The sequence below is a fragment of the Rhodococcus sp. NyZ502 genome, assembly GCF_041464245.1.
Lineage (GTDB): Bacteria > Actinomycetota > Actinomycetes > Mycobacteriales > Mycobacteriaceae > Rhodococcus_F > Rhodococcus_F qingshengii.
On sequence record NZ_CP167155.1, the window covers coordinates 655,172 to 712,842 of the forward strand.

The 57,671-nt window shown below is 62.5% G+C and carries 51 protein-coding genes, 1 pseudogene and 1 riboswitch (2 of these 53 running past the window's edge); of the genes and pseudogenes, 24 read left to right on the forward strand and 28 right to left on the reverse strand.

Features of this window, described 5'->3' with window-relative positions:
• A protein-coding gene (locus ACBG85_RS03080) for an NAD-glutamate dehydrogenase domain-containing protein (RefSeq protein ID WP_083055931.1) crosses the window boundary here: on the forward strand, positions 1 to 1,072 show its final stretch. 2,135 nt of this gene lie to the left of the window's left edge; 1,072 of the gene's 3,207 nt are visible here — the last part of the coding sequence; the start codon falls outside the window, past its left edge; its stop codon occupies positions 1,070 to 1,072.
• Here ACBG85_RS03080 and ACBG85_RS03085 read toward each other — a convergent pair.
• Entirely contained in the window at positions 1,049 to 2,566 is a 1,518-nt protein-coding gene (locus tag ACBG85_RS03085) for a PucR family transcriptional regulator (protein WP_064111427.1), read from the reverse strand. The genes ACBG85_RS03080 and ACBG85_RS03085 overlap by 24 nt on opposite strands.
• A 128-nt stretch (positions 2,567 to 2,694) precedes the next feature.
• Here ACBG85_RS03085 and gabT point away from each other — a divergent pair, with 128 nt between their 5' ends.
• Both gabT and ACBG85_RS03095 read left to right on the forward strand, forming a co-directional pair.
• Positions 2,695 to 4,059 carry a 4-aminobutyrate--2-oxoglutarate transaminase gene (gene gabT, locus ACBG85_RS03090; protein ID WP_007727077.1) on the forward strand — a complete coding sequence of 455 codons (1,365 nt, stop codon included), beginning with the start codon at positions 2,695 to 2,697 and terminating at the stop codon, positions 4,057 to 4,059.
• Between the two features lies 1 nt (position 4,060).
• Positions 4,061 to 5,506, forward strand: a complete 1,446-nt coding sequence (locus ACBG85_RS03095) for an NAD-dependent succinate-semialdehyde dehydrogenase (RefSeq protein WP_042922728.1) — start codon at positions 4,061 to 4,063, stop codon at positions 5,504 to 5,506.
• A gap of 52 nt (positions 5,507 to 5,558) precedes the next feature.
• Here ACBG85_RS03095 and dszD read toward each other — a convergent pair whose 3' ends face one another.
• The 3 genes from dszD to ACBG85_RS03110 form a co-directional block, all read right to left on the reverse strand.
• Positions 5,559 to 6,137: an NADH:FMN oxidoreductase DszD gene (gene dszD, locus ACBG85_RS03100; protein ID WP_003941189.1), complete on the reverse strand. Its 579-nt coding sequence runs from the start codon at positions 6,135 to 6,137 to the stop codon at positions 5,559 to 5,561.
• A 208-nt stretch (positions 6,138 to 6,345) separates the two neighbouring features.
• Positions 6,346 to 6,819 carry a YbaK/EbsC family protein gene (locus tag ACBG85_RS03105; RefSeq protein WP_042922726.1) on the reverse strand — a complete coding sequence of 158 codons (474 nt, stop codon included), beginning with the start codon at positions 6,817 to 6,819 and terminating at the stop codon, positions 6,346 to 6,348.
• Positions 6,820 to 6,834: 15 nt separating this feature from the next.
• Complete coding sequence (locus ACBG85_RS03110; protein WP_003941129.1) at positions 6,835 to 7,938, reverse strand: membrane protein; 1,104 nt, start codon at positions 7,936 to 7,938, stop codon at positions 6,835 to 6,837.
• Positions 7,939 to 8,064: 126 nt separating this feature from the next.
• On the opposite strand from ACBG85_RS03110, the gene ACBG85_RS03115 reads away from it, so the two are divergent.
• The 3 genes from ACBG85_RS03115 to ACBG85_RS03125 all read left to right on the forward strand — a co-directional run bounded on the left by ACBG85_RS03115 (position 8,065) and on the right by ACBG85_RS03125 (position 12,624).
• The gene (locus ACBG85_RS03115) at positions 8,065 to 8,649 is read left to right on the forward strand and encodes a TetR/AcrR family transcriptional regulator (RefSeq protein ID WP_029254386.1); all 585 of its coding nucleotides are present in this window, start codon (positions 8,065 to 8,067) and stop codon (positions 8,647 to 8,649) included.
• A gap of 45 nt (positions 8,650 to 8,694) precedes the next feature.
• A riboswitch (M-box (ykoK) riboswitch) is annotated at positions 8,695 to 8,868 on the forward strand.
• Positions 8,869 to 9,216: 348 nt separating this feature from the next.
• Complete coding sequence (gene mgtA / locus ACBG85_RS03120; RefSeq protein ID WP_083055933.1) at positions 9,217 to 11,910, forward strand: magnesium-translocating P-type ATPase; 2,694 nt, start codon at positions 9,217 to 9,219, stop codon at positions 11,908 to 11,910.
• A gap of 9 nt (positions 11,911 to 11,919) precedes the next feature.
• Positions 11,920 to 12,624, forward strand: a complete 705-nt coding sequence (locus tag ACBG85_RS03125; RefSeq protein ID WP_003941187.1) for an MgtC/SapB family protein — start codon at positions 11,920 to 11,922, stop codon at positions 12,622 to 12,624.
• An 85-nt stretch (positions 12,625 to 12,709) separates the two neighbouring features.
• Here ACBG85_RS03125 and ACBG85_RS03130 read toward each other — a convergent pair whose 3' ends face one another.
• Positions 12,710 to 13,318, reverse strand: coding sequence for an NADP-dependent oxidoreductase (locus ACBG85_RS03130; RefSeq protein WP_233405705.1), 609 nt, complete (start codon positions 13,316 to 13,318; stop codon positions 12,710 to 12,712).
• 105 nt (positions 13,319 to 13,423) lie between these two features.
• Positions 13,424 to 13,720 (reverse strand): annotated as a pseudogene (locus ACBG85_RS03135) (NADP-dependent oxidoreductase); the annotation flags it as partial.
• A gap of 157 nt (positions 13,721 to 13,877) precedes the next feature.
• Here ACBG85_RS03135 and ACBG85_RS03140 point away from each other — a divergent pair.
• Positions 13,878 to 15,458 (forward strand): MFS transporter, encoded by a 1,581-nt coding sequence (locus tag ACBG85_RS03140; RefSeq protein ID WP_082845686.1) that lies wholly within the window; start codon positions 13,878 to 13,880, stop codon positions 15,456 to 15,458.
• 74 nt (positions 15,459 to 15,532) lie between these two features.
• Here the strand turns inward: ACBG85_RS03140 and ACBG85_RS03145 are convergent, their stop codons facing one another.
• The gene (locus ACBG85_RS03145; protein WP_021333757.1) at positions 15,533 to 16,321 is read right to left on the reverse strand and encodes an SDR family NAD(P)-dependent oxidoreductase; all 789 of its coding nucleotides are present in this window, start codon (positions 16,319 to 16,321) and stop codon (positions 15,533 to 15,535) included.
• 92 nt (positions 16,322 to 16,413) lie between these two features.
• A complete protein-coding gene (locus ACBG85_RS03150) occupies positions 16,414 to 17,448 on the reverse strand; it encodes an ABC transporter substrate-binding protein (RefSeq protein WP_063315093.1) in 1,035 nt (344 codons plus the stop codon).
• 204 nt (positions 17,449 to 17,652) lie between these two features.
• On the opposite strand from ACBG85_RS03150, the gene ACBG85_RS03155 reads away from it, so the two are divergent.
• The 6 genes from ACBG85_RS03155 to ACBG85_RS03180 all read left to right on the forward strand — a co-directional run bounded on the left by ACBG85_RS03155 (position 17,653) and on the right by ACBG85_RS03180 (position 24,804).
• Entirely contained in the window at positions 17,653 to 18,978 is a 1,326-nt protein-coding gene (locus tag ACBG85_RS03155; protein ID WP_172403421.1) for an FAD-binding protein, read from the forward strand.
• Positions 18,979 to 19,261: 283 nt separating this feature from the next.
• Positions 19,262 to 20,296, forward strand: coding sequence for an ABC transporter substrate-binding protein (locus tag ACBG85_RS03160; protein ID WP_021333760.1), 1,035 nt, complete (start codon positions 19,262 to 19,264; stop codon positions 20,294 to 20,296).
• Positions 20,297 to 20,373: 77 nt separating this feature from the next.
• A complete protein-coding gene (locus ACBG85_RS03165; RefSeq protein ID WP_021333761.1) occupies positions 20,374 to 21,135 on the forward strand; it encodes an SDR family NAD(P)-dependent oxidoreductase in 762 nt (253 codons plus the stop codon).
• Positions 21,136 to 21,137: 2 nt separating this feature from the next.
• The gene (locus tag ACBG85_RS03170; RefSeq protein ID WP_021333762.1) at positions 21,138 to 22,301 is read left to right on the forward strand and encodes an ABC transporter ATP-binding protein; all 1,164 of its coding nucleotides are present in this window, start codon (positions 21,138 to 21,140) and stop codon (positions 22,299 to 22,301) included.
• Entirely contained in the window at positions 22,301 to 24,019 is a 1,719-nt protein-coding gene (locus ACBG85_RS03175; RefSeq protein ID WP_063315092.1) for an iron ABC transporter permease, read from the forward strand. The genes ACBG85_RS03170 and ACBG85_RS03175 overlap by 1 nt, the downstream gene beginning before the upstream one ends.
• A gap of 20 nt (positions 24,020 to 24,039) precedes the next feature.
• The gene (locus ACBG85_RS03180; protein ID WP_031331685.1) at positions 24,040 to 24,804 is read left to right on the forward strand and encodes an SDR family NAD(P)-dependent oxidoreductase; all 765 of its coding nucleotides are present in this window, start codon (positions 24,040 to 24,042) and stop codon (positions 24,802 to 24,804) included.
• Between the two features lie 27 nt (positions 24,805 to 24,831).
• Here the strand turns inward: ACBG85_RS03180 and ACBG85_RS03185 are convergent, their stop codons facing one another.
• The 14 genes from ACBG85_RS03185 to ACBG85_RS03250 form a co-directional block, all read right to left on the reverse strand.
• Complete coding sequence (locus tag ACBG85_RS03185; RefSeq protein WP_372026186.1) at positions 24,832 to 25,848, reverse strand: MBL fold metallo-hydrolase; 1,017 nt, start codon at positions 25,846 to 25,848, stop codon at positions 24,832 to 24,834.
• Complete coding sequence (locus ACBG85_RS03190) at positions 25,845 to 26,180, reverse strand: EthD family reductase (RefSeq protein WP_021333766.1); 336 nt, start codon at positions 26,178 to 26,180, stop codon at positions 25,845 to 25,847. The genes ACBG85_RS03185 and ACBG85_RS03190 overlap by 4 nt, the downstream gene beginning before the upstream one ends.
• Positions 26,181 to 26,252: 72 nt before the next feature.
• Entirely contained in the window at positions 26,253 to 26,876 is a 624-nt protein-coding gene (locus tag ACBG85_RS03195) for a TetR family transcriptional regulator (RefSeq protein ID WP_063315091.1), read from the reverse strand.
• 27 nt (positions 26,877 to 26,903) lie between these two features.
• Positions 26,904 to 28,412 carry a class I adenylate-forming enzyme family protein gene (locus tag ACBG85_RS03200; protein ID WP_063315169.1) on the reverse strand — a complete coding sequence of 503 codons (1,509 nt, stop codon included), beginning with the start codon at positions 28,410 to 28,412 and terminating at the stop codon, positions 26,904 to 26,906.
• Positions 28,413 to 28,479: 67 nt separating this feature from the next.
• The gene (locus tag ACBG85_RS03205) at positions 28,480 to 29,541 is read right to left on the reverse strand and encodes an NAD(P)-dependent alcohol dehydrogenase (protein ID WP_045066632.1); all 1,062 of its coding nucleotides are present in this window, start codon (positions 29,539 to 29,541) and stop codon (positions 28,480 to 28,482) included.
• Complete coding sequence (locus tag ACBG85_RS03210) at positions 29,541 to 30,329, reverse strand: SDR family NAD(P)-dependent oxidoreductase (protein WP_082845685.1); 789 nt, start codon at positions 30,327 to 30,329, stop codon at positions 29,541 to 29,543. Before ACBG85_RS03210 ends, ACBG85_RS03205 begins: the two co-directional genes overlap by 1 nt.
• Before the next feature lie 31 nt (positions 30,330 to 30,360).
• Complete coding sequence (locus tag ACBG85_RS03215) at positions 30,361 to 31,119, reverse strand: SDR family NAD(P)-dependent oxidoreductase (protein ID WP_045064304.1); 759 nt, start codon at positions 31,117 to 31,119, stop codon at positions 30,361 to 30,363.
• Positions 31,116 to 32,318 (reverse strand): acyl-CoA dehydrogenase family protein, encoded by a 1,203-nt coding sequence (locus ACBG85_RS03220; RefSeq protein WP_063315090.1) that lies wholly within the window; start codon positions 32,316 to 32,318, stop codon positions 31,116 to 31,118. Before ACBG85_RS03220 ends, ACBG85_RS03215 begins: the two co-directional genes overlap by 4 nt.
• Before the next feature lie 55 nt (positions 32,319 to 32,373).
• The gene (locus ACBG85_RS03225) at positions 32,374 to 33,333 is read right to left on the reverse strand and encodes a phosphotransferase family protein (RefSeq protein ID WP_063315089.1); all 960 of its coding nucleotides are present in this window, start codon (positions 33,331 to 33,333) and stop codon (positions 32,374 to 32,376) included.
• Positions 33,330 to 34,523, reverse strand: coding sequence for an acyl-CoA dehydrogenase family protein (locus ACBG85_RS03230; protein ID WP_063315168.1), 1,194 nt, complete (start codon positions 34,521 to 34,523; stop codon positions 33,330 to 33,332). Before ACBG85_RS03230 ends, ACBG85_RS03225 begins: the two co-directional genes overlap by 4 nt.
• 43 nt (positions 34,524 to 34,566) lie before the next feature.
• Positions 34,567 to 35,718 carry a thiolase family protein gene (locus ACBG85_RS03235; RefSeq protein ID WP_372026192.1) on the reverse strand — a complete coding sequence of 384 codons (1,152 nt, stop codon included), beginning with the start codon at positions 35,716 to 35,718 and terminating at the stop codon, positions 34,567 to 34,569.
• Positions 35,715 to 36,092: a Zn-ribbon domain-containing OB-fold protein gene (locus tag ACBG85_RS03240; protein ID WP_063315088.1), complete on the reverse strand. Its 378-nt coding sequence runs from the start codon at positions 36,090 to 36,092 to the stop codon at positions 35,715 to 35,717. Before ACBG85_RS03240 ends, ACBG85_RS03235 begins: the two co-directional genes overlap by 4 nt.
• A 32-nt stretch (positions 36,093 to 36,124) precedes the next feature.
• Positions 36,125 to 36,913, reverse strand: coding sequence for an enoyl-CoA hydratase/isomerase family protein (locus ACBG85_RS03245; protein WP_031331690.1), 789 nt, complete (start codon positions 36,911 to 36,913; stop codon positions 36,125 to 36,127).
• Positions 36,914 to 37,015: 102 nt separating this feature from the next.
• Positions 37,016 to 38,155, reverse strand: coding sequence for an acyl-CoA dehydrogenase family protein (locus ACBG85_RS03250; RefSeq protein ID WP_063315087.1), 1,140 nt, complete (start codon positions 38,153 to 38,155; stop codon positions 37,016 to 37,018).
• 95 nt (positions 38,156 to 38,250) lie between these two features.
• On the opposite strand from ACBG85_RS03250, the gene ACBG85_RS03255 reads away from it, so the two are divergent.
• The 4 genes from ACBG85_RS03255 (at position 38,251) to ACBG85_RS03270 (ending at position 42,639) form a co-directional block, all read left to right on the forward strand.
• Positions 38,251 to 38,631: a nuclear transport factor 2 family protein gene (locus ACBG85_RS03255; protein ID WP_063315086.1), complete on the forward strand. Its 381-nt coding sequence runs from the start codon at positions 38,251 to 38,253 to the stop codon at positions 38,629 to 38,631.
• Entirely contained in the window at positions 38,631 to 39,005 is a 375-nt protein-coding gene (locus ACBG85_RS03260) for a hypothetical protein (RefSeq protein ID WP_021333780.1), read from the forward strand. The genes ACBG85_RS03255 and ACBG85_RS03260 overlap by 1 nt, the downstream gene beginning before the upstream one ends.
• 189 nt (positions 39,006 to 39,194) lie before the next feature.
• A complete protein-coding gene (locus ACBG85_RS03265) occupies positions 39,195 to 40,406 on the forward strand; it encodes an acetyl-CoA C-acetyltransferase (protein WP_063315085.1) in 1,212 nt (403 codons plus the stop codon).
• A 55-nt stretch (positions 40,407 to 40,461) separates the two neighbouring features.
• Positions 40,462 to 42,639 carry a 3-hydroxyacyl-CoA dehydrogenase NAD-binding domain-containing protein gene (locus ACBG85_RS03270; RefSeq protein WP_083055943.1) on the forward strand — a complete coding sequence of 726 codons (2,178 nt, stop codon included), beginning with the start codon at positions 40,462 to 40,464 and terminating at the stop codon, positions 42,637 to 42,639.
• A 55-nt stretch (positions 42,640 to 42,694) separates the two neighbouring features.
• Here ACBG85_RS03270 and ACBG85_RS03275 read toward each other — a convergent pair whose 3' ends face one another.
• Positions 42,695 to 43,735, reverse strand: coding sequence for an ABC transporter substrate-binding protein (locus tag ACBG85_RS03275; RefSeq protein WP_372026197.1), 1,041 nt, complete (start codon positions 43,733 to 43,735; stop codon positions 42,695 to 42,697).
• A gap of 271 nt (positions 43,736 to 44,006) precedes the next feature.
• On the opposite strand from ACBG85_RS03275, the gene ACBG85_RS03280 reads away from it, so the two are divergent.
• Positions 44,007 to 45,941 carry an FAD-dependent oxidoreductase gene (locus ACBG85_RS03280; protein WP_063315083.1) on the forward strand — a complete coding sequence of 645 codons (1,935 nt, stop codon included), beginning with the start codon at positions 44,007 to 44,009 and terminating at the stop codon, positions 45,939 to 45,941.
• A gap of 94 nt (positions 45,942 to 46,035) precedes the next feature.
• Here the strand turns inward: ACBG85_RS03280 and ACBG85_RS03285 are convergent, their stop codons facing one another.
• The 5 genes from ACBG85_RS03285 to ACBG85_RS03305 form a co-directional block, all read right to left on the reverse strand.
• A complete protein-coding gene (locus tag ACBG85_RS03285; protein WP_063315082.1) occupies positions 46,036 to 47,400 on the reverse strand; it encodes a lipase family protein in 1,365 nt (454 codons plus the stop codon).
• Between the two features lie 64 nt (positions 47,401 to 47,464).
• Complete coding sequence (locus tag ACBG85_RS03290) at positions 47,465 to 47,914, reverse strand: GNAT family N-acetyltransferase (RefSeq protein WP_372026201.1); 450 nt, start codon at positions 47,912 to 47,914, stop codon at positions 47,465 to 47,467.
• A gap of 18 nt (positions 47,915 to 47,932) precedes the next feature.
• On the reverse strand, positions 47,933 to 48,409 hold the full coding sequence (locus tag ACBG85_RS03295; RefSeq protein WP_042922718.1) for a GNAT family N-acetyltransferase: 477 nt from the start codon (positions 48,407 to 48,409) through the stop codon (positions 47,933 to 47,935).
• A gap of 176 nt (positions 48,410 to 48,585) precedes the next feature.
• Positions 48,586 to 49,707, reverse strand: coding sequence for a DUF475 domain-containing protein (locus ACBG85_RS03300; RefSeq protein WP_003941145.1), 1,122 nt, complete (start codon positions 49,705 to 49,707; stop codon positions 48,586 to 48,588).
• 137 nt (positions 49,708 to 49,844) lie between these two features.
• Complete coding sequence (locus ACBG85_RS03305; RefSeq protein WP_003941199.1) at positions 49,845 to 50,420, reverse strand: TerD family protein; 576 nt, start codon at positions 50,418 to 50,420, stop codon at positions 49,845 to 49,847.
• Between the two features lie 243 nt (positions 50,421 to 50,663).
• Between ACBG85_RS03305 and ACBG85_RS03310 the strand changes: the two genes are divergently transcribed.
• The 6 genes from ACBG85_RS03310 to ACBG85_RS03335 form a co-directional block, all read left to right on the forward strand.
• Positions 50,664 to 51,809 (forward strand): hypothetical protein, encoded by a 1,146-nt coding sequence (locus ACBG85_RS03310; protein WP_007727045.1) that lies wholly within the window; start codon positions 50,664 to 50,666, stop codon positions 51,807 to 51,809.
• 92 nt (positions 51,810 to 51,901) lie between these two features.
• On the forward strand, positions 51,902 to 53,059 hold the full coding sequence (locus ACBG85_RS03315; protein ID WP_372026207.1) for an HpcH/HpaI aldolase/citrate lyase family protein: 1,158 nt from the start codon (positions 51,902 to 51,904) through the stop codon (positions 53,057 to 53,059).
• On the forward strand, positions 53,056 to 54,345 hold the full coding sequence (locus ACBG85_RS03320) for a phosphoribosyltransferase family protein (protein ID WP_075832025.1): 1,290 nt from the start codon (positions 53,056 to 53,058) through the stop codon (positions 54,343 to 54,345). Before ACBG85_RS03315 ends, ACBG85_RS03320 begins: the two co-directional genes overlap by 4 nt.
• Entirely contained in the window at positions 54,342 to 55,451 is a 1,110-nt protein-coding gene (locus ACBG85_RS03325; RefSeq protein WP_003941082.1) for a cysteine protease StiP family protein, read from the forward strand. The genes ACBG85_RS03320 and ACBG85_RS03325 overlap by 4 nt, the downstream gene beginning before the upstream one ends.
• Positions 55,448 to 56,305, forward strand: coding sequence for a hypothetical protein (locus tag ACBG85_RS03330; protein ID WP_007727039.1), 858 nt, complete (start codon positions 55,448 to 55,450; stop codon positions 56,303 to 56,305). The genes ACBG85_RS03325 and ACBG85_RS03330 overlap by 4 nt, the downstream gene beginning before the upstream one ends.
• A 27-nt stretch (positions 56,306 to 56,332) precedes the next feature.
• Positions 56,333 to 57,671: the 5' portion of a TerD family protein gene (locus ACBG85_RS03335; protein WP_372026211.1), read on the forward strand. Its footprint extends 74 nt past the window's final position; the window shows 1,339 of its 1,413 coding nt (coding positions 1-1,339); its start codon is at positions 56,333 to 56,335; its stop codon lies beyond the right edge, outside the window.

The following is a 57,671-nucleotide window of genomic DNA, read 5'->3' on the forward strand; positions in this document are numbered from 1 at the left end:
CCTCGTCTCGGCGGGCGCCATGAAGCGACTGGAAGAATCTCTGCCCGACTCCAAGGCGCTGGCGGTCAGGGCGCGTGCCGGGCAGGGTCTCCTGCGGCCGGAACTTGCTGTGCTGGTGGCGCAGTCGAAGAACGTACTGACGGCGGAATTGGGGGCGTCGACCGTCCCGGACAATCAGATCTTCGCCGATCGTCTCCCGCAGTACTTCCCGCTCTCCGTCGTCGAGGCAGCACCGGACGCGGTCCGCGCACATCGGTTGGGCCGCGACATCATCATCACCTCGGTGGTCGACGAACTGGTCAACCGCGTCGGCCCCGGCGTGCTGTTCCGGCTCGAGGAACACCTCGGAGTCCACAGTCCGGAAGCGGCTCTGGCCTACGCAGTAGTCAGCGAAGTGCTCGGCACCGAGGAACTTCGGCGCGAGATCTTGAACTCGGAGCTGCGCGCCACCGAGCAGTTGCAGGCTCTCGATCGCTTGCAGCAGTTGTTGGAATCCGAGATGAGCTGGGTGTTGCGTCGTCCGGGAGCAGCCGGCCGGTTCACCGTGAACCCGCGCGCCGACATCGATCGGTGGGCAGCCCCGGTGCGGGAACTCACCGACGGTTTGCCGGCCAGCGAGCGCATCGAGGCGTCTTTCGGAGCACTCGCCCTGGCAGACATTGCACTGCAGGAGAATACGACGGCCGCGGCCGCAGCCGCGATCTATCGGGAACTCTCCGACGCTCTCGATCTGGGCGATGTTCTCGGCGGCGTCGACGTCGCCGTCGGTGCCTCGCATTGGGAGGTCATGGGCAGCGCTGCCGTCCATGCCAGGTTGACGGCGCGTTTCGCGGACCTCGTGTCCGGTGCGCTCGGTGAAGGTATTCCGGAGGTCGTCGAGTTGTGGACCGCCGCCAATCCGCAAGCGGTGCGCCGGTTCACGGCTTTGATGTCGAGCGTGAGCCGCAGCGGAGCGCTGGACACCGCCCGTCTCTGCACGGTCGACGCCGAACTCGAACTACTCGTCCGCGGTGCGTCGAGCTTCGCTTCGGTGCACGCGGAGGAGGGTTCAGCGGCCCTCCCAGGCGAGTAGCGATAGCAGCAGTTCGGCTCTGACCCTGGCCTGTCCGAGGTCGCATTGCAGCAGTTCCTCGATGCGTGCGATGCGACCTCGGAGGGTGTGCCGATGAACACCGAGTTCGGCTGCGGCCGATTCCCATTGGCCGTTTGCCTCGAGATAGGCGCGCAAAGACGCGGCCAGTGCGGTTCCGTGTGCCTGGTCGTGTTCCGTCAGCACCGGGATGGTGTCCGCAGCCATGGCGATCAATGCCTCACGGGCAGACTCGGATGCCAGAATCGTCGAACCACTAAGAGCGTCGAACTCGAGAATACGCGCCGTAGCCGTCGTGAGGTTGGCCGCGGCGCGGGCCTGGACGAGTGCGCGGGGTGCGTCGAGAAGACGGTGAGGGGTGCTGATTCCGGCACGCACCGTCTTCGCCTCGGTGGGGGAGAGCTGCGCCAGTAGTGTTTTGGCAGTGTCGATTGTGTCGGTTCCGCGAAGGAGGACGGTCAGCGAACCGTCCTCGGATTGCGCGAACAATGGCCGGCCTGCTCGCGCGAGAGCGTTGTCGAGTTCGCGAAGAACGGGGCCGAGTCCGGATCCGCGAACGTGGACGACACGGACGTTGCCGTGCGTGTCGCTCGCTTCGTCCAAGTACGACGGCACACCGTCCTCGGGGATTCGGCCGTCGAGTAAGAGCCCGAAAGCCATGGCGTTGAGTCGAGTTCGCTCGGCCCGTAGTCGAACCGGTTTCTCGAGTTCGAGAGTGAGCAGCGAGACCGCATGCCCGAGCAACACTCTGTCGATATTGCTCAGGGGCCCGGCGCCCGCCATGGCGAGGTAGCCGTGCCAACTGTCGGTGACGCCGACGGGGGACAGTGTCAGCGTCCGTTCGGGTGTGCTCTGCGAGATCGACGCCGGAGCGTTGGGATCGCGGGTGGTGGCCGCGACCGCGCGAACCTCGGTGATCAACGACTTCTGGTTTGCCGGATGCACCGCGGTGATCCGATCACCGACAAACGCCACCGAAGTTTTTGTGGCCGTGGCTAGTTCACGCACGATCGCCGACACGCCACCGCGCAGTGCAACGCGGGTGATGCGCGTCTGTACTTCTGCCGCGCGGAGTACCGATTCGTATTCCTGCTGGCTCAGACGGGTCATCACCGCGCGCGTGACTGCCGCGAACGGGGTCGTGAACGGCACTTCCAGCAGGGGGAGTCCGCGGCTGCGGGCGGCGGCAATCAGGTCTGTGGGCACACTCTCGTGGGAAAGGCCGGTCCCGAAACCCAGAGCCGATACTTCTGCGGCGGCCAGACGGTCGATGTACTCGCTGTAGTCGGTGGCGTCCGCGCCCACCAGTGCCAGCCCGGTGGTGAGCACCAATTCGCCGCCGGAAAGCCACGGGGTGGGGTCCGTCAGCTCTGTGGCCTGCGCAAACGTGACGGGGTGGGTGGCAGCTGCTCGGTCGGTGAGCAGAGCCAGCGAGAGGTGTTTCTGGCGCAAGAGCCACGAGATCGGAACCGTCACCTGATCAAGGCTAGCTGTCGTTGCCGATATGGAGTAGCCCTGGAGCTCCGGGTATCCATTTCGGCAGTGCTTGCGGTGCTTCGCGCGTCGCATACTCGAATGCAATACACAACCGAGAGGGTGGTCACATGAGTGCAATCGAATACCGGCTTCCGCAGGAGCGTCGCATCGTCACGGAGTTCCCGGGCCCGCGCTCGGCTGCGCTCGCCGAACGCCGTAAGAAGGTCGTCGGCGCCGGCGTCGCATCCACCCTCCCGGTCTACGTCGCCGACGCAGACGGCGGAGTCATCGTCGACGTCGACGGCAACTCGCTGATCGACCTCGGTGCCGGTATCGCGGTGACCAGCGTCGGCGCCTCCAACCCGGCCGTCGTGTCCGCAGTTCAGGATCAGGTCGCGCACTTCACCCACACCTGTTTCATGGTCGCTCCGTACGAGGGCTACGTCGAGGTCGCCGAGCGTCTCGCCGAGCTCACCCCCGGTGACCACGAGAAGCGTTCCGTGCTGTTCAACTCCGGCGCAGAAGCCGTCGAGAACGCCGTCAAGATCGCCCGTCACGCAACCGGTCGCGACGCAGTCGTCGTCTTCGACCACGCGTACCACGGCCGCACCAACCTCACGATGGCACTGACGTCGAAGTCCATGCCGTACAAGAGCGGCTTCGGTCCGTTCGCCCCCGAGGTCTACCGCGTCCCGATGTCCTACCCGTACCGCGAGGGCCTCAATGTCGACGGCTCCAAGATCACCGGTGAGCAGGCCGCTCAGCGCGCCATCACGATGATCGAGAAGCAGGTCGGCGCTGCCAACACGGCCGCCATCCTCATCGAGCCCATTCAGGGTGAGGGTGGATTCATCGTTCCCGCAGAAGGATTCCTCCCGACGCTCGTCGCGTGGGCCAAGGAGAACGGCGTCGTCTTCATCGCCGACGAGGTTCAGGCAGGCTTCGCTCGTACCGGCGCCTGGTTCGCCAGCGATCACGAGGGCATCGTGCCCGACCTGGTCACGCTCGCCAAGGGCATCGCAGGCGGCATGCCGCTCGCCGCTGTCACGGGCCGCGCCGAGCTCATCGACGCTGTCCACCCCGGCGGCCTCGGTGGCACCTACGGCGGTAACCCCGTCGCCTGCGCCGCTGCATTGGCGTCCATCGACCAGATGCGTGAGCTCGACCTCTGTGGCCGCGCACGCACCATCGAGTCGACCGTCGTCGGCCGAATGAACGCACTGGCAAAGGAACTCGACGTCATCGGCGACGTTCGCGGTCGCGGCGCGATGCTCGCCATCGAGCTGGTCAAGCCCGGCGGGCAGGAGCCGGACGCCGACATCACCAAGAAGATCGCCGCCGAATGCCTCGCTGCCGGCGTCGTGATCCTCACCTGCGGTACCTACGGCAACGTCATCCGTCTGCTCCCGCCGCTGGTCATCTCCGAAGAGCTGCTCGACGACGCGTTGACCGTCCTCGAGACCGCTATCCGCACTGCAGCACAGGGGAACTGACATGTCCAACGTCTCGGATCTTCTCGACTCGGTACCCAAGGGTCTCTGGCTCGGCGGCAAGCTCGTCCCGGCCGAGAAGACCTTTGCGGTCTACAACCCGGCAACGGGTGAGGAACTCGCCCAGGTAGCCGACGCCACCGCTGCCGACGGTATCCGTGCGCTCGACCTCGCCGCTGCGGCGCAGGAAGACTGGGCGGCCACTCCGGCACGTGTACGCGGCGAGATTCTGCGCACCGCCTTCGAATTGCTGCACGCTCGCGCCGAGGACTTCGCGCTGATGATGACCCTGGAAATGGGTAAGTCGTTGGCAGAGAGCCGCGGTGAGGTCAACTACGGCGGCGAATTCCTGCGCTGGTTCAGCGAGGAAGCAGTACGCATCGGCGGACGTTTCACGCAGGCTCCGGCCGGCAACGGTCGCATCCTGGTCACCAAGGAAGCCGTCGGACCGGTCCTCGCGATCACCCCGTGGAACTTCCCGCTCGCCATGGGCACACGCAAGATCGGACCGGCGCTGGCTGCCGGTTGCACCATCATCGTCAAGCCCGCCGAGGACACGCCGCTGACCATGCAGCTCCTCGGTCAGGTGTTCGCCGATGCCGGTCTGCCCGACGGTGTGCTCTCGATCCTCCCGACGTCCGACGCGGCCTCCATCAGTGGACCGCTGATGGAAGATGCGCGTCTGCGCAAGGTCACCTTCACCGGCTCCACTGGCGTGGGAAAGTTGTTGGTGCGCAATGCCGCTGACAAGCTGCTCCGCACGTCGATGGAACTCGGTGGCAATGCACCGTTCATCGTCTTCGACGACGCGGACATCGACGCAGCTGTCGACGGCGCAATGCTCGCGAAGATGCGTAACGGCGGCGAGGCCTGCACCGCGGCCAACCGCATCTACGTCGCCAACTCGGTGCGCGAGGAGTTCACCGACAAGTTCACCGCCAAGGTTGCGGCCTTGAAGGTGGGCGCCGGTGACGCCGAGGGCACCAACATCGGACCGCTGATCAACACCAAGCAGCTCGCAACCGTCACCGGACTCGTCGACGACGCCGTGTCCAAGGGTGCTCGCGTTCGCACCGGTGGATCGGCACCCGAAGGCCCCGGGTTCTTCTTCACCCCGACGGTCCTCGACCAGGTGCCCGCCGACGCGCGCCTGCTGAAGGAAGAGATCTTCGGACCCGTTGCGGCAGTGGTCGGTTTCGACACCGAAGACGAAGCGATCGCGGCTGCGAACAACACCGAGTACGGTCTCGTGGCGTACTTCTACACCCGCGACATCGACCGTGCGATGCGCGTCTCGGCCAAGCTGGACACCGGCATGGTGGGCGTCAATCGCGGCGCGATCTCCGATGCTGCCGCGCCGTTCGGTGGGGTGAAGGAATCGGGCTTCGGCCGTGAAGGCGGAACCGAGGGTATCGACGAGTATCTCGATACCAAGTACGTAGCGCTCTAACTTGCTGTGCGCCTTTATTAACCGCGGGCGGTTAATAAAGGCGCACAGTTGTCTATTGACCCAACGGAGTCGGGCGGTAGTACTTGCCCTCGTGGTAGAGCAGGGGCGCGGCAGCGGATTCGTCGTCTTCTTCGGCGTGAACCCGCGTGACGAGTCCGATGACCAGCGTGTGGTCGCCGACAGGGATCAACTGGTCGACCTTGACGCGCATCCAGCTGGGGGTGCCGTGCAGCACCGGTTCCCCGGTGTCGAGCACTGCCCACAGTGACTCGTCTGCAAAACGCTGATCGGCACTACGCGCAAAGCGCTGGGCCAAATGCTGCTGATGTTCGCCGAGAAGGTGGATCACCAAGGACTCGGCTGCCTTGAGGGCATTGATGCTCGACGACGTCTCCGCGATGTTGAACGAGACGAGCGGCGGCTCGAGGGAGACGGACGAGAACGAAGTGGCGGTGAAACCCACCGGGCCGGTACCCGAATCGAGGGTCACGACGGTGACACCGGCGGGGTGGCGGCGAAGCGCAGCGCGGTAGTCACCGGCGCAGATGCCGGTGGACAACTCGGGCGTCGCTGCTACTTCGGGGACGTCGGGGGTGGTGTGGCTGGAAACGGCATTCGGCTTGTCAGACAACGGGAACTCTCCGGCTGGAACTCGAGGTGTGCGGTGTGGTCGAGGTGACTGCGCTCGGCATACACAGACAGGCGTCGGTGCGGCACAGATCTACGTGCCGTCGACGCCAGTGGTTGCCGGCAGGGGTCCTGGTTGCAGTGCACATGGTGCGTCCAACTATAGGTGGACGCACGTCTGAGTGGTTTCGGACCGGGTTGGCTGAAGTGCTTCAGTCCATGTCGACGGCGAGGCCGGCGGTGATTCGGAGGAGTTCGGAGTACGTCGTGCGAAAGACGGTGTTGGGGTGCCCGGCGGCTGCCCACAACTCGGGGTACTGCTCGAGGGCGGTATCGATGTACGTCGGCAGGTTGGTGGGATGCCCGAGCGGAGCGACCCCACCGATCGGCTGGCCCGTCGCGGACTTCGCCATCTCCAGCGTCGCCCGCGTGAGCTTGCCTTCGAGGCGTTCGCCGGTGGCCTTCAGATTCACCTGATGCGCGCCAGAGACCAGCAGCAGGACCGGATCGTCGTCGAGAAGGAACACCAGTGACTTGGTGATCGCGCCTACCTCCACCCCGACGGCCGCCGCTGCCTCGGCCGCGGTGTGCGTGGCGTCGGGCTGCGTGACGATGACGCCGTGGTGACCCCGCGAGATCAGTGTTTCGGCGACGTGCGAGGCGTTGGGGTGGAGGAGGCTCGTCATGAGTTCAGACTAGGACTAGTCGGCGTTCGCCACAGCTGGAGTCGGCGTCGTGTCGGTGGACTTTCGGTTACGACGGATCGTGAAGCCGAACAGCATGACCGCACCGATCAGCGCGTACAGGAACAGCGTCAGAGCAGGCTGGCCGACGCCGACGTTGTTGAAGTAGACGATGCTCCGCACGCCTTCGGTGCCGGCGCCAGGTGTGATCCATCGGCCGATGGCGGCATAGAACGAGGGAATCACGTTGGAGCCGAATGCGCCTCCCGCACTGGGATTGCCGAGAATCACGAAGACGGCGATAGCCAGCGGGACTGCCAGAACGCCGATGGCGGCGCGCAATCCGAGTGTGAACATGGCGGTGCCGAACACCACGGCTGTTCCCAGGATCCACAGCGGGAACCAGTGGCCCGCGAAAGTTCCGAGCACGTGTGAGGTGATGAGGGCGCCGAGGGCTCCCGAGATGATCGAGTAGATGGCGATCACGCCCGTGTGTGCGCTTGCCTGGCGGAGGGTCTTCGGCGCACCGATGAACAGTCCGATGGCTGCCGCAAGGAGATAGCCGCCGACGACCCAGCCGACCGAGAGGTAGAAGCCGGAGAGGCCGCGGTTGTCGTGGGCTCCGACGGGGATCTCGTCGCGGACGACGAACTGTCGGTCCTGTGTCGCCTCGACCTTCGTGAACACCGCTTCGAGTGACGTAGCGATGGAGCTGCCGCCCGCGCTCGCGGTGATCAGGGTGTCCGGTCCGGCCGGGTTGATGACAAACGCGCCCTGGATCTCGCGGTCGTTGATCATGCGGCGAGCGGTCGCCGTGCTGTCGACCACCTGAGCGTCGAGCGGGCTGCCGTCGATGGCGTTGAGTTTGTCGGCGATCTGCTGATCCATGCCGTCGGGTGTGCCCTGATCGGCGATGACCGCGATTTCGATGTCTCGCGGAGTCGGCTGATGGAAGGCGGCGACGTAGCTGAGGATGAAGCCCATCTGCAGCAGGAGCACGCCGACGAACAGCGCGGCCATCACCTTGGGTGCGCCGTATTTCACCAGCAGATTGTCGTGGTGGTGTTCGTCGTGGGTGGAGCTGTTGTCTGGTGCGGCGTGTGCCGGATGCGTAGTGGTCACGAAAGAGTCCTGATCTTGTCGAAAGTAAAGAGCTTGTCAATACCCGAGGTATTGAATACTCTAGGTATCGTGACTGAATCTCGTCAACCGGACTGGACGCCGGTAACCCGCCCCGGACGTGACGTGGTGCGGCAAAGACTGCTCGACGCTGCGGCGGAAGAGTTTGCGGAGCGCGGATTCAGTGCCGCACGTCTCACTGAAGTTGCTCGCCGAGCGGGCTTCACCAAGGGGGCTGTCTACTCCAACTTCGAGTCGAAACAAGATCTGTTCGCCGAACTGTTCGCGCAACGGTCTCTCGAACTGGCCGGCCGGGTGCTTGCCGAGATCGCCGGGATGAACCCGGCCGACGCGGCGGGCAAAGGTGGCGAGGCCATTGCCACGTGGATGGTCGACGACCCGGGGTGGTCACTGCTCGTCCTCGAATTCGGAGTGCTCGCCGGACGTGATCCGCAGATCGCACAGGCGTACTTACGTGAGCGTCGCCACTTGCGCAGTCAACTCGTGGAGTTGATCGGCGAACGTGCCCGAGAATGGGGAGTGGATGATTCCTTCGATGTGCGGACCACTGCAATCTCGTTGATGGCCTTGATATCCGGGCTCGTACTCGAACACTCCGTGGATCCGGAAGAAGTTGATCAGAGCGTGATGGGTGCCGCCGTGACGGCACTCTTCGCCGGCGCCGTCGCACGGGCAGGATTGCCCGCCGTCTGAGTTGCTCGGTTGACAGGCAACAGATTTGAGAACTACCCTCTGGGTGCAGTACCTCGTTAGGTGAGGCTTCTGCACGAACACAGGCCACTGATCTCACGACGTCGAGAGACGCCCAAGGTTAGGACAGATCTCACCGGCTTAAGGGGTGATCCAAAGTGGCTTCCCGGTCTTGATCGGGACACGTCGTGCAGTGCCAAAACTCGGACGTGGAGGTGTTTTCGCAGCTTGATGCCGGTTTCTTCCGGCGAAGGCGAGAGTACGTCGATATTCGGTTCTCCTGGCGTGTGCTGTGCGCATGTACTTTGTGTGGCGTCATCGGACGCCCCGAACTTTCAGGAGGTGACCATCGTGGACGACCCGCCGAGTCGATATTCGACCCATCCTGCTGTTCTTGCCGACGATGCTCACCCCGGTCTTTTGCTCTTCAGTCACTGACTCTTTGCATCCTCGGCTTCATCTGCGCGGCTTTGCCGCGTCCGCTGACGACTTCCATTGTCGCTCAGCGCATTCTGCTGCCCTCATGCACTGGCATGGTCCGGCGTGTTCGGGCAGCCGAGGAGATTCGTCATGTCATTTTCCGTTCTCGCATTGCGGCCACGGCCCACGAGAAACAGTGCACAACAAACACCTTCAACGGTCCTGGCAAAAGAAAGCGCACAGGAATTGGTCGACTACTCGGCCTCGGACACGCGCACCGTTCTCGCAGATCTGACTACGACGGCCAACGGCCTTCGTGACGATCAGATCGACGATCTTCGTCGGCGATACGGGCGCAACGATGTCCGCCACGACCGCCCGGCACCGGCGATCGTGCAGTTCGCGCAAGCTTTCAAGAATCCGTTCATCTTGATCCTGGTGTTCCTCGCCCTGATCATGGTCGGGACCGACGTGGTGTGGGCAGACCCGGACGACGGTCCCTCCTACGAGGGCATCATCACCCTCGGGCTGATGATCTTTGTCAGTGTGTCCCTGAGGTTCTGGCAGGAATACCGTTCGACTCGGGCTGCCGAGGCACTCAAGGCCATGGTCACGACAACTGTCGCGGCCACCCGCAAGATCAACAACACAGTGGTCACGGCTGAGATTCCGATCGAGCAGCTACTGCCAGGTGATGTAGTCCAGCTTGCCGCCGGCGACATGATCCCGGCCGATGTCCGCATCATCCGGGCCAAGGATCTACAGGTCAATCAGTCCATGCTCAGCGGTGAATCGATGCCGGCCGAGAAGTCGGCGGACCCGTCGTCGGGGATCGACGTCGATCGCCTGCTCGAAGCCGAGAACATCGGGTTCATGGGTACTTCCGTCGTGTCGGGCAGTGGCACCGCCGTTGCGGTACACACCGGCAAGCGGACCTACTTCGGTGCCATGACAGCACAATTGGCGTCCAAGCGACCCGAAACCAGCTTCGACGTCGGGGTGCGCAGTGTCAGCTACCTGCTGATCAAGTTCATGCTGATCATGGTTCCCGCGGTGTTCATCATCAACGGACTGACCAAGGACTGGAGCCAAGCACTACTCTTCGGCGTCGCCACCGCCGTGGGGTTGACTCCGGAAATGTTGCCGCTCATCGTGACGGCGAACCTGGCCAAGGGTGCGCTCCACATGTCGCGCAAGAAGGTGATCGTCAAGCAGATCAACGCGATTCAGAACTTCGGTGCCATGGACGTTCTGTGCACGGACAAGACCGGAACTCTCACCGAGGACCGCATCGTTCTCGGTGAGCATCTCGATACTGCCGGACGTAAGTCCGAGGACGTATTGCGGCTAGCGGCGGTCAATTCCGTGAATCAGACCGGATTGCGCAGTCTTCTCGACGACGCGGTGATCGAGGCCGCCGGTCCCGAAGTGGTCGAGGAGATCTCGCGTCGGCACGGGTTGGTGGACGAGATTCCCTTCGACTTCAAGCGCCGTCGACTCTCCGTGGTGGTCGACCACGGAGACGCCGATCTGATCGTAACCAAAGGTGCAGTGGAAGAGCTCCTTTCGGTCTGTGAATCGGTGGAACTGGACGGGGTGACCCACCAATTGACACCGGGATGGCTGGCCCGAGTCGACCGTCTGGTCGCGGAGCTGAACGGTCAAGGCAAGCGAGTGCTTGCGGTGGCAACCAAGACAGTCGTCGAAGAGCAGCGCCGCGAGTACTCGACGGCCGACGAAGAGGGCATGACCCTGGTCGGTCTGCTGGCCTTCCTCGACCCGCCGAAGGAATCTGCGGCCGGGGCGATCGAAGCCCTCGCGAGCCACGGAGTCGCGGTCAAGGTAGTGACGGGTGACAACGAACTGGTCGCCGAAACCGTCTGCGGCAAAGTCGGTATCGACGTGGGGACCGTGGTCTCCGGCGCCGAGATCGAAGCGTTGAGCGACGACGCCCTCGACGAGTTGGTGCAGCGGACAACCGTATTCGCGAAGACGGATCCGATGCAGAAGGCACGCATTGTCGAATCGCTGCGCCGGGTCGGCCACACGGTTGGTTTCCTCGGTGACGGTGTCAACGACGCACCCGCACTGCGGGCTGCGGACGTCGGCATCTCCGTTGACACAGCGGCGGACATCGCCCGCGAATCCGCGGACATCATCTTGCTGGAGAAGGACCTCGGTGTACTCGAACAAGGAGTCATCGAAGGGCGTCGTACCTTCGGAAACATCCAGAAGTACATCAAGATGACTGCGTCGTCGAACTTCGGGAACGTCTTCTCGGTGCTCGTCGCCAGTGCCCTGCTGCCGTTCATCCCCATGATTCCCGTAGTTCTGTTGTTGCAGAACCTGATCTACGATCTCTCGATGCTCACGATCCCGTGGGACCGTGTCGACGACGACTTCCTCGCGAAGCCCCGCAAGTGGGAGACCAAGAGCCTTCGCCGGTTCATGGTGTTCATCGGCCCGATCAGTTCGATCTTCGATATCTCGACGTTCGCGCTGATGTGGTTCGTGTTCGCCGCCAACTCTCCCGAGCATGCAGCGCTGTTCCAATCGGGTTGGTTCATCGAGTCATTGATCTCGCAGACGCTGATCGTTCACATGATCCGCACCCGCAAGATCCCGTTCATCCAGTCGCGTGCATCGCTGCCGGTACTGCTCAGCACGGGCGCTGCCTGCGTCTTCGCGCTGGTGTTCCCGTTCACGTCCTGGGGTCATTCCCTCGGGTTGGTTTCACTGCCGTGGAACTACTTCCCGTGGCTGGTCCTCACCCTCGGGGCATACTGCGTCGTCACGCAGGTGGCCAAGGGAATGTTCATTCGTCGATTCGCGACCTGGCTCTAGGAGTTCACCGTGGAAATCCACGTCATCCTTGTGCGGATAGCGCTCGGGCTCGTCCTCGGCGCTGCCGTCGGGATCGAAAGGCAATGGCGCGCAAGGATGGCGGGTCTGCGAACCAACGCGTTGGTGAGCTTGGGTGCGACGCTCTTCGTCATCATGGGCGCGTACGGGTTTCAGGGGCCGGACGCTGATCCGACGCGCGTCGCAGCGCAGATCGTCTCGGGGATCGGCTTCCTCGGTGCCGGGGTGATCATGAAGCAGGGAGCCTCCGTCACCGGCCTGAACACCGCCGCAACCTTGTGGGCCACGGCCGCCGTCGGCGCGCTGGCGGGCGGCGGAATGTACTGGGTGGCGGTGTTCGGTGCCGGTGCAATCATGTTGGCGAATACGTTGTTGAGGCCGTTGGGCCGGATGATGGATCACCAGCCTGCCCGCACCGGACGCGAGGAACCGCCGGCTGACTACACCTTCGAGGTGACCTGCCACGGTGACGCCGAAGCTCACATCAGAGGGCTTACCGTGCAGTCCATTTCGAGGCCGGAGTTCCAGCTCCGGTCAGTGCAGTCCTTCGACATCCCGGACAGCGACCGCGTACGAGTGGTCGCGGAATTGGCCGCAGCGGAGCGTGACGACGGACTCCTGGAATCCGCCGTCAGCCGGCTGAGCTTGGAACCGTTGGTGACTCACGTCCGGTGGGAGGTGGAACCGTCGAAGTAGTTTCGGAGGCCAGACTCTCAAATCCAGAATTGCGGAGGACTCGTACCGGCACCGGCGTACTATGCCAATGTGGGAGCAGAGCTCCCTACAGTCGGCACAGAGTCTTTCCGGTGTTGTTGCCATTGAGCATTCCGACGAGCGCGGTGGGTGCTAGGTCGAGCCCATCGAATACTGTCTCCTGGTACGTCATCATGCCTTTGGCGAGGTAACCGCCGACCTCCGAACGTACGTCCGCATACAACTCGTCATATGCCCCTGCGCGAAACCCTCTCACTCGCAGGCTCTTTGCGGTGATCTGGAAGAGATTCGTTGGCCCGGGCGCGGGGGAAGATGTGTCGTAGGTCGAGACGGCCCCACACATCGCGATGCGGCCGCCTGGCCGGAGGTGATCGAGGGCTGCGCCCAGATGATCGCCACCGACGTTGTCGAAGTAGGCGTCGATACCGCCCGGGACGGCTTTGGTCAGTTGCGTCTTCAAATCGCCGGCACGGTAATCGATTGCATGGGAGACGCCTAATACACGCCGGAGGTATTCGACCTTCTCCGGGCCGCCTGCGGATGCGACAACCGTGTTGCCTCGCAGCACTGCCAATTGCACCGCAATGCTTCCGACGGCGCCGGCTGCTGCTGAAACCCAAAGTACATCATCGTTTTTGAGCTCGAGGACCTCGAAAAGCCCTACGTAGGCGGTCAAGCCGGCACTGCCTAGTGGCCCAAGGTACCACTGAGGGGGAAAGTTGCCCGGAGTAATCTTCGTTAGCCCGCCTGTACCACCGAGCGTTTCACCGTCTGCGGTAACCACCGCGTAACTGCGATATCCGAACATGTGAGAGACCATCTCGCCAGCACTGAATCCCGGACTTCGAGATTCGACGACAGTGCCGATAGCCAGGCCGACCAGTGGATCTCCGGGAGCCAGGGGTCGTAGATACCCCGAAGGCGTTGTGGCGCTGAGCCGCAGTCGGATCGACGGATCTATCGAAAGCCAAGTGTTTCGGATCAGAACCTCACCCCGCGACAAGGTAGGCACGTCGGCATCGACGATCGTGAAATGTTCCGGCGCTAGAGGGCCGGACGGACGTGTGGTCAGGCACACAACTCGATTGTGAATGGCGATGATCCTTTCCGGATAGCTGGGATCTTGTACGGACCGGCAAGGGAACGCAGTGCAAGGCAAATATTGCGAAAACTTTCCCAGTTGATTCTAAACTGAATTAAGTTCAGTCTAGCATTTGTTGATCGAGAGGAACGCTATGGATAGCGATCGGCCAGTGAGCATCTTTGCGCCACTGCGCATCAGGCGACTCCGCATGATGCTTGGCTTCCAACTGTGCGCAAGCGTCGGAGTATGGATTCTGGTACTTGCAGTGCAGTGGACATTCACCGAAACCGGGGAGTCTGCGACGACGGTGTCGATGGTTCAGTTCGCCGCCAGCTTGCCGTTCTTCCTGTTGGCGTTGCCGATCGGCGCGATGGCCGAGTTCGTCAGCCATCGCCTACTGCTCGTCGGAACCGCAATGGTGTTGACTGGGTCGACGATCCTGCTGGCGGTACTGCAGCAGTTGGGCTTGGCGAAAACTCCGATTTTGATGCTCGCGGTCTTCGTCGCCGGCGCAGGTCTGGCGTCCGTCGCTATCGTCTGGCAGGCGTTGCTGCCCAACATAGTCAGCCGCGAGATGATGGCGGTGGTTCCTGCGATCGACGGCGCCGTCTTCAATGGCGCTCGCGCAGTCGGGCCGGTTATCGGTGGTGCCGTTCTCGCCGGCTGGGGATCGACTTCGGCTTTCGCCTTGACTGCCGCTCTGTTCGCCGTCTGCGTCTTCGTCTCGGCACGGACGGTACCCGCATCGACCGGGCGGGTCGAAGTGCACAATTCGATAGGCCAGGCGGTGGCAGGAAGCGTGCGCTTCATTCGCCATTCCCGCTGGACCAGGCGATTGCTGCTGCGACTGACCATGTTCGGGATCCCGGCGAGTTGTCTGTGGGGGCTTCTGCCGCTGGTCGCGCATGATCGGTTGCAGGTGAGTACGTTCGGCTTCGGAATCCTCTCCGGCGCAATCGGAATCGGCGCCGTGCTCGGTACGATCCTGCTGATGCCGCTGCGCGCGCGGATGAGTTGGAATCACTTCGTGGCGCTAGGCTCGGGTGCATATGCGCTTGTCCTGATCGGTTTGGTCGTGATCCCGTGGTTCAGCGCGATGTTTGCCGTTCTTGTAGTGGTTGGCGCCGGGTGGGTCGGGGTTCAGAGCACCTGGATGATCGCCGCTCATGCCGTGGTTCCCCGATGGATCAAGGCGCGTGTTATCGCCTTCGTCATGTTGATGTTTCAGGGGAGCCAGGCGATCGGCGCCCTGTTGTGGGGCGTCCTTGCCGACTCGCTCGGCCTCGTTCCCGCCGTGCTACTGGCCGCACTGTTGATGTTCGTCTCGGTGTTCGAGACAGTTCGCCGCGGGATCATGCCGAGTGAGGCGATTGCCCCCGAACTGACCGGGGCACCGGATCCCTTGGCCCCTAATGCCGAATACTCCGGTCTGCGCGTGATCGTCGAGACCACCTATCACGTGCTCCCGGGCCGCACGGAAGAATTTCTCGACAACGTGCACGAACTCAAACTCTCCCGGCGGCGTCTTGGTGCACTGCGCTGGAGCGTGTCGCGATCGGCAAACGAGCCCGACATCTACGTTGAACACTGCACGTTCCGTGATTGGTCTGAGTACCTCGCTCAGGAGACCGAGCGACTGACCGTTCCGGAGAATCGGGTGCGGACGAAATTGGCCGAATATCTTGTCTTAGCGCCGCAAACCCGATTACTTGTCGAGCCGAAGCTATTTTGACAAAGCACGATGCCCGGTTTTGCACGTCTTCGGAAGACGTGCAAAACCGGGCATTTCTACGGAACTGACCCCGATCAGACGGTGAATCTACCACCGTTGCTCAGTAGTACGGCCCCGACGACGTTGGCGGCACCCGGCGACGCCAGGTACAGGATGTTATCTGCCAATTCCTCGGCGGTTGCGTAACCGCGGAATCCGTCCTGTGTCATCGCAGCGCGAAGGTTGGTCGGAGTGCGACTGGCCATTCCTGTGTCGACTGGTCCCGGAGCGATCGTGTTAACCCGGATGCCAAAGGGCGCAACCTCTTTAGCTACAGCCTGGCTTACCGCATGAACTCCGGCCTTCGAAGCTGAGTAGTGTGGGTAGCCAACAAGCGTGTCGAACGCCGAGGACGAGCCGACCGTCACGATGGCGCCGCTGCGGGCTGGTTTCATCGCCCGGACTGCTTCGCGGAGTATGAAGAACGTACCGTCGAGGTTGATCGACATGACCCGTCGCCAATCTTCGTCCTCGAGGTGAGTGAGAACGTCAACCGGTTCATTACGCTCAGCTGCCTCGTAGATGCGCTGTTTACTCTTCGGGTCGTCGACGCCGGCGGCATGGACGACGATGTCAACCCGCCCCTGCTCGGCGATCACTCTCGTGAAAGCCTGGGTCACCTGCGCCGAATTGCCGACATCCAAACCGATGGCCTGGCCACCGACCACAGACGCTGCTACCTCGGTTACCGCAGCTTCGTTGACGTCGCACAGATACACCGCCACGGCGCCCCGGTCAGCGAGCAGACGCGCTGTGGCAGCGCCGATTCCGGAACCTGCTCCGGTTACCACTGCGACCTGGCCCTCGAACTGCCGATCAGACATCGAATACACCTTTCAGTCCCGTCGATCCGCTCGCTTGGCGGCCGCGGGTATTACGAGTAGAACACGTGCACGTGGAACGGTTGTCAAGCAGTTCAGTTGAACAGGGCTTCGAGGTCGTCGCGGTAACGCGCGGCGCCGTCACCCGTGGTCACCTCGGTGTTCTGATCAGGAACCTCTTGAGCATTCGCGATCGAACCTTCGATGTCGGGCAACACCGAGCTGTAACCGACCGACGTGGCCTCCTGGCCGGGTCGGGTGACCATGAAGTCGGCCAATACCTGCGCGGCATTGGGATGCGGTGACGAGCCGAGAGTCAGACCGTACCAGCGCGCTCCCCAGATATGTTCTCCGGCAGACCATTCAACCGGTGCCCCGGAGTCCTTGGATGCCAACATCGGATCGGCCATCAAGCCGGCGGCGATCTCACCGGAAGCGAGTGCCTGAGCGAGCGGCTGATTGCTCGGATAGATGCGTGGGTTCTGGTCGGCAAGCTTCTCCAGATACTCCCTGCCGCCGTAGTACTTCTCGATGTGGGAGTAGAAGTCCAGGTATGTCGGTGACGTTGACGGACTGACGATTCCGACCTTGCCCTTGAGCACAGGAGCGAGAAGATCTGCCGGGGAAGAGACACCGCCGGGCAGCTGGTCGGTGTTCCAGCCGAATCCCAGGATCACTGCCCCTTCGAGGAAGTACTTGTCCGAGACGATGCTTGTATCCCGGCGATAGTCCGGGTTGTCGAAACTCGGCCCGATCGGCTTGGTCGCCTTGCCTGTATCCTTGACAGTATTCATCCACGACACGTCGGTGATCACCGCGAGGTCTCCGATTCCCTTGCCGGACTTGCTTTCGGCATCGATCTTGGAAAGCAGATCCGAATCGACTCCGCGGACGACCTCGAGATCGATTGCGGGGTAGGCCTTTTCGAAGGCAGTTTCCAGGGCTGCGAGTCGGGGCGCCGCCTGGGTCGAGTAAATCGTGACCTTTCCCTCGTTGTTGGCCGCAGCAACGACGTCGTCCCACGAACCTGAAACCGGCTCTGACGGGGCAGCGGGAGCGTTGCTACACGCCGTCAACGCGAGCGCCACCGCGGCGAGTGCCACGGTGGTTCTGAAAACCTGAGGGATCATGCGAGCTGCTCCGTTTCTGGTACCTGCCGAAACAAAATCAAACCTAATTCAGTTCATATTAGAGTGACTCAGCCCACAATGCAACCGTCATGTCGGGAGTGACATCGATTGACTCTCTCCTCGCTGCGCTTCTACTGTAATCAAATTGAGGTCAGTTCAATTTGAATGGGAGGCGCTCACCGGCGCCGGACAATTGGAGTCAATTTGAGTAGCAATGAATACGATCTGCTGGTAATCGGGGCTGGAATGGCCGGATTGACTGCTGGGGCAAAAGCTTCCGCAGCAGGCAGGCGAGTGTGCTTGATCGAGATCAGCGCCGACGTCGGAGGTTCGGCGCGATTCGCTGGATACGCCTGGAGCGCACCGAATCACGACGTCATGGCCGAACAGAACCCGAGGGGCGACGAAGCTCTCAAGCGCCACCTCGTCGACAGCTTTGATGTCGGTGTCGAGTGGATCCGCTCGATTGGCATTGACGTCGACGCGGCGCAGCCCATTCTGAGCTTCGGTCGCGGGCACAGATTCGACACCAATCACTACGTCGACACCTGCAAGCGAATCGTTCTTGACGCCGGCGGATCGGTCGTGCTCGATACCGCGACCGAAGGGCTCCTGTTCGAGGACGGTGCCGTCCGCGGCGCCGTGGTACGTACGGGTGCCGAGCCCGCGCGCGAGATTCGGGCCGGCCAGATCCTCCTGGCAACCGGCGGATTCCAAGGCAACAAGGAATTGCTCGCTCAGCACGTCCACCCGGACGCAGGCCGGATGGCCTTGCGTTCGAACCCACACAGTTGCGGCGAAGGTTACCGCCTCGCGATCGAGGTCGGCGCGTCGACCGGCGTCGAGGATGCCGGCTTCTACGGGCATCTGATTCCGAGCGGTGTTGAACTTGCCGATCCCGCAGACTTCGTCGACATGTCGCTGTACTACAGCGAGCATGCGCTTCTCTTCAGTCTCGACAACGAACGGTTCGTCGACGAAACGCTCGGCGATCACCTCACCACGATGGCTCTTCTCGAACAGCCGCAGGGCCGAGGCCTGCTGATTGCCGACGCGCGCGTGCACCGCGACTGGATGGTCGCGTCGTATGTCGAAGGTGCTGTGGCCGTTGACAAATTCGAACTTGCCAGCAGGCGTGGTGGCAGGGTCGGCCTCGCCGAGGACCTCGAGGAACTCGAATTTTTGCCGGAGGAATGGGGATACGACGGAGCGGCGATCGCTGCGGCGATCAGGAAGTTCAACGAGGCGGCCTCCCAGGGTGCAGAACTGGTTCCAGGCCGTAGACTCGATCGCGCTCCCTTACTCGAGGGGCCCTACTACGTGATCGAAACGGTTCCCGCGGTCACCTTCCCGTTTCACGGGATTCGGATCGACACGCAAGCCCGAGTTCTGGACGCCGCCGGACTGCCCATCCCCGGACTGTTTGCAGCAGGCTCCGACACCGGCGGATTGTGGAACCGGGCGTACGCCGGTGGCCTCGCCTCGGCTCTGGTGTTCGGTCTGTCCGCAGCCTCCGCTGCCGTCGGCTGACTTGTTCCGTTGGCGGTGTCGAGCCATCGCCCTGTTTCTTCGAAGCAATTTCCACGTCCGTGAACTTCGTGATTGACATCACAAGCTATGGGCACTACCTTCGAACTGACATCAGTTCAGTTTAAGCGGGTGGCTCTCGATTCGGCAGCCTCCGCCCGAGACCAGGCGCGATGACACACCGCGCAGGGTCAGCTTCAGAAATGCCGACGCGAGAACATCTCTCACTGGAGTGCCCACGACATGTCGATACATCGACGTCCGACGGCATGCCCGAAAGGAAGCCATGAAGTCATTCGTCCGCACCCTGGTGGCGTTGAGCGCCGCCGCAGCCATGGTCGGCATCTCGGGATGTGGCAGTAGTGAACCCGCGTCTGCTGCCGTCGACGGCAGCTGGGAAGATGTGGTCGCTGCAGCGAACGAAGAGGGCAAGGTGATGCTCTATTCGAGCCAGAAGCCGGCCAACCTCGATGCGCTCAAGGTCGCATTCCACGCTGAGTACCCGCAAATCGAATTGGAATACGTTCGCGGTACCGATCCGGATATCAATCCCCGGGTCGAGACCGAACACAAGATCGGTAAGGGTACCGCCGACGTCCACATGCTCACCGACTCGGCATGGATCCAGAACGCCGCCAAGTCCGGTACCTATTCCGCCGAATTGGTCGGGCCCGCACTCGAAGCCCCTGAATTCGATCCAGCGGCGAGCGTGCTCGACAACCGGTTCTTCCTCACCAGCGCGGCCGTCTTTGCGCTCGGCTGGAATACCGATGCGGTACCGAACGGACTGAAGACGCCGCAGGACATCCTCAATCCGGCCTACCGCGGCAAGATCGGCATCGTCAACCCTGTGGGGATCGCTTCGTACGTCGACATGTACCGGCACTTCGCGAACACATACGGGGAGGACTACTGGAACAAGCTTGCGGAGCTGCAACCCCGCATCTACCCGAGCGCGCTCGGTGTGGCCCAGGCCCTGACGTCCGGCGAGATCGTCGTCAGCCCCTCGGTGCAGCCGCTGGTGACCGAAGTGAACTCAGGCGCGCCTGTCGACTGGGTGCTGCCGCAGCAGCCGTGGGGAACCCCTTGGTACTCCCACGTTTTGAACACGGCGCCGCATCCGAACGCCGCCCAGGTGTTGGCCAACTTCCTGGTAACTGTCGCAGGTCAGACCGCCCTCAACGACGGATACGCTGCTGCACTCCCGAATATTCCTGGGGCTGTCGCCCGGGCTCAGGACATCGCGCTGCCCAATCCCGAAGACTTGACACCGGAAAAGGTCGAGCAGTACTCCCAGCAGTGGCAAAAGCTCTTCCAGTAACACCGAAACATGGCTCCGCAGAACATAAGCGCCAATCAACAAGTGGAAGGCTGACCTTGAACCACCTCACGGATTCGATGCGGGGAACGAATGTTCTTGTCACGGGAGCATCCGGCGGTATTGGCGGGGCCTGCGCCGAACTGTTCGCCGCGCACGGCGCAACCGTTTACCTTACCGATGTCAACGACGACGCCGGAAGCGCGTTCACTGCGACGTTGGGCGCAAACGCGTATTACCGCCATCTCGACGTGACGAGCGAGACTGACTGGGCCGACGCAACAGCGGCGATGGCGGCGGCCGGCCACGACATGACGGTGCTGGTCAACAGTGCCGGAGCTGCGATGAAGGCGACTCTGGCAGATACGTCACTCGACCAGTTTCGTCGGATGATCGACCTGAATCTTGTTGGCACATTCCTGGGGCTGAAGGCCGCAGCCGCGTCAATGGCAGATGGTGGGTGCGTCATCAATCTCGCATCATTGCGTGGCGTGCTCGCGACCGCCGAGTTGGGTGCTTACGGCGCAGCGAAATTCGGGGTCCGAGCCCTGACCAAGGTGGCCGCACTCGAGCTTGCCGACCGCGGTATCCGAGTCAATTCCGTCTGCCCCGGCAGCATCGAAACCGAAATCACGTCGGTATCGGACTTCTCCAACGACGACGTCGAAGCGTATGTGCGCAGCATTCCGATGCAACGCCGTGGCGCGCCGAGCGAGGTCGCGAGGGTCATTCGTTTCCTGGCCACTGACGACAGCAGCTACGTAACCGGAACCGACATCCTCGTCGACGGTGGCCAGGCCGCCGGTGTTCGTACCCCCAAAATCTCGAACGAGAAAGTATAGAAATGGCATCACAATTCGCAGTTTCAGGTCTCACGAAGACTTACGGATCGAACGTGGTGGTCGATCAACTCGATCTCGAAATCGAGCAGGGTGAGTTCCTTGTCCTGCTCGGTCCGAGCGGTTGCGGCAAGACCACAACGCTGCGGTGCCTGGCGGGATTGGAAACACCTCAGGGCGGCTCGATCTCGTTCGGCGGTAGGCACGTTTTCGATGCCTCCACCAAAACCGATGTCCCCGCACACAAGCGGAACATCGGCATGGTGTTCCAGTCGTATGCGCTCTGGCCGCACATGACGGTCCGGGACAACATCCGATACCCGCTCAAGGTCCGCAAGCTCAAACAGGCCATCGCAGACGGTGCGGTGGAGAAGGCTGCCGAGATGGTCGATTGCGGCGCACTGCTCGATCGGTACCCGTCGCAGCTCAGTGGTGGGCAGCAACAGCGAGTTGCGGTGGCCCGTGGACTCGTTGCGCAACCGGATCTGGTCTTGTTCGACGAACCCCTGAGCAACTTGGATGCACGGCTCCGCGACCAGGTGCGCTCCCAGATTCATCAGCTGCATCAAAGCCTGGGCTTTACCGCAGTTTTCGTCACGCACGATCAGGCCGAGGCTTTCGCTCTTGCCGACCGGATCGCAATCATGAAGTCCGGCAGAATCGAACAGTACGACGCGCCGGAGCACGTGTTCGAGAATCCGGTGTCCGAGTATGTCGCCGCTTTCATCGGCATGGGCAATCGACTGGAGCTGCGCCGCGCCCACGACGGTTGGAACACGAGCGCGAACGACGTCATCGATCTCAGCAACGCCAGCGTGCGGGACCGCGCTGACGAGGGCACCGCCGCGGTGGCGCGGTTCCGACCGGACGACGTGCAGATGCATGCCTCGATGGACGACGTTCCGGCCGGAAACGTTGCACTGCACGCCGAACTGGTGACATACGAGTACGCCGGACGACACTTCGACGTATTGGTCAAGACAGGTACCGAACAACTGGCATTGCGTGCCAGTGCCGCCGAACACAGTGCCACACTGCGCGCCAGTGATCCGGGTACGCCCATGGTGATCAGCTTCTCTCCGTCCAGTCTGCGGGTATACGCCGATCCGGACGCCGCTGCGGTGACCGTCCCCGAACTGGTCGCACCGGGTGTAGGAGACCGATCCTGATGGCAACCGCAACCGCAACCGCAACCGCAACGGCCGGCGGATCCGTCAAGTCGTTCTCGATTTCACGGCAGTGGCAGGCCCGCATCGGCTACGCGATTCTGATCGCCGTTCTTGCGTATCTCGTAGTGCTGCCGATGATTCGGCTGCAGATGCTGGCGTTCGAGGACGGCGGCGCGGGTTACCGTACGCAGTACGGCCGCTACGATGTGGCCGAGGCGATCTGGACGACGATCGCCCTGGCACTCGGCTCGCTCGTGATCGCGATGGTCCTCGGTACCGTACTTGCGTTCGCCGCCAGCCGACTCCCGGAGAAACTGGGATGGCTTCGCATCGTCCCCATCCTCCCGATCGTCATGCCCGCCGTCGCAAACATCGTCGGCTGGGCATTCCTGCTCTCGCCCGGTCCCGGCTACCTCAACGTGCTCCTGCGCAAGCTCCCCTGGTGGAGCGGGACCGACACCGGACCCATCGACGTGTACACCATCCCGTGGATCGTGATCCTCACAGGTTTCGGCCTCACGTCGTTCGTCTACTTGTTCGTCAGCTCCGGCATGCAGAACATCAGTTCGGAACACCTCGAAGCCGCTCAGGTGAGCGGATCGTCAACGGTCGGAATCTTCTTCAAGATCGTGCTGCCCTTGCTGCGGCCTTCACTCATCTACGGCGGCGGAATCGCATTGCTACTCGGTCTGGGACAGTTCACCGGTCCGCTACTGCTGGGCCAGAATTCGGGCGTCAAGGTCCTGACCACGGAGATGTACCGCCGAGTGTCCGAGTCCCCTTCGGATTTCGCGGCCGCGGCAGCTGCCGGTTCACCACTGGTGATCTTCGGTTTGGTGCTCGTCCTGGTGCAGAAGGTGCTGCTGGGCAACCAGACTCGGTTTGTCACGCACGGAGGCAAGGCATTTGCCTCGTCCACCGGCCGGGCTACCTGGGCGACGGCCACCGTGGTGATCTTCTCGATGTTCGCACTGGTCATTCCGCTGATCGGGCTGATCATCGTCTCGCTGACGCCGTATTGGTCCGGATCGCTGTCGTGGGGTTTACTGACCCTGGACAACTTCCGGGAGCTCTGGTCGACTAGTGCGATCACCGAATCCGTTGTCACCAGCGTACTTACCTCTCTGGGAGCGGTGATCATCTGCATTCCGATCGGGTACGCGCTGGCCAACCTCCTGGTCCGCGGGCGGCGCTTCAAGATCCTGGCGCTGCTGGCCGATCTGATGACCGCCCTGCCGCTCGGCATCCCCGCAGTGATCTTCGGCGTCGGCTTCCTGCTGACCTACACCGAACCGCCGTTCATCCTGTACGGCACCCGCACGGTCATCATCCTCGTCTACATCGTTCTGATGCTGCCGTTCGCCACACGGATGCAGATGACAGCCATGCTTGCACTCGGAAACACATACAACGAGGCCTCGGCCACCAGCGGTGCATCCCCCTTCGTCACGACGCTGCGAATCATGTTGCCGCTCATGCGTCCGACGGTTCTCAGTGCCGTCGCGCTGATGTTCATCTTGCTCACGCACGAGTTCGCCGCGTCGCTCCTGGTACGCGCTTCCACAACTCAGGTGATGGGAACGCTGCTGTTCGACATGTGGCAGAACGGTTCGTATCCGATGGTGGCCGCCATGGCGCTGCTGATGACCGCGGTGACCACGATCGGCGTTGCCATCGCCATGCTGGTCGGCGGGCGTAACGTCCTGAGCAAGCTGTGACAGAAAGTGAGGCTGAAACGATGTCGGTGGGCAATACTCGTTTGCGTGAGAAAGTGGTACTGGTTACCGGAGCCACCGGCGGTATCGGCGTCGAAATCGTCGGCCGCCTTGCATCCGAGGGTGCTTCGGTGATCGTGACCGATATCAGTGGTGACGCGTGCGCCGAAGTGGTCGCGAAGCAGGATCAGCCCGACCGCCATCAGGCTCTCGCACTCGACATCGCTCGCGAAGAGCAATGGCAGAGGGTCATAGAGGCTGTCACCGAGCGGTATTCCCGACTCGACGCTGTGGTGAACAACGGTGCGATCGGTAGTTTGGCTTCCGTCGTCGACGAAGACATCGATCGGTACAACAAAGTCATCGAGGTCAGTCAGACCGGAACGTGGCTCGGCATGAAACACGCCGGGGCCTATATCGAAAGCACTGGCGGCGGTTCGGTCGTCAACATCTGCTCGATCCTCGGCACGGTCGGCGGATTGGGTAACAGCTTCGCCTACGCGGCCGCCAAGGGTGCGGTCCGCACGATGACAAAGAACGCCGCATTGCACTGGGCCACGAAGGGTGTGCGCGTGAATTCGGTGCATCCGGGATTTATCGAGACCCAGCAACTGCTGCGGCGTTACGAGGGTAGTGAGCGGCACCGGGCGATGATTGCGAATACGCCGATGGGCCGACTTGGCACGGCTTCAGAAGTTGCTGCCGCCGTGGCTTTTCTGGCTGGCGATGACTCGACGTTCGTCACCGGTATCGAACTCTATGTCGACGGCGGATGGACCTGCGCCTGAGGGGGTCGGTAAACGGGGTGGATCTCTTCAGTTCGAACTGAAGTGATCCACCCCGTTCCTGTTTTTCACGGACAACTGCCCACGTTCGACAAGCACGTCGAGGTGGGCAAGCGTCTCGCAGGTGGCCACCATCTGGTTGAAGGTATCGAGAGAATCGAAGCCGCGTTCGCGCCGGGTCCAGGTCAACACCTGCGCCACTTGCAGCCCTGAGACCTCGCCCAATTCGGCTACCGCAGAAGCAGTCTGACCCAGACGGTGATCGTGGTGCGCCAACAACTCCCGGCATCGCGCGTGCAGACCCGCGCCTGTGCCGCCGTGCGCCGGCATCATGATCCGGTCCCGGTCGTCGAGCATCATCTCCAGCGAGCGGAGGTACGCTCCGAGTGGCAGCTCCCAATCGCCGAGTTCGAATCCGATCGATGGCGTGATCGTCGGCAACACATGGTCTCCGGTGAAAGAGACGTCGCGTTCGAGGTCATGAAAAACCATGTGCCCCTTGGTGTGTCCGGGAGTGTGTACCGCGGACAAGCGATGGCCTGGAATATCGAGAGCGCCGGGGGAGAGCCAGTGATCGGGAGCCTCCCAGTCCGAGGGCTCGAAGGGTTCGTCGATCGAGTCTCGATAGACCTGCTCGGCGATTGTCGCTGCGCCGGATCGGTGCAGCTGAAGAATTGAGCTCTCCGGAACATTGTTGCCCAGCTTGGCGATTGCGGCGATACCGGGAGATTCGGCTGCGCCGAGGTGGATTCGAGAACCATGCCGTCGACGCAGTTCAACGGCAAACGTGTAGTGGTCACGGTGGACATGCGTGACATAGATGTCGTGAATCTCCGCCGGGTTACGACCGATCAGCGCTAGGGCGTCGGACAGTTCGGCGTGCGTGCTGTTGCGATGCCAACCGCCGTCGACCAGCGCCAGTCCGTCCGTGGTCTCGAGCGCGTAGACGTTGATTGCACGCAGGCCGTCCTGCGGCATCTGCAATGGGATCCGGAAAACGCCGTCGGCGACGCGATAGCAACCGGGCCGATCCCAAAAGTCGGTCATTTTCCGCTGTCGGCGAGCGGCACCATGGTCTTTTCGTCGCCGTACCACATCATCCGGCGGCCACCCATGGTTCCGACGTGATCAACGGCGGCCTGCCACTGCGGACTCGCCAGCGCGGCTTCGAGTGCCTCCCGCGATTCGAAACTCAAGACGGACAAGCCATCCCACCCCTCCGACTTGCTGCCGAAAGCTTCGAGCAATTCGGTGTGCTGCCATCGCAGAAGGCCGGGAAGGGGATAGGTGACTTCCGCGTGTTCGCCGCGCCACCAAGTGATGAACTGCTGATAGGTCCAGTCGGTGGGTCGGGATGCGACGAGAACGAGATTGTACATATCAACTCCTAATTGAATTCACTTTAGTTTCGATGGGCAGTCCAAACTGATACTCGCCGTGCGCGGAGTGATCTACGCGCACACCATCCGCAGGGCCGCATCGGTCACTCGTTCGGCGATCTCTGTCAGGCTGAGTTTGCCGTCCGGCCGGTACCAGCGCCAAACACTGATCACGAGGGCCAAGACGAGTCGGCCCATCAAGCGAGGATCGGAATCAGCGAAGACGCCTTCCTTGATTCCGCTCGCAATCAGCGCGGTCCACTTTTCTTCGATCGCTTGAACGAGTTCACGGGACTTCAGTCGTTCGGACTCCTCTTTTTCCGACTGTCGCTCCGCGGCAAGAAGATCCATGTGGCTCTGAAGAATGCGGCGCTGCAGAGCATCCCTCGGTGAAGCCTTGAGTGATACGACGATTGCCGCCCTGAGTGCCTTTGTGGGATCCGAGTCGCCCTCGGTTGCAACAGTGACTCGCTCCAACGAATCGGCCAATTCCAGCCGCATGATTGTCAGGAGGCAATGCGCTTTCGATTCGAAATAGTGATAGAGCGCCGTCTGTCCTATACCGACCTCGTCGGCAATCGACGCCCACTTGGTGTGCTCGTAACCCAATTTGCCGAACTGGTCGATCGCCGTGGCAAGAATGAGAGTTCGTTTGGAGCGCGGACTCTCCCGGCGCAACGCGGTCTCTGCTGTCATGTGGCTCCCCCGGAGGTGCGTGGATGATTAGTTCGACCTTACCCCTTTTTGAGATGAACTCGTGTCAATTTCAGAGGCCAGGCCTGAGGCGAGCGCCACCGCATCGGCCCTGGAAAGTTTGCCGACTCGGTTCTGAGGAAGATCTTCGACGGAGAAGAGAAACTCCGGCCACTTGAACTTTGGAAAGCCCCTCGCGGCAAGCTGGGTGGTCGCCTCCGCCAGCGTCAGCGGCGCACCACCAGTGACGACGAGGGCTGCCGCACGCTCGCCCAGAAGGTCATCTGGGACGGGAACGACGCAGACCTGAACCACTGCGGGCAACGACGCGATCGCAGATTCCATTTCGTTGATGTCGATATTGCGGCCGCCGCGGATGATGATTTGTTTCTGGCGTCCCATGACGCAGATCGATCCGTCTTCACCGACTTCGACCAGATCGCCCGTCGGCAGGAAGCCGTCCGCGGTGAGCTCGGGCAGTACCGGAGCACCGCCGCGCGCATAACCGACGAACAGTGACGGTCCCTTCACCTGGGCGTCACCGATCTCGCCTGCGGTGAGCAGCGCCCCGGCGGTGTCGACCGCTCGAACGACGGTGCCGGGGAACGGACGTCCGTCCCGCCCCAGTCGGACGGCCGGCGGATCGTCCAGACGTGGGGTCGTGTGGCCCAGGCATTCGGACATGCCGAATACTCGAAGAAAGGTGGTACCCAGGACGGTTTCGGCGTTCCCGAGTGTGCGCTCGTTCATCGGACCGCCACCAACCGTCAGGGCGCGCATCGCCGAGAGCTTACCGCCAGCCCTTTCGGTAACCGAGAGCTGCAGGGCCATGGTCGGTACCAGCATCGTCCAGGCGACCCGGTGCTTCGCCATTGCCTCCAGTGCTACCGCAGGCGACCACTTGGCGATCGAAACCATCTGTCCGCCAAGGTAAGCAGGCAGATACATCCCGAAACAGAAAGCTGCGACGGACGACAGCGGCACAAAAGCGCCGACCGCCTCACCCTGTTGCAATCCGACAGTATCGATGGTGCTCCGGCACGCGTAGCGGATTGCCTCCTCGGACTGGACGACACACTTCGGGCGACCGGTCGAACCGGAGGTCATCGCGATCGCGGTGCCGCCGCGCCAGCGCTCAACCGAGGCGAAATCCCCCTGCCGAGACCGGAGCACTCGCGTTCCGAAAGCGGCTACCGAACCGGCAAACTGGTCGTCCTTGATGCCCCAGCGGGTCAGTGCGTCGGCATCGGCCACCACGAGATCCGGGTCGATGTCGTCGATCGCCATCTCGAACTCGGATTCGGTGGCGTGTGGACTGAAGACCGCCACTACGCCGCCGCGAAGTCCGATCGCGAGGGCGGTAGCCACCGTCTGCCACGTATTGTCGGCCTGAATGAGCGCAGTCGGTGCCCCGCCGTCGAGCGAAGCGATGGTATCGGCCAGCAAGCGAGCCGCCTCCACGATCGAACCGATTGTGTGAGAACCTAACTCGTCGATCACCGCAATCTCGGCCGGATTGCCTTCCGCCCGGGCGAGCATCTCCTGTGCCAGCAACTTCACTGCGGCGTCCCTCTTCCGTCTTCGAGTTCGATTGTGTGTTGGATGTTTACAGCGATGAAGGGGCTGTGGGAACCAGTACGGCGCGGCCGGACAGATCGCCTGAACGCAGGCGATCGTATGCCTCCAGTGCGCTGTCGAACGTGAACGTGGTCACCTCGGCATGCAGCTTTCCTGCACTGGCGAGTTCGACCACCTGACGCAGGTCCTCGATGGTGCCCCAGAACGGCGCCCGAACTTGCCAGCCGTTGACCAAACCAAGGCTTTTGCCGACGGTCAGTTGCCCGCCCGCACTTCCCACGACGACAACTCGGCCGCCGGGAGCGAGAAGCGCCGGAGCGGGTTCGACCGTCGCCTGAGCCCCGACAAAGTCGAAGACCACGTCGGCACCGCCGAGGCTCGCCACAGCCTCTGTCGCTTCCGCGAGCGTCGCAAAACACGCGTGTGCTCCCGATTCGAGCGCGAGAGCGTGTGTCTGGGTTCTTGTCTCGACGGCGATGATGTCTGTGACGCCGAAAGAGCGCAGGATCTGCACCGCCAGATGGCCGAGACCGCCGATTCCTATCACCAAAGCCACAGTGTCCGAGTCGATGACGTCGCTGTTGGTCCGGATCGCATGATATGCGGTCAGGCCGGCGTCGGCGAGCGGAGCGGCCTGCTGGGGGCTCAGCGAACCGACGCGAACGAGAACAGCTTCCGAGGGCACCAGCAGGTATTCTGCCAGCCCGCCCGGATGGCCCAACCCGTTTCCGATCGGGCTGAGTCGGCCGTCCCCACGCGGGACTTTCTCCAAGCAGTAGTTCTCGCGCTCGCGCCGGCAATTGCGGCACCGGCCACATGGCCAAACACCATGAATGACAACATTTTCACCGATCCACGCGTGATCGGCCAGCGGTCCCGCACCGACGACGGTACCGGCAACCTCATGGCCGAGTGTGAGCGGCAACGGGTAATCGAAACGTCCGGCGGGCGAATCCATGACGTGCAGATCCGAGCGGCACAGACCAGCGGCGCCGACTTTGATCAACAGTTGCCCCTCAGCGGGCTCGGGTACGGGGATCTCACGCACCTGCGGAGGCTGACCCCACGCCGTCAGCTGGACTGCCAACATCAGCGCGCCGTCCAACCACCGTCGACAACCAGCGCCTGGCCGGTCATGTACGAGGAGGCATCCGAGGCCAGGAACAGCACTGCGCCGTTTATCTCACCTTCGACCCCGCCGCGGCCGAGCATGGTGTTCTTACGCACCCACCCCGCCGATTTGTCATTGCTGAACAGTCCGTCGGTCATCTCCGTATCGAACCACCCAGGCACGACGGAGTTCACGCGGATCCCCCTGCGTCCCCACTGACCGGCCAATTCCCGGGTCAAGCCGAGTGCTCCGGCCTTGGAGGCCGCATAGCTCGCGCCACCGATCGGGGCCGTGGACACCAGCCCGATCACCGAGGAGATGTTGATGTACGACGCGCGTTCGTTCTCCGGAAGTCGGGTCGAGGCGTAGGTCGCCAGGTGAAATCCGGATACCAGATTGAGCTCGAGTACCGAATTGAATCCCGCGATGGTTTCGTCCTCGGCGTTCGGCGGTCCCGGCATGCCGGCATTGTTGACGAGTACGTCCAGCCGTCCGGACTGTTCGTAACACCTGTCGATCAGGGCGCGCCGATCAGCGTCGTCGGTGATGTCGCAACGAACCGGAACAATTCCCGGTACCTCGGCTGCCAAGTCCTGTAGGCGGTCGAGCCGGCGGGCCGCGGCGTACACCGTGGCCCCGGCACTGGCCAGTGTGCGCGCAAATCCCATTCCGAGACCAGACGACGCACCCGTCACGATCGCTACCCGTCCGGCCAGTCCGAACATCTCGGTCAGCATCTGTCCACCTTCGAATCCGTTGTCTGTCATGGCTTTACTGCGATATCAGGACATCGCAGCGTCAGTACACGGCGGTTCGGCCGCCGTCGACCGGGATGAGCGCGCCGGTCGTGTAGCCGGCCGCATCCGAGGCCAGGTGCGTCACCAGACCGGCGATCTCCTCAGGCCGGCCCAGTCGCCCGGCAGGCAGACGGTCCACGATCTTTCCGATGAACTCGTCGTCCCAGTTCTCGGCCATGTCGGTAGCGAAACCGCCTGGCATCACACAGTTCACCCGCACCGTCGGTGCATACTCCTGAGCAAACGCCCGGGTGAGCGCATTGAGGCCGTTCTTGGCCGCGGCGTACATCGCTTCCGGTGGGCTCGGGCGCTCCGCACCGATACTGGAGATGTTGATGATCGAGCCGCCGCCGGCCGCCCGCATCCGGTCTCCCGCGACTGCCATCAGCCGGAAGGGTCCCTTGACGTTGACCTCGATAGTTTTGTCCCACAGCCCTTCCGAGGCGGAGAGCAAGTTGTCGGCCAGCGGTGCGATGCCGGCATTGTTGACCACGATGTCGAGGCTGCCGAATTCGGCAATGATCTGGTCGACCGCGGGCTCGATACTGTCCCAGTGCCCGACGTGCAGGGCGAACGGGTGAGCGGTTCCCGGGCCGGTGTCACCGAGCGACGCCACCGCTTCGCGGCAGGACTCGAGCTTTCGGCTGGACACGATCACGGTCGCGCCCGCGTCCCGGAGTCCGCGCGCGATGGCCAGTCCCAAACCGCGGCTCGCGCCGGTCACGAGCGCGACCTTACCGGTCAATTCTGGTGTACTCATTTGTGCTTCTTCACCTCGAGGCGGGCAATGGTGCGCAGATGAACCTCGCTGGGTCCGTCTGCAATCTGCAGGGCGCGGGTAATCGCATACAGCCGAGCCAGGATCGTGTCGTTGCTGACTCCGGCGGCGCCGAAGGTCTGCACCGCGCGGTCGACAACCTTGTGCGCAACTTCCATTGCTGCCACCTTGATGGCGGCCACTTCCGAGCGCGCAGACGCGTTGCCCTGGGTATCCATCAACCAAGCCGACTTGAGTACGAGCAACCTGATTTGGTCGATCTCGATGCGGCTGCGGGCAATCCATTCACGCACTACGCCGCGGTCGGCAAGGGGGCCTCCGAACGCTTCCCTTTCGAGCGCGCGCTTACACATCATGTCCAGTGCCCGTTCTGCCATACCGACTGCGCGCATCGCGTAGTGCATCCGGCCGGGGCCCAGGCGTCCCTGTGCGATGGCGAATCCGTCGCCCTCGGCGCCGAGCATGTTTGCAGCCGGTACCCGAACATCGGTGAATTGAACTTCGCCGTGGCCGAGTCGGTCTTGGAAGCCGAACATCGGCAGGTCCCGAATGACCTCAACGCCGGGCGCGTCGGCCGGTACCAGGATCATGCTCTGCTGTCGGTAGGTCGGGCCTTCGGGATCCGACTTGCCCATGAAGATCATGAGCTTGCAGTCAGGATCGAGGATGCCGGAGGTGTACCACTTACGGCCGTTGAGCACGTATTCGTCACCGTCACGTTGGATAGTCGATCGAATGTTTGTCGCATCCGAACTTGCCACGGCCGGTTCGGTCATCGCAAAAGCCGAACGAATACTGCAGTCCAGCAACGGCTTCAACCACTGCGCCTTCTGTTCGTCGGTGCCGAACATGGCGAGGATCTCCATGTTTCCGGTATCGGGAGCCGAGCAGTTGATCGTCTCGTTACCGATGATGGAGCGGCCGACGATCTCAGCCAGCGGAGCGTATTCGAGATTGGTGAGCCCGGCACCGAGTCCGTCGTGCGTCATGAACAGATTCCACAGACCCAATTCGCGTGCCTTCGCCTGCAGATCGCGCATGATCTGGGGCTGTTCGTGCGGGTTGTCGTTGGCAGCGACCTGGGCGTCGTACACCGATTCCGCCGGATAGACGTAATCGGCCATGAAAGATTCGAGCTTGCCGAGCAGTTCCTCGGTCCGCGGGGAATAGGCGAAATCCACGGTAGGTCTCCTTAGGTGATTATCAGCGACGCAAAAGACCAGCGGCCTAGAAGATCTAGGGACGCAGGAGAGCGGTACCGGTCTCGATCAACCGGTTGATGGTGTCGGGCAGCTTCTCCTGGTCCGGATCATGATGGCGACCCTCGCGGTGCCGACGCAGGTTGTGGCCCATGATCGCCGCCATCTTCAACCGGCCGAGTGCGTCGAACCAGTTGAGTTCGGGGAGTGCGGGACCCGCTCCGGTGTACAGCGCGACCAACTCTTCGGCGCTCGGCAGTCCGGTGACTTCCCGACCGACACCGGGGAAGTTCGAACCGTCGGCGAATACCAGAAACCAGCCCAATTCGACTCGTGGATCTCCGGCAGACCAGATTTCCCAGTCGATGAGTGCAACTGGCTCCAGTCCGTCGGAGATGATGTTGCCGAGACGGTAATCACCGTGCACCAGTGTGGGTTCGATAGGTTCGGGAATGTCGGAGCGCAACAGTTCCAACAGACGATCGGCGCCGACAACCAATTCCGGTGGCACTGCGCCCAGCGTCTTGGCCCAGCGCTCGAGCTCGTCTGCCGGTGTCAGGGGATCTGCGAGCCCTGCAATGGTGGCCAGGTCCACCTCATGCAGTCGCGGTAGGACTGCAGCGGCACGACGCATTCGATTGGCAGCGAGCACCGGATCGACGGCCGGGTCGTCGAGCACGGGCTCGAGTGACTCGCCTGCAACAAATTCCATGGCAAACCACGCGGGCTCGATCTCGTCGACGACAACTACGCGCGGCACCGGAACTTCGGTGCCGGCCAGCGCCTGCAGAATATGCGCCTGTCGCAGCATGTCGTGCCTGCCGATGGATCGCTGGCCTTCCGGCACCGCCTTGATCACCACGTCACCGGTCGAGGTGGTGGCGCGGTACGTCAGTCCGGAGTGTCCACCGAGTAGCGGCTGGAAGTCGGTTAACGTCGCGCCGCAGTCCGCCAGTAGTTTGGCGGCGACCCGTTCTTGCAGAGTCGAACTGGTCACGGTCGCGGCTCCCTTGGTAGACCGAGCACGCGCTCGGAGATGATGTTGTGCTGAATCTCGTCGGTGCCGCCCGCAATTCGGTATCCGGGGGCGCCGAGTGCGTGTTCGGACCACGCGAACGTTCCCCATCGACCGGAATCGGCGGTAAGTTCACGGCCGAGCAGCAAACGGGCAACTTCCGACGTTCTGGCCATGGTGTCGGTAGCCAACAACTTTCCGAGTGAGGCTTCAGGACCCGGCTCGTTGCCGGCAAGCATCGCCCCGGCCACCCGCATATTGCTCACGCGCTGTAGATAGCTCCTGGCGACCAGGTCGGCCACCTTGTCCTTCTCGATCTCGGTCAGCTCGCGTTCGAGGTTCTGTGCGAGTGCAATTGCCTGATCTGCGTTGGCCAGACCGAGATTTCCGCCGTCCAGACGTTCGGCCGCCAGCACGGTGAGAGCAACCTGCCAACCCTTGCCGACCGGACCGAGTCGATACGCGTCTTCGAGTTCGACGCCGTCGAGGTACACCTCGTTGAACGAGCTGCCGCCGGTCATCTGCCGGATCGGGCGTATGGTCACGCCAGGTGCGTTCATCGGGACCAGGAACATGGTGAGCCCGGCATGTTTCGCGACGGTGGCGTCGGTACGGCACACCGCAACTCCGTAGTCCGCCACCAGCGCGCCGGAGGTCCATACCTTGTGCCCGTCGAGAGTCCACGTGCCGGCTTCGCTGCGCACCGCCTTGGTGCGGACGGCAGCCAGGTCCGATCCGGCCTCGGTCTCGGAGAACAGTTGGCAGGCAATGATGTCCGTGCGAAGCATCGCGCGCACGTAGCGTTCCTTCTGCTCGTCGGTGCCCCACTGCTCGATGGTGGGCGCGATCAATTGCTGTGTAACCGAGAACATCTCGGTCCGCCGCGGCACGTCGAACGATTCCTCAGCCCGGCGGAAAGCTAACACGTATGACAGCGGCAGACTGCGACCGCCGCGTTCGGGCGGCCAACTCAGTGCTCCCCAGCCGGCATCGAACTTCGCCTGTTCGTAGCGCGAGATTTCGTCGGTGTGCTCGCGCTCTTGCTCGGCGGTCCAATTCTCGAATACCGCCACCGAATCCGAACCAACGCCCCACACCGATTCGGTGCGAGGTGCGGCGACGCCACGCAACCAGGCGATGGCTTCCTCGGTGAACGCGTCGAGACCTGGAATCGTTTGTGGTGTCACTGATCTGCCCTCAGTCGTCTTCGCAAACTCATACGGACAATACGGTGCAGGCACTGATGCCCGGTGCGCCGTATACGTGGGTGAACCCGATCCGGGGAGTACCGGGAACCTGACGGGCACCCGCCTCACCGCGAAGTTGGGTGACTATCTCGTGCACCTGCCGCAGGCCCGACGCACCGATCGGCTCACCGTTGGCGATGCATCCACCGTCGGTGTTGATCGGAATACGGCCGCCAATCTCTGTCTCGCCGGCCGCAATCATCGATTCCTGTTCGCCGGGTTCACAGAAGCCGCACTCGGCCATGTGCATAATTTCGGCACCGCTCTCGGTGTCCTGCAGCTGAGCCACGTCGACTTCGCCGGGGGAGATGCCTGCCTGCTCGAAGGCTGCCCGCGCGGCGTCCGCACTGACACTGGTCGGTTCACCGTTACCTTGCACGGCCGGGCTGAAAACCTCGAAGGAGCCGAACCTTCGGGTGCGATGGGTGATTGCCCGAAGTGTGACCGCTCGCGCGGCGAGCGCTTTGGTTGCGCTCTCGCTGGCAACCACGATCGCGGCGGCGCCTTCTCCGGGTGAGCAGAACATGTAACGGGTGAGCGGGTCGTTGACCATGTCGGCTGTCGCGATGGTCTCGGCGGACATCGCCTCCCGGCGCCAGGCGTTCGGATTGAGAACGCCGTTTCGATAAGCCTTCTCGGCCACGCGGGCCAGGGTGTCGGCCGAGATGTTGTGCTGGCGCATATAGCGCGAGATCTTGGCTCCGAAGAATTGTGTGGTGACCATCAGACCGGCCTCGCCGTATCCGTTCGGCAGGCCCCATTCTTCCGGTCGGGGATCGAATGCCCCCCGTGGGTGCTTGTCGAAGCCGACCGCCAGTGCGATCTCGGCTGCACCCGAGCGAACTGCATTGACCGCCGAGAAGAGTGCGCTACCGCCGGTTGCGCAACCGTTCTTGACGTTGGTGAAAGGTATTCCGGTGAAACCGAGTTCGGCCACCAAGGTGTCGGCCAGCCCGGATCCGTCACTGCCGCCGAAGGCGACCTGGACGTCGGGCCATGAAAGTCCGGCATCATCGAGCGCAGCGCCGATCGCGGTGACGGCCATGGCACGCCCACTCACTCCCGGTTGCCGGCCGAACTTCGAGAGCCCGGCTCCGACGATCGAAATAGGCTGCGTCACTTGGTTGCTCCTTCCTTCGCGTCACGGTCGACGGCGAACCGGGGCACCGGTGAGGTGGCGACCAACGTCACCGGTGCCTGATCCAGTCCGTCGAAGTCTTCACAGTCGATGATTGCCTCGACCTTGATTCCTTCAGGGAGTTCGATGTAACCGACCGCGAAAGGAGTGAACCCTCCGGCGGGCGATACATACGGCGGCGATTTCGGAGGAAAACGTTGAATCGTATACGCCCACAGCACACCTCGGGTACTCAAATCGAGAGGTGCTGCCGTTGGCGTTGCGCACTTGCTGCACATGACGCCGGCCGGAAAGGCCACCGTGGCGCACACCGTGCACCGGCTGCCTTCGAGCACGATTGCTGTCTTCTCTGCCATGCCTATCCCTTCAGGTCTCGGGGTGAATCAGATCAGCGGCCGACCCACACCGGATCACGCTTCTCGAGGAATGCGGTGACGCCTTCCTTGCCGTCTTCCGACTGCAGTGCGTTGCCGACGGCCAAGTGCTCCATGACCATGAGCGACTGGATGTCGGCGTCGAGGCCCTTGTCGATGCACATCTTGGTGAGCTTCATCATGAACGGGCTCTTGTCGGTCAGAGTCGCGGCGAAGTCTGCCACGGTCTGATCGAGCTGATCGGCCGGTGCCGAAGCATTGATCAGGTCGAATGCAGCGGCCTCGGTGCCCGAGAGCAGCTTGCCGGTGAGCATGAGCTCCTTGGTCTTGCGAACCCCGATCATGCGAGGAAGGCGGTAGATCGGGCCGGCGCCACCGAAGAGTGCGCGACGGATGTGGAAGTCGCCGATCTTGGCGTCATCCGATGCGATCGCGAAGTCGCACGAGATCATCAGTTCGAAACCACCTGCGGTGACGTAGCCTTCGAGGACTGCGATCGAGGGTGTGTTCATCGAGTAGAGACGGTCGCAGACCTTGGCCGAAAGCACGGCGACGTCCATCGCTGTGGTGCTGCCGATGAAGTCGGAGAGCAGCTCGTCCAGGTCGAAACCTGAGCAGAACGTGTTGTTGACGCCACGTAGCACCAGAACCTTGAGGTTCGGATCGTTGTCGACCTCGACAATGATCTCGTCGAGGCGGTGCAGCAGTTCAACGGTGACCGCGTTCTTCTTGTGCGGGCGGTTGAGCCAAACCCGTGCGATGTCTCCGTCTTTCTCCAACAGGATGTGGTCGGTCTCGATCATCATGAGCCTTTCGTGTGGATGTAAATTGAACTGGATTCACTTCAGTATGCAGATCGGGTGACGTCGCGTCAATACCCGGCGTCGGTGGCATTTTCCGAACAGTCAAATACCGATCAGTTCTGCGATGCGTGCGCGATGAGTGCGCGAATCGCCCTGTACTGCTTCGTTTCCCAATGCGCGGCGGAAATAGGAGTGTGCCGGGTGTTCCCATGTGAAGCCGACGCCGCCATGCAATTGCACGGCCTCGGCCGCGGCGTCGATGGCCGCGTCGGTGCAGACGGCGCCGGCCACCGCGATCGCCAATCGGGCAGTGCCCGGGGCCTCGTCGTATACGGCTGCGGCATATCTGCTTGCTGCTCGAGCGCGCTCGAGCAGCACGAGTACGTCGGCCAGTCGGTGCTTGACGGCTTGAAACGAGCCGATCGGGCGCCCGAATTGGTGTCGGGTTTTCACGTATTCGACGGTCATCTCGAGCAGGGCGTCGACAATTCCGGTGTTCTCGAAAGCGATTGCGAGCGTCCGTAAATCATGAATCCGAGTACAGACCCGGGCATAATCGTCGGCACCGACCACGGGAACTGCCGGCACTTCCGCTACGGTCAGGTCGGCCTGTCTGCGGGTGGGGTCGACGACTTCGCGCTCGCGCCAGTGCACCTGACCGGCTGTCTTAATTGCGAATATCTGCCGTCCGGCGGCGGTGTCGGCGGAGACGATGACGAGGTCGGCAGCAGCACCACCTACGACGGCCGAGACCTCACCGCTGAGCAGCCAGGAGGATTCACTTTCGACACCGCTGAGTCGATCGGTCGCGGCAGTCAGTGGACTGACGCTTGCCACCGAGGATCCCTCGAGGACGTTGACCAGTAGTTCGTCGACGGGATACGTGGCCGCCAATAGTGCCTGGGCGCCCAGGACCGCCGAGGAAAACACGGGCTCACAGGCCAGACTCCGACCGCACTCTTCGAGAATGATGCCGAGTTCGACCATGCCGTAACCCAGCCCGCCGCGATCTTCTGGCGCAGCGAGCGAAGTGACCGACATATTCTCGATCAATTGCTGCCAGAGGTCCGGCGAGTATCCCTCGGCCGTGTGCGAAGCCGACCGAGCCTGCTCTACGCCGCCGTGTTTCCCGAGCAGCGCTCGAATCGCATCACGAAGCTCCAACTGTTCGGGGCCAGGATTGAGAGCAGCGGGCTCGGAGAGTGGCCAGGGGGGCTCTACCTGGGAAGTAGACGATTTCATATCACTCCAATTGACTTGAGTTCAGTTTGGTTATGGATCGAGACTAGCGCGTCAGGGCCTCGACAAGAAGGGGTGAACCGAACTAAGTTCATCTCATGAGCTCAGTGATCGAAACCTATTACGCGACCGTGGACAGCGGTCGACTCGAAGATGCTGTGGCCTTGTTGGCCGAGAACGTGGAGTTCGCCATGGTCTTGCCCACCGGGGCTAACTACGGGAGTGGTCGTGCGTCAATGCTCGACTACCTGTCGGGTCGCCCTCCGGTGGATCGCAAACACAAGGTCCTGCGCGTTGCAGCCGAAGGAGATCTGCATTTCCTGCATGGGTCGGTGACTGAGAACGGGACCAAGACCACGGGCTATTTCGTCGGTGTCATGCACGTCGATTCCGCCGGTCTCGTCGATCGCTATCAGGTGACCTTCGACGCTGAGTTCAGTTTGATTCCCCCCGATTCGTCCGTCGAAGGAGTTCGCTGATGAGCGAGACCAACCAGACGCCAGTGCTCATCCAGTGGTTCGAGTACATGGATTCCGACGATCCGGACCGCGTGCTGACGATGATCAGCAAAGACTTCGTGATGTCCGTTCAGTTCTCGAAGGGTGATGGTCAGTCTGCCGAGTTCGTCGGCGATCGCGACGGTCTCGTCGCCTACCTGGCGCAACGCGAGAAGAGTGTTCTGATCCACCACATCGACGCCGGGGCATTCGTCGACGGTGTCGAGTTGTCACTCGGGCGCACCACTCGAGGCGGCGATTTCGAGGCTTCGTTCAACGCCACTGCGCAGCTCGACAGCGAGGGCAAGGTGCGGCGCCTACTGATCGCCCGCACCCCCGAACTGTCCTTCTCCTGATTCCAGCTCCATCCAGGCCGACCTCGGGTACAGCGCAGCCTTGCCGCGCTACCCGGGGACGCCGTAATTCTCCCGCGCTCTCGCACTCCTCCGCGATCTCTATCGCAGGCGCGCGCCGCCAATGCGGCCGGCGACTCTCACTCTTGTCCGGCCGAAACAACTGAGCCGTCATGACCAAAAGGAATCCCTGTGAGTGAACAAGCATTTATCTACGAGGCCATTCGCACGCCGAGAGGCAAGCTGCGAAAAGGCTCATTGAACAGTGTCAAGCCCGTCGACCTTGTAGTCGGGCTGATCCAGGAACTCGGAACCCGTTTTACCGCAATGGATCCCGCAGAAATCGACGACGTAGTACTGGGCGTCGTCTCCCCGGTGGGCGAGCAGGGTGCAGTCATCGCGCGCACCGCGGCCCTGCTCGCGGGATTGCCGGATTCGGTGCCAGGCACGCAGGTCAATCGCTTCTGTGCGTCAGGTCTCGAGGCCACAAACCTGGCGGCGCAGAAAGTTGCATCCGGTTGGGACGACCTGGTGATCGCCGGCGGCGTCGAGTCGATGTCGCGTGTCCCGATGGGTAGCGACGGCGGCGCCATCTTCACCGACCCGGCGACCGCATACGACCTGTACATCGCCCCGCAGGGGATCGGCGCCGACCTCATCGCCACGGTCGAAGGATTCACCCGCGAGGACATCGACGGTTACGCCGCACAGTCACAGGGGCGCGCGGAAAATGCTTGGAATGCAGGCTATTTCTCCAAATCCGTGGTTCCGGTGCGGGACTTCAACGGGGTCGTCCTGCTCGATCACGACGAGCATCGCCGTCCGGGAAGCACCGTCGAGAGTCTGGGCAAGCTCACACCGGCGTTCGAAAAACATGCGGCTACAACCGGTTTCGACGAGGTTGCGCTGCAGAAGTACGTCAACATAGAAAAGATCAACCACATCCACACCGGCGGTAACTCTTCGGGCATCGTCGACGGTGCCGCACTGGTACTCGTCGGCAGCGAAGCCGCGGGTAAGCGCGGCGGCCTGACGCCGCGCGGCCGCGTCGTGGCCACCGCCCAAACCGGTGGTGAACCGACGATCATGCTGACCGGACCTACTTCCGCCACCGAACTCGCTCTGAAGCGGGCCGGACTGACCGTGGACGACATCGACGTCTTCGAACTCAACGAGGCCTTTGCCTCCGTGGTCATGAAGTGGATGAAGGATCTGAAGATCCCGCACGAGAAGACCAACGTCAACGGCGGGGCCATCGCGATGGGCCACCCACTCGGCGCTACCGGAGCCATGCTGGTCGGCACCGTGCTCGACGAACTCGAACGTACCGGCGGACGCTACGGCCTGATCACGCTGTGCATCGGCGGCGGCATGGGTATAGCCACCGTCATCGAACGCGTCTGAGTCTGCACCCCGGTCCGCTCCTCCCTCTGTTGAAGAGAAAGAACATACAGAATCAATGACTGACAACATGATCGGCTGGGCGCTCGATACCGATGGCGTCCTCGTGCTCACGATGGACGACCCGAATCAGGGCGCCAACACGATGAACGCCCTGTACACGTCGTCAATGGCCGCGACAGTCGACCGACTCGAAGCCGAGAAGGACAGTTTCGTCGGCGTCGTGCTCACCTCGGCAAAGCGAACATTCTTTGCCGGTGGTGACCTCAGGGACATGCAGGCTTGGGGACCGCAGGCGAAGAACCCGGTTTCTGCCACCGAGGTCACCACCCACCTCAACGAACTCAAGAAGGTGCTGCGGCGACTCGAGGTGCTGGGCAAGCCCGTAGTGTCCGCCATCAACGGCGTCGCGCTCGGTGGCGGGCTGGAAATCGTGCTGCACACCCACCACCGCATCGCGGCCGACGTCAAGGGCAACCAACTCGGCTTACCCGAGGTCACCCTGGGTCTGTTGCCCGGCGGCGGCGGAATCTCCCGTGTCGTACGGCTGCTCGGCATCCAGGGGGCGCTGGCAAACGTGCTGCTGCAGGGCCCGCGTTTGAGCCCGACACGCGCGCTGGAGTTGGGCCTGATCGACCAGGTCGTTGGTTCGGTGGCGGAATTGCTACCGGCGGCCAAGGCTTGGATTCACGACCACGCCGATGCCATACAGCCTTGGGACACCAAAGGATTCAAGATTCCCGGCGGCGGACCGGCTGACGTGAAGATGGCCCAGGTCCTACCGGTTATCCCGAGTCTCCTGCGTAAGCAACTCAAGGGTGCACCGATGCCGGCACCACGCGCGATCATGGCTGCCGCGATCGAAGGCGCGTACGTCGACATCGACACTGCCGACGAGATCGAGACCCGCTACTTCGTCTCGCTCGTGACCGGCCAAGTGGCCCAGAACATGATCAACGCCTTCTTCTTCGACCTGCAGGCGATCAACGGTGGAGCGTCAAGGCCAGACGGCTACGACAAGTTCACCGCTAAGAAGGTGGGTGTCATCGGAGCCGGAATGATGGGTGCCGCAATCGCATACGTCTCCGCCCAGGCCGGAATCGACGTGGTGCTCAAGGACGTTTCGCTCGACGCAGCGGCGAAAGGCAAGCAGTACGCGGTAGCGCTGGAGGCCAAAGCGCTCGCGCGTGGCAAGACCACGGCGGAGAAGTCCGAACAACTCCTCGCCCGAATCACACCGACCACCTACGCCGCCGATTTCGCGGGCGTCGACCTGGTAATCGAAGCCGCATTTGAATCGGTCGAAGTCAAACACCAGGTGTTCCAGGAGATCGAGAACATCGTCGAACCCGAAGCGGTGCTCGGCTCCAACACCTCCACCCTGCCGATCACCATCCTGGCCGAAGGTGTCGCGCGCTCGGAAGACTTCATCGGAATCCACTTTTTCTCCCCGGTGGACAAGATGCCCCTGGTCGAGATCATCAAAGGCGCCAAGACGTCGGATGCTGTGTTGGCCAGGGTCATCGACTACACCCAGCAGATCCGTAAGACCCCCATCGTGGTCAATGACAGTCGTGGCTTCTTCACCTCGCGCGTCATCGGCAAGTTCCTCGACGAGGCGATGGCCGCCGTCGGCGAGGGCATAAACCCCACGTTCATCGAGCAAGCAGGCGCACAGGCCGGATACCCGGCACCGCCACTGCAGCTCATGGACGAACTGACACTCACACTGCCGCAGAAGATCCGCAAGGAAACCGAGCGGGCATTGCTCGCCGCAGGCGAGACCGTTCCATTCCACGGTTCCAACGCCGTCATGGATCGGATGGTCGGTGAACTCGAGCGCACCGGACGATCCGGCGGCGGCGGTTTCTACTCGTACGACGAGAGCGGCAAGCGCGTCGGCATCTGGCCAGGTCTGCGTGAAGCGTTCAAGTCAGGGTCCACGGAAATTCCGTTCGAGGACATGAAGGAACGAATGCTGTTCGCTGAAGCGCTCGAGACCGTGCGCTGCTTCGACGAGGGCGTGCTGGAATCGGTCGCGGACGCTAACATCGGCTCGATCTACGGTATCGGCTTTCCAGCCTGGACCGGCGGCGTGATCCAGTACATCAACCAGTACGACGGCGGGCTGCCAGGTTTCGTCGACCGCGCCCGAGATCTGGCGTCGAAGTACGGCAGTCATTTCGAACCACCGCAGTCGTTGGTCGAGAAGGCCGAGGTGGGTGAAAAGTACTGAAGTAGTAAAGCACTGAGGTGGCCCGCCTCGATCCGAGGCGGGCCAGATCGCACCACTAACGTTGAAAGCTCCGCTCCCATTCTTCTTGGAACTTGCCGGTCAGCTCGGGAGTGAGCGCAGCGGTGTCCGGTAGAGGGATATCCTGCGCACGTCCGACCGAACCCGAGATGTCCGGCAGAGCACTACCGTATCCGTACGAGAGTGCCTTCTGCCCTGCTTCTGTGACCATGAAGTTGGCCAGTACCTGCGCGGCATTCGGATGCGGCGCGGACGCAAGTACCAAGGAATACCACGGCGTTCCCCAAGCCGGCTCCGGCAGTACCCAGTCCACCGGGGCACCTGTCGCCATCTCCCGCACCAGCGGTTGCACCATCGGGGTTGCGGCAATCTCACCCGAGCTCAATGCTTGGGCGATACCCAGCGAACTCGGGTAGATTCGAGGATTCAGGGCCGCGAGCCGTTCGTTGAAATCGCCGTTGCCCCAATTCTTTTCGAAGAACTGGTACTCGTCGACCATGGCCGCGAATCCGCCGGGGTTCACAACCCCGATCTTCCCCTTCAGTGCGGGATCAAGCAGGTCGTCCGGTGATCGAAGCCCCTGGGGCAGAGCGTCGGTGTTCCAACCGAGCGCGAATATAGCCGCGCTGGTCAGGAAGAACTGGTCGTCGATCACACTTCGAGCGCGATCGTATATCGGATTGTCGAAGGCTGGGCCGACAATCGCCGTCGAGAAGTCGCCGGTTGCGGCGGCATTTTTGATCCAGGACGGATCCGAGGACATGTGAACGTCGCCTACGCCCTTGCCAGTTCGATTCTCGGTTTCGATTCGAGGGTTCATCTCGACATCGGTGCCGCGCGTAACTTCCAAGGTGATCTGCGGATACTGCTGCGCAAATGCAACCCGCAGTGCCTCGAGGTTTGCCGGATGCTGGGTGGAGTAAAGCCGCACGGAACCTTCGGCTGTGGCCGCGGCGACGACGTCGTCCCAACTGCCGGAGGCCAGCGTTGCCATGGTCTCGTTACTGCTGCACGCGGCCGCCACCATCAGCGTGGCGGCCGCAGTCACCGCTATGACCGACCGGGGAAAGATCTTCATGGACGTGCCCTTCTGGCGCTCGTATGTCATAGGTATTTTCCGGAGATCTCGTTGTCGAACCGCGAAAGATATTCGAGAACAAGCAAATTCAGCATTCATTCGAGATGACCTGAACTCGGTTTAGCTGACGACGGCAGTATGCCATGATGTGGCTCACGTCACAATAGTTGGGTGCGTGCAGGTTTTCGATGCCGCCATTGTTGGCTAAACTGAATTCAATACAGTTAGAGTAGGATCGCCATGTCAGTAGTTGCGAGCTGGGAGAGCACTCATGGGTAACGAATTCCCCCACCTATTTTCACCGTTCGCAGTCGGTGGCATGACCATCAAGAATCGATTGGTGGCCTTGCCTGCCGGTACGAGCATGGCCGAAAACGGTGTCCCCACACACGGGGACACCGAACATTTCCAGCGACTCGCGGCCGGTGGAGTAGGTCTGATCATCGGCGGTGCCACCGTGGTGCACCCGACCACGACGCTGCGCTCACGAAAGCTCGTCGAGGCGTACATCGACGAATTCGTTCCGGCCACAGCCGCGAAAGTCGAAGTGATACACCGTCACGGCGCGAAGTTCATCGGTCAGTTGTGTCACCTCGGCCGCGAATTCATCGGCGGCGAATCGGATGCGCCGCCGTCGGCCCCGTCCCCGATAAAGACACCGCGCGATGCCTACCCCCCTCACGAACTCACGATTACAGAGATCGAAGACATTATCGAAGGCTGGCGCATCTCGACCGCGAATCTTGTCAAGGCAGGCGCAGACGGCGCGGAAATCCATGCCGCGCACGGTTATCTGCCTGCTCAGTTCATGTCCCCCTTGACCAACCAGCGAACCGACAGCTTCGGTGGATCGTTCGAGAATCGAATGCGTTTCCCCCGCTTGGTGATCGAGGCAATGCGCTCCGTCATGCCGACCGGATTCGCCCTCGGCGTGCGACTGAGCGGTGAAGAGGAAATCCCCGGTGGAATGCGGATCGATGACTGCGTGCGCATCGCCGAGAATATGACCGAACTCGGGGTCGATTACTTCTCCATCACGCACGGCACCCGCGGGAAATATGTCAAGGACTCCACCAACGAGGACGCTGTCGCAATTCCGTCCGCGTCAAAGGTGCGAGCTGCCACCGGAATTCCCACTCTCGTTGGCCAGCGTATTCGCGACGCCGCCACCGCCGATCACGCGATCAAGTCCGGTTACGTCGACATGGTGGGGATGGCACGGGCGCTCATCGCCGATCCTGACTTGCCCATCAAGTCGCAGACCGGCCGCCTCGACGAGATCCGTGGCTGTCTCGGTATCAATCAGGATTGCCGTGCCTTCGACCCGCATCTCCATTGCGCGGTCAACGCCGAAGTCGGGCGCGGTCGGCATCCGGGTGTTGGTGTCGTCTCCCCGCGCACCAAGGAAGTATTTGTCATCGGCGGCGGGCCGGCCGGACTCGAGGCAGCGCGCGTCGCCGCAGGGCGCGGGCACCGTGTCACACTGTTCGAGCGGAACACCATTCTCGGCGGCGCTGTCCGCGTGGCCGCGGCTGCGCCGCATCGCGCCACCTTGGTCGATATCATCGATTACCTTGGGCGAGAACTCAAACGGCTCAAAGTCGATGTCAACCTCGGTGCCGAAATCGACGCCGACGACCTTGCCGACATCCACTCGTCAGCTGACCACGTCATCGTGGCCACCGGATCGCGGCCGGCCGAACTACCGATCGAACTGTCGGGTCGAGCAGCAGCCACGGTCGACGACGTCTTGTCCGGTCGAGTACCGGAGGTGGCAAGTCGACGCGCAGTGGTATTCGACGAGGGTGACGGATTCTGGCCCGCATACAGCGCCGCCGAAGCGCTCGCCGGCCGGGGCTGGCACGTCACCTTTGCCACCCCGCTTTCTGCATTGGTCTCGCGGATTCCGGCCGAGAGTGCAGGCCCACTTCTCGGCCGGCTCGGTGACGGCGGCGTGGAGTTCAAGATTTGCCACACACTCGTGGTTCCGGAAGATTCCGCGTTGCCACTGATTCTGCGGCCCGTGTTCGGCGGTGGTGACATAACGATTTACGACGCGTTGGCCGTCTGGCACAAACCGCGGATTCCGATGTCGAATCTTGGTCTCGTTGCCGGAGAGTCCGTCAGCGTCATCGGTGACTGCGTCGCGCCCCGTCGGATCAGTCACGCTGTCGCAGAGGGATATCGTGTCGGCGCAGAACTCTAAGTGCGATTTACGGGCCCTGCGATAACGCGGTCCATGCAGTTGAGTTCGATAGCGCACCAGGACGACAAAGGTATCTGTTGGCGGGATCGCTTCGCTAGCGCGCCGCATGTTCCTGCGGCGCAAGAGAGTTCCCCGGTGCAATGTTCGCGCAGTTGGACGGTGCAGGCTTGCCGTTCAAGCGGTCGTCGACCCAGGCGAGCGCACCGGGGAGCCAGAGCATGGCGCCGAGGAAGTGGCTGATGGTGTCGTACTGGTCGTACTGAATCGCCAGGCCGGCGTCGCAGTACTTGCGTGCGAGGGTGCGGACGTCGCCCGTGATCATCACGCCGTCTCCCGCTCCGACACCGGGGCCGCCGGGTTGGGTGCCCTCGATGGTGCCGTTGGCCGCCTGCGCGATGAACATCGGAATGGTCGGTGTCGCCGCGGTGCCCATGTTGATCTTGTTCACGACATCGACGTACTCGGGAACCGTATTGGGATCGGCGTACTCGGGTTTGACCAGATCCTGCCAGGTCAGTCCGGGATACTGTGCCAGCACATTGCCGATGGACGCGTCTTCGAGTCGAGCCATGACGTCGCGTCCACGGTCGCTGAGATACTTCCCGAAATCGATGTCGTACGAACGCGCAACGCCGACGACTGCCATGCCGACAACGCCGCCCCACCCGATGCTTCCGCTCGCGTAGCGAAGGTTGTTGGCCGGATTGACCAGCACGCCTCCCTGCGCGGCACCGATCAAGTTGTCGTTGATCTCCGGTGCATATGCGGGAGCGAGTATCGAAGCCCAGTTGGTGGCGATCGCTCCGCCGGAGTAACCCATCAGCGCGATCTCTGCGTCGTCGGTGATTCCGGTTTCCGGGACATCGCGGGCGGCACGCAGAGCGTCGAGCGTCATCATCCCGTATTCGGGTCCGGCAGCGAAGTTTGCATCCGGGCCCTCGGTGTCCGGGACGACGATCGTGTAGCCCAATGCGAAGAGCGGCCCGAACAAGGCTGCCTCGATGGACGTGAAGGTACCGCCGATGTTGAAGTTGCGTCCGCTGGGAGTCCAGTCGCCGATCGGGGTGTTACCCGCGATGGCTCGCGACGGGCTGTCGTCGGGGTTCAGCGAATCGTAAAAGGACTGGTACGAAACAACTTTGTTCGGTTGGGCGTTGGCCGGGCGCAGGATCGAGGTGACGTTGGCGGACGGCTGTCCCAGGGCGTCGGTTGATCGGTAGAGAACCTGGACTGCCTGTATCGGGGTCGGGATGTTGAGCACGGTGTACGGCACGGTGCGAGTCTCGAGGACCGCGCCTGGGGCGTACGACGAGAGGGGTGCCGCGCCCTCGTAGCTGTAGAAACCGTCATCGGGGGACTTGGCAAGGACTGGCTGCGCGAGCGCTACCGGTGCGCCGACGCCTGTCAGTGCAAGCGCGAGTACTCCGACAACTGCGCGAGATAAAACCCTTGACGACATACTCGTCCTCCACATTGGTGTGCCACGCCCCACCCTGAGATCGTGGTGTGACGACCACCATATATTACTCGTGGGTAATGTGGGGAACGGTCAGATCGGTCGTCGTATCGAGGTCTCGACGTAGGAAGATTTCGGAGGACTCGCCTGGGAGTAACAGAACTCCCGCGTCGGTGTATCCCATTGCGCGATAGAAGTTCTGGGCTGATTCGTCGGCGAGTGTGGAGGTGAGGACCTGCGAGTGTCCCGCGCGGCTCATGCGTTTTTCCCAATCTGTGACCAAAGCGCGCCCGATGCCTTGGCCGCGGTTCGAAGACAGGACGGTCAGCATGTTCATGAACGGAATCTCGTCCCAGAACAAGCCCCAGCGCAGCCAGCCGATTGGATTACCGTTGTCCTCGGCGACGAGTATCCGGCCGCGTTGGATCACTGACGCGAGTTCCTCGGCTGCGATGTGTGAGTCGTGCTCACGTAAGAACGGCAAGTCTGTCTGCGCTGCGACGCGAATGTTCACCACAGAAGTCAGTATCGCCGTTCAGTCGGAGTTGATGGCGTTCGGCTTGGACAGGTAGACGACTCCGGGGATGTGGCTGGGGTCCGGCGGCAATTGGGAGTAGCCCGCTCGGGTGTACAGGCGAATGTTCCGCAGGCTCCTGCTTCCGGTGAACAGCTCGAAACGTGTGATGTGCTCCGGAGCGTTCTGTTCCACGTGCTGCAAGAGGCGTCGGCCGAGGCCGTTGCCCGCCAAGTCCGGTGCCACCATGAGGCGACCGATCTGCCATGCGGTTCCGTCCGCGGTTCCTCGCACGGCCCCGACGAGCCGGCCGCCGCGTCGTGCGGTCCAGACAGTCGACTCCTGAACCCAGGCTCGGACCGTGGGTAGGTCCTCGTGGAGCGGGGGTATGTCCATGCTGTTGTTGGAGATTGCTTCCGAAACCCAGCAACAGCGTTGTAGAACAAGGATTTCCGCGGCGTCCTCGTCCGTTGCGCGCTCTATGACTATCTCGTTCATGGTTTCCCTTACGAATAGGTTTTTCGCACCCGCAGGGCAATTGTTCAGCCGCAGGCTGAATTTGGCGCGCGGCGGAACAATTGGCGCGCGGCTGGGAATGCAGAGAGTTTCAATTCAGGCATAACAAACAAAACGCCCGCAACCAATTGGTCGCGGGCGTTTCGTGAAAAAGAACGTCAGACAGTTGCCGGAGTGTTCTCGTCCAACTTCGGATCTGCGTTCGCGATTCGCTTGTTGCGAATGAGGCTGCTGATGAAAGCAGCGCCGATCAAGAAGACACCGACCAGGCCGGTGATGATCTCGTTGATGTGAACGCCGATGGACACCATCAAGATGACGGCCAGAGCGCCGATGGCCCAGTGCGCACCGTGCTCGAGGTAGACGTAATCGGAGAGCGTGCCCTTGCGGACCAGGAAGACCGTGATGGAACGGACGAACATCGCGCCGACGAAGCCGAGGCCGAGGGCGATGATGATCGGGTCTGCTGTGATGGCGAATGCGCCGATGACGCCGTCGAAGGAGAAGGACGCGTCGAGGACCTCGAGGTAGAGGAACAGGAAGAAGCCGGCCTTACCGGTCGCTTTCGCGAGCTGCGTGGGGCCGCCGGACTTGGCGGTTTCTTCCTCTTCGCCTTCTTCCGGCAGGTTGAACAGTTCACCCAGTCCGTTGACCGCGATGTAGGTGATCATGCCCAGAACACCGGAGATCATGACGGTGGAAACCTTGTCGTCAGCAGCGAGGAACGAACCACTGAGAACCAGGACGATGCCGGCCACGACGACGGAGAGCTGATCGAGCTTGCCGATGCGAGCGAGCGGCTTCTCCAGCCAGGACAGCCAGGTGATCTCACGCTCTTCGAAGATGAATCCGAGGAAGAGCATCAGCAGGAACATGCCACCGAAGGCAGCGATCTGCGGGTGAGCGTCGGTGAGGATGGTTTCGTAGCTCGGCTCGCCGTTGGCGAAGTACGCGGCGTCGTCCGCAGGCGGGTTCAGTGCGAGGTCGAGTGCAGCTACGGGTCCGAGACCGGATGCAGCCCAGACGATCACGAGCGGGAACACCAGACGCATACCGAAGACGGCGATGATGACGCCGATGGTGAGGAAGATCTTCTGCCAGAATTCACTCATTCTTTGCAGAACAGTGGCGTTGATGACGGCGTTGTCGAAGGAAAGCGAGATTTCCAGAATCGACAGGATGATGACGAGGAACAGTGCCTCGGGTCCGCCGTAGATGAACGCAACGATCATCGCGAGGATCGAAATTGCGATGGATAAACCGAATATTCGCAGTACCACGGAGCGTGGCCCTTTCTAGTTGGTCAATGCAGAGTGGTTACTGCAAGCGGTCTCTCACCGCATCCGAACGTGAAAACGGGGAGGGTTCCACAGACTACTGCGGAACCTTCCCCGAGTCAGCTCGTCGAGAGCGAAGATCAGACGTTGACGCCGTAATCGCGCGCGATGCCCGCGAGGCCGGACGCGTAGCCCTGGCCGATTGCGCGGAACTTCCACTCTGCACCGTTGCGGTACAGCTCACCGAAGACCATGGCGGTCTCGGTGGAAGCGTCCTCGGAGAGGTCGTAACGAGCGAGCTCGTTGCCGTTCGACTTGTCGACGACGCGGATGTACGCGTTGCGGACCTGGCCGAAGGACTGCGAGCGAGCTTCTGCGTCGTAGATCGAGACGGGGAAGACAACGCTCTCGACCTCGGCGGGAACCGCTGCGAGGTTCACGTCGATCTGCTCGTCGTCGCCTTCGCCTTCGCCGTCCGTGTTGTCACCCTTGTGCTCGATCGAGCCGTCGGGCGAACGGAGGTTGTTGAAGAAGATGAAGTGCTGGTCGGAGAGGACCTTCTTGTTCGAGCCTGCGCCGATTGCGCTGGCGTCGAGGTCGAAAGCAGCTCCGGTGGTGGAACGCGCGTCCCAGCCCAGGCCGACGACCACTGCAGTCAGGTTCGGGGCCTCCTTCGTGAGAGAGACATTGCCGCCTTTGGTCAAGCTGACGCCCATTCAGGGGTCCTTTCAAGAGGAGAGATAAGGCCCACTACGACGCGAAGTCGTCTTGGGAGTGTGTTTACCTCCACCACCCTAACCGCAGTTCCGGTGTGTTCGCCGTAACAGCAGAATTACGAACCGAGAAGCGAAGTGCTGGACCCGTAGGATTCAATCGTGGTGGGAAGATGGTCGGAGCGCTTCAATCGGGGGGCAAGAGTGGGGGAGTCGGTCAGTCGTGCGCGGGAGGCGCAGACGGCCATGGTTTCGGCGTTCCTCGACATGGACAAGCGGCAGACCATCGCGTCGGCAGCAGTCGACGCTTCCGCCGAGCTGTACCCCGAGCGAGGGCTGCGCGCTGCGTGGGAACCCGTTCGGGATCGGTGCTTCCAGGCTGCGTCGGACTACCTCGACACATCCGAGCGCTATGGCAACGATCAGGTACTTCACCAGAACCCGAACGGTGCTCGGGCGGCGTTCGAAAAGTCGGTAGCCGAACTCGTCGAGGCGGCGAAGGGCGTCGACGCCTTCTACAACGGGCATCGTGCGCACCTCGAGCAGGCGACGGTCACGATGTCCGCCATTCCCGTCCTCGGCCAGCAGGCCCGAACCCTGGCGAACGCCGTCCGGGAAAAACTGGCTGCCACCGATCAGCGCTATCGCGAGTACCCGTCGGTGGTGACGGCCTCCGAACACCTCGACGACGCGGTTGCAGCGCTCGACAATGCGCGCTCATCCGGTCGCGCCGACGCAGTCCGCACGCGGGCCGAGAGTGTCCGCGAAGCGGTATCGGCGCTCGAGGAAGCATTGGCAGAAGCCCCGTCGACCCAGCACCGTGCCGAGATGACGATTTCCTCGGTCTCGACCAGGTTGTCGGCAGTGCGCACTCGAGTGGACCGCCTGGATCCGGCGTACTCCGCATTGCTGCGCGAGTTCAACGCCGCGAGTTCTGCTGACCTCGTCGACAACAGCAGTCGCAGCCGAGCGCATATCGATCAGGCCGACATCGATCTCAAGGAAGCGAAGCAGTCGCTGGCTGCGGGAAACCCCGAACATGCACTGGCTTTGATGGCCGAAGCCCGCGTGCACCTCGCCGACGCCGAAGCGTGTGCCGACGCCGTGACGGACCGTCTCGCTACTCTGCGTGCAGTCCGGGCAGATCCGAGCCAAAAGGAACGTGAGGTTCGTTTCCGGCTGAAAGACGCCCAGATGTTCGCTGTTAACCAAGGGTTGGTGGCGGAGTGGGGCTCCGTACTCGATGCTCAACTAGCAAGGATCGAGCGAGCGAGTGCGTCACTGTCGGGAACTCATCCGGACTACTGGTCGTATGTATTACAGCTGGACTCGGTATCGACGTTCATCACCGAAGTTGTCGAGAAGATGCGGGCGCGAGCCGGCAAAAACTGAATGGTCGGGCCGATCGGGGGATCGGAGTTGCTCGACGCGTTGTCACAGGGGGTCGTTTCATGGACTTGATTGCGGTTACAGAGAGAAGAGAAATGCAGCACTTTCAACATCTCGAGGATGACGTGCGGGAGCAACTGTTCCTGCATGCGCCTCGATCGTTCGCGGATTCCGACGAGAGGGATCTGCTCGCGATTGCTCTGGGTGCAACTCTCTACGTTCCTGCCACCCGAGCCGGGTTGGCCGACATCGTAGTCAAGCGTGCGTCCGAGGGCGTCAGCTCGATGGTGCTCGATCTCGAGGATGCCGTCGCCGATCACGAGGTCGAATCGGCGCGAGCGAACGCGGTCGAAGCTCTCGACAAGATCGCGTCCACCGACGCCGTCGGCATGCTGCTGTTCGTGCGGGTTCGTGAAGTCGCGGACATCCACAAGGTCGCCGCGTCGTTGACCGAGGGGCGCGCCGCGCTCACCGGGTTCGTAATCCCCAAGTTCGGCAGCGAGTCCGGCCCCGTGTTTCTCGACGCCGTCGCGGACGCATCCGAACTGCTGGGTAAGCATCTCTACGCGATGCCGGTACTCGAATCACCCGCGCTGGTGCACCGCGATACGCGTGATCTCGAATTGCGCACCATCAGTGGGATTCTCGGGCAGCACCGCGATCGCATCCTTGCCGTCCGCATCGGCGCCACCGACATGTGCAGCACCTTCGGCATCCGTCGTGACCGCGATCTGACCATCTACGACGTGCGCGTGGTGGTCGACGTCATCGCCGACATCGTCAACTATCTCGGGCGCGCGGACGGTTCGGGTTTTGTCATCACCGGGCCCGTGTGGGAGTACTTCGCCGATCACGAACGCATGTTCCGGCCGATGCTGCGCGCCACCCCGTTCGAGGAACACGACGCCGTCCGGTTCCGTCAGCATCTCGTCAGCCGCGACCTCGACGGTCTGCTCCGTGAGATCGCGCTGGACCGAGCCAACGGAATCCAGGGCAAGACGGTCATCCACCCGTCGCACGTCGCAGCGGTCAATGCACTGTCCGCTGTCACGCACGAGGAATATCACGATGCCCTCGACATTCTCGGTGCCGACGCCGGGGGAGTTCAGGCGTCCGGCTACCGGAACAAGATGAACGAGATGAAGCCGCACCGCAATTGGGCCCATCAGACTGCGCTCCGAGCTCACGTGTTCGGTGTGACCAACAAGGGAATCACGTTCGTCGAGTTGCTGACGGCGTTGGTCGATCGATGACAGAGCTTGTCCAGTCCAAGGACGTTCCCTGGGCTACAGCAGAATTCGGCTTGGACCTCGTTCACGGTGATTCGTCACTCGGGCATTCGGTGCCCGATCTGGTGATCCCGGGACTTCGGCGGAATCCGCGTCGCGCTCATCTGCTGGTGTCCACCGTGCTGGGAAAGCACGTGCCCACCGAGCCGTCCGTGGTCATCGGCGCTGCCGACGACCTCGGCGATCTGGTGCGGACCACCCTCGGTGAGGGTGTCGACGTCGTCGTTCTCGGGTTTGCCGAAACCGCAACAGGTTTGGGCCACTGCGTCGCAGCTCGCCTGCACGCTCACTGCTACCTGCACTCCACGCGCCGAGACGTACCAGGGGCTACGACGCTCGCCGGATTCGAGGAGGGGCACTCGCACGCCACGAGCCATCTGATGCAGCCGACGTCCGCCGAACTGTTCGAGAACGACCTGCCTCTGGTCCTCGTCGACGACGAGATCTCCACCGGCGCCACCGCGATCGATGCCATCCGGGCGCTGCACGGGCAATGCCCGCGAAGCCGCTACGTCGTGGCCTCGCTGGTGGACATGAGAACCGAGGAACACCGAGTCGCCGGCGAAGCCGCGGCGGCAGAGTTGAATGTACGAATCGACTACGTCTCTCTCGCTTCGGGTTCGACGGTCCTGCCCGACGGCCTGACCGAGCGCGTCACGGCGCTGGATGCTCCCGATCTCAATCCGATCGGTGATCGCCGCGGCACGCTGTCTCAGATGGATCTGCCGTGGCCGGCACATGTCCCCGACGGTGGCAGGCACGGCTTTCTCGACGGCGACACCGCGGCATTCGAGTCAGCCGTCGAGGCAGCGGTGTCCATTCTCGGATCGTCGATCGACGCGTCGCGTGCTGTGATCGTGATCGGTCACGAGGAGTTGATGTACCTGCCACTGCGCATCGCTGCGGGCTTGGAAAGCTCTGGGCGAGCAGTTCGTTACCAGACCACGACGCGTTCACCCGCCTACGTCGTTGACGTGCCGGGATACCCGCTGCGTCGCGGGTTCACCTTTCCGGCGCCCGAACTGGGCGAGAACGAGCCTCGATTCGTCTACAACGCGCAGTGGCCTGATGCGGCGGTCGACGCCCTTGCGTTGCTGGTCATCGACGAGCCCGCCGACACCGATCGGTTGACGGCGATGGACGGAGTGGTCGAGGTGTTGCGGAACTCCGGCACCGACGTCCTGGTCGCCACCGTTCGCGGGGCCGATCCGTCGGCGCTGCGAGATTCCAGAGCAGGGAGCTCGTCATGAACGAACCATTGGTCGGGCCCGAATTCGGTTCGTACGCGCCGGGCGAAGTGAAGTGGCTGCTCAAGGATCTCTCGCACGTGGATCTCGAAGCGGATGTATCCGTGCGCGAGAAGCGTATTCAGTCGGGTGAGGCGCACTATGCCGAGTCTCTTCCCATCGAGTACCAACCCGATCAGGCATACCGGGATCTTTTCGAGACGGTGCTCGCCGAGAGCGCTCCACGGTTGGCGCGCGCTGTCGGGACCGTGATGGACCTGGTCTTGGCCGAGCGGGGGAGTGACATCACGCTGGTCTCACTCGCCCGGGCCGGAACACCGATCGGGATTCTGATGCGGCGCTGGGCCCAGCAGACCCGCGGGTTGACGTTGCCGCACTATGCGGTGTCCATCGTCCGTGGCAAAGGAATCGATTCCGTCGCACTCGATTATCTTGCGCACCATCACGACTCGGAGAACGTCGTCTTCGTCGACGGCTGGACGGGCAAGGGCGCCATCGCCCGCGAACTCGACGCAGCGTTGACGGAGTACCACGAGGCAGGCGGAGCGAAGTTCGACTCCGATCTGGCTGTTCTCGCCGACCCCGGACACTGCGTGCGAACGTACGGGACCCGTGACGACTTCCTGATCGCGTCGGCGTGCCTCAATTCGACGGTGTCCGGCTTGGTCTCACGAACTGTCCTCAACGACACCCTCATCGGGCCCGGCGATTTCCACGGCGCCAAGTTCTACGCCGACCTCGCCGACGTCGACGTTTCCAACAGGTTGCTCGACGTGGTCTCGGCCGAGTTCGATTCGGTTCGCGGCGACGCAGCGGATTCTCTTGCTGCAGTGCTCGATTCCGATCGGACGCCGACCTGGGCCGGTTGGGAGTCGGTGGAGAAGGTGCAGGCCGAGTACGGGATCTCGACGGTCAACTTCGTCAAACCCGGTGTCGGAGAAACAACCAGGGTGCTGCTGCGCCGGCTTCCCTGGAAGGTTCTGGTGCGCGAACTCGAAGCCCCGGAGCACGCACACATCCGGTTGTTGGCACAGGCCCGTGGGGTCCCGGTCGAGGTCGTCCCGGATCTCGCCTACTCGTGTGTCGGCCTGATCAAGGACATCACGTGAGCCGTGTGGACACCGCTGCGTCCCAGGTCCTGATCGCCACGGATCTGGATCGCACGATGATCTATTCGCAGGCCGCGATCGGCGGCGATCCCAGTGGCTCCGACCTGGATTCGGCACCGAGCCCGCTGTGCGTCGAGTACTACAACGGCGGTCCGCTCTCGCACATGAGCGTCGAATCGATCGAACTGCTGACCGCGCTCAGCTCGCGGGTTCCGGTAATTCCGACGACGACCAGGACCATTGCGCAGTTCCAGCGGATCGATCTTCCCGGCGGACCGTGGAAGTACGCGATCACGAGCAACGGCGGAAACATCCTCGTAGACGGCGAAGCCGATCGCGACTGGCGAAACGAGATCGACCGTTCGACCCGTAAGTCCGGCGCCGAGTTGCCGCAGGTTCAGGCGGAACTGGAATCGCGGATCGACTCGAGCTGGGTCAGCTCCATTCGTGTTGCCGACGACCTGTTTCCATACCTGGTCGTCGATCTGGCCGTGATGCCGAGTGATTTCGAAACCGAATGGAATGGGTGGTGCGTGACGCGGGGCTGGAACGTCTCGCGTCAAGGCCGCAAGATCTACACGATGCCCGACGCGGTCTCGAAGTCACGAGCGCTGGCAGAGGTGCGCCGCAGACTGGTCGAGTCGGGTGATCTGGATCAGTCCGCCGTCGTGATCTCGGCTGGTGACGGCGCATTGGATGCGGACATGCTCGAATACTCCGATTTCGCGATCAGGCCCAGGCACGGTGAGCTGGAAGAACTGAATTGGCAACGGCCGACCGTTACTGTGACAGAAAGGTCCGGTATCGCAGCGAGCGCGGAGATCTTGCGGTGGTTCTCTTCCGCGCTCGGGTAATACACGCTCTCTATGAAGGGGATTTAGTTGTCTGTATCGCTTGCCAAAGGGCAGAACGGCCCGCTGGACGTCTCGGATGTAGTTGTCTCGGTTCAGCTGGCTGCGGCCGCTGACCTGTCTGCACTCCTCGTGACGAGCAACGGAAAAGTTCGTTCCGACGCCGACTTCGTCTTCTTCAACCAGCCGACCGGACCCGGCGTGCAATTGGTACCCAACCCGGGTGGCATTGCCTCACTCCGAGTCTCACTCGCCGGCGTACCCGTCGATATCGAGCAGGTTCGCGCCGTCATCACGCTCGACGACGCTTCGTCGAACTTCGGGCGCACTGCTGCACCGACCGCTCGGGTCTCCGATGCGGCCGGGAACGTGTTGTACGAGTACGTGATCGACGGCCTCACCGCCGAGTCGATCGTCATCGCGCTCGAGGTGTACCGACGCCAGGGTGCGTGGAAGGTGCGCGCCGTCGGCCAGGGGTACGCGGGTGGATTTGCCGCGCTGGTCACCGATCACGGTGTGTCCGTCGACGATGCTCCCGCGCCGCCGCCGCCCACTCCGGTCGCGGCTCCGACTCCGATCACCCCGCCGTCGTCCGTCGCTCCTACACCGCCGGCATACAACCAGCCTCCGCAGCAGCAGCCTTCGTACAACGCGCCGCCGGTTCCGCCGGCCCCGCCCGCGTACAACCAGCCGCCTGCCTACAACCAGGGACCGACGCCGCCGGCCTACCCGCCGGCGCAGCAGCCTGCGTACAACCAGCAGCCGACGTACAACCAGCAGCCGACGTACAACCAGGCACCCCCGGCGCCTCCCGTGCAGAACCAGCCGCCGGCGCAGCAGCCCGAGGTGAGCCTGGTCAAGGGACGCCCCGTCAGCCTGACCAAGGGCCAGAAGGTCACACTCCGCAAGGAGGGCGGCGTCGCGCTCACCATGATCCAGATGGGTCTGGGTTGGGATCCGATCAAGAAGAGCGGCCTGTTCGGAAGCCGTACCGCCGACGTCGACCTCGACGCTTCGGCACTCCTGTACGCCGACGGCAACCTCGTCGACGTCTGCTACTACGGTCAGTTGACGTCCAAGGACGGCTCGGTCCGTCACATGGGTGACAACCTGACCGGCGACGGAGACGGCGACGACGAGGTCATGCTCGTCGATCTGCAGCGGGTCCCGGCTCACGTGACCACCGTGATCTTCACCGTGACCTCGTACCGCGGACACACGTTCGAGCAGGTCTCCAACGCTTTCTGCCGTCTCGTGGACAGCACCACCAACTCCGAGCTCGCTCGATACACGCTCCAGGGCGGCATGGCTTTCACCGGAATGGTGATGGCAAAGGTGTACCGCGTGAACGGCGAATGGAAGCTGCAGG

What these genes read in the sequence shown, in the direction of transcription:
- gabT (WP_007727077.1), top strand. Translation starts at nt 2,695, where the DNA reads ATGAGTGCAATCGAATACCGGCTTCCGCAGGAGCGTCGCATCGTCACG.
- ACBG85_RS03095 (WP_042922728.1), top strand. Translation starts at nt 4,061, where the DNA reads ATGTCCAACGTCTCGGATCTTCTCGACTCGGTACCCAAGGGTCTCTGG.
- ACBG85_RS03105 (WP_042922726.1), bottom strand. Translation starts at nt 6,819, where the DNA reads ATGACGAGCCTCCTCCACCCCAACGCCTCGCACGTCGCCGAAACACTG.
- mgtA (WP_083055933.1), top strand. Translation starts at nt 9,217, where the DNA reads ATGTCATTTTCCGTTCTCGCATTGCGGCCACGGCCCACGAGAAACAGT.
- ACBG85_RS03140 (WP_082845686.1), top strand. Translation starts at nt 13,878, where the DNA reads ATGGATAGCGATCGGCCAGTGAGCATCTTTGCGCCACTGCGCATCAGG.
- ACBG85_RS03145 (WP_021333757.1), bottom strand. Translation starts at nt 16,321, where the DNA reads ATGTCTGATCGGCAGTTCGAGGGCCAGGTCGCAGTGGTAACCGGAGCA.
- ACBG85_RS03150 (WP_063315093.1), bottom strand. Translation starts at nt 17,448, where the DNA reads ATGATCCCTCAGGTTTTCAGAACCACCGTGGCACTCGCCGCGGTGGCG.
- ACBG85_RS03160 (WP_021333760.1), top strand. Translation starts at nt 19,262, where the DNA reads ATGAAGTCATTCGTCCGCACCCTGGTGGCGTTGAGCGCCGCCGCAGCC.
- ACBG85_RS03165 (WP_021333761.1), top strand. Translation starts at nt 20,374, where the DNA reads ATGCGGGGAACGAATGTTCTTGTCACGGGAGCATCCGGCGGTATTGGC.
- ACBG85_RS03170 (WP_021333762.1), top strand. Translation starts at nt 21,138, where the DNA reads ATGGCATCACAATTCGCAGTTTCAGGTCTCACGAAGACTTACGGATCG.
- ACBG85_RS03175 (WP_063315092.1), top strand. Translation starts at nt 22,301, where the DNA reads ATGGCAACCGCAACCGCAACCGCAACCGCAACGGCCGGCGGATCCGTC.
- ACBG85_RS03180 (WP_031331685.1), top strand. Translation starts at nt 24,040, where the DNA reads ATGTCGGTGGGCAATACTCGTTTGCGTGAGAAAGTGGTACTGGTTACC.
- ACBG85_RS03185 (WP_372026186.1), bottom strand. Translation starts at nt 25,848, where the DNA reads ATGACCGACTTTTGGGATCGGCCCGGTTGCTATCGCGTCGCCGACGGC.
- ACBG85_RS03190 (WP_021333766.1), bottom strand. Translation starts at nt 26,180, where the DNA reads ATGTACAATCTCGTTCTCGTCGCATCCCGACCCACCGACTGGACCTAT.
- ACBG85_RS03195 (WP_063315091.1), bottom strand. Translation starts at nt 26,876, where the DNA reads ATGACAGCAGAGACCGCGTTGCGCCGGGAGAGTCCGCGCTCCAAACGA.
- ACBG85_RS03200 (WP_063315169.1), bottom strand. Translation starts at nt 28,412, where the DNA reads ATGCTCGCCCGGGCGGAAGGCAATCCGGCCGAGATTGCGGTGATCGAC.
- ACBG85_RS03205 (WP_045066632.1), bottom strand. Translation starts at nt 29,541, where the DNA reads ATGTTGGCAGTCCAGCTGACGGCGTGGGGTCAGCCTCCGCAGGTGCGT.
- ACBG85_RS03210 (WP_082845685.1), bottom strand. Translation starts at nt 30,329, where the DNA reads ATGACAGACAACGGATTCGAAGGTGGACAGATGCTGACCGAGATGTTC.
- ACBG85_RS03215 (WP_045064304.1), bottom strand. Translation starts at nt 31,119, where the DNA reads ATGAGTACACCAGAATTGACCGGTAAGGTCGCGCTCGTGACCGGCGCG.
- ACBG85_RS03240 (WP_063315088.1), bottom strand. Translation starts at nt 36,092, where the DNA reads ATGGCAGAGAAGACAGCAATCGTGCTCGAAGGCAGCCGGTGCACGGTG.
- ACBG85_RS03245 (WP_031331690.1), bottom strand. Translation starts at nt 36,913, where the DNA reads ATGATCGAGACCGACCACATCCTGTTGGAGAAAGACGGAGACATCGCA.
- ACBG85_RS03250 (WP_063315087.1), bottom strand. Translation starts at nt 38,155, where the DNA reads ATGAAATCGTCTACTTCCCAGGTAGAGCCCCCCTGGCCACTCTCCGAG.
- ACBG85_RS03255 (WP_063315086.1), top strand. Translation starts at nt 38,251, where the DNA reads ATGAGCTCAGTGATCGAAACCTATTACGCGACCGTGGACAGCGGTCGA.
- ACBG85_RS03260 (WP_021333780.1), top strand. Translation starts at nt 38,631, where the DNA reads ATGAGCGAGACCAACCAGACGCCAGTGCTCATCCAGTGGTTCGAGTAC.
- ACBG85_RS03270 (WP_083055943.1), top strand. Translation starts at nt 40,462, where the DNA reads ATGACTGACAACATGATCGGCTGGGCGCTCGATACCGATGGCGTCCTC.
- ACBG85_RS03275 (WP_372026197.1), bottom strand. Translation starts at nt 43,735, where the DNA reads ATGAAGATCTTTCCCCGGTCGGTCATAGCGGTGACTGCGGCCGCCACG.
- ACBG85_RS03280 (WP_063315083.1), top strand. Translation starts at nt 44,007, where the DNA reads ATGGGTAACGAATTCCCCCACCTATTTTCACCGTTCGCAGTCGGTGGC.
- ACBG85_RS03285 (WP_063315082.1), bottom strand. Translation starts at nt 47,400, where the DNA reads ATGTCGTCAAGGGTTTTATCTCGCGCAGTTGTCGGAGTACTCGCGCTT.
- ACBG85_RS03295 (WP_042922718.1), bottom strand. Translation starts at nt 48,409, where the DNA reads ATGAACGAGATAGTCATAGAGCGCGCAACGGACGAGGACGCCGCGGAA.
- ACBG85_RS03305 (WP_003941199.1), bottom strand. Translation starts at nt 50,420, where the DNA reads ATGGGCGTCAGCTTGACCAAAGGCGGCAATGTCTCTCTCACGAAGGAG.
- ACBG85_RS03310 (WP_007727045.1), top strand. Translation starts at nt 50,664, where the DNA reads ATGGTTTCGGCGTTCCTCGACATGGACAAGCGGCAGACCATCGCGTCG.
- ACBG85_RS03315 (WP_372026207.1), top strand. Translation starts at nt 51,902, where the DNA reads ATGCAGCACTTTCAACATCTCGAGGATGACGTGCGGGAGCAACTGTTC.
- ACBG85_RS03320 (WP_075832025.1), top strand. Translation starts at nt 53,056, where the DNA reads ATGACAGAGCTTGTCCAGTCCAAGGACGTTCCCTGGGCTACAGCAGAA.
- ACBG85_RS03325 (WP_003941082.1), top strand. Translation starts at nt 54,342, where the DNA reads ATGAACGAACCATTGGTCGGGCCCGAATTCGGTTCGTACGCGCCGGGC.